General features: G+C 61.2%; 60 protein-coding genes. 38 read left to right on the forward strand and 22 right to left on the reverse strand.

What is annotated here, in order from left to right; all coding sequences use genetic code 11:
* Positions 1-997 precede the first annotated feature (997 nt).
* Positions 998-1,663, reverse strand: coding sequence for a L,D-transpeptidase (locus FD715_RS12605; RefSeq protein WP_147110136.1), 666 nt, complete (start codon positions 1,661-1,663; stop codon positions 998-1,000).
* A gap of 108 nt (positions 1,664-1,771) precedes the next feature.
* Entirely contained in the window at positions 1,772-3,247 is a 1,476-nt protein-coding gene (locus FD715_RS12610; protein WP_147110138.1) for an NAD-dependent succinate-semialdehyde dehydrogenase, read from the reverse strand.
* A 78-nt stretch (positions 3,248-3,325) separates the two neighbouring features.
* Here FD715_RS12610 and FD715_RS12615 point away from each other — a divergent pair, with 78 nt between their 5' ends.
* The 14 genes from FD715_RS12615 to FD715_RS12680 all read left to right on the forward strand — a co-directional run bounded on the left by FD715_RS12615 (position 3,326) and on the right by FD715_RS12680 (position 15,473).
* The gene (locus tag FD715_RS12615) at positions 3,326-4,117 is read left to right on the forward strand and encodes an alpha/beta hydrolase (RefSeq protein ID WP_147110140.1); all 792 of its coding nucleotides are present in this window, start codon (positions 3,326-3,328) and stop codon (positions 4,115-4,117) included.
* A 97-nt stretch (positions 4,118-4,214) separates the two neighbouring features.
* The gene (locus FD715_RS12620) at positions 4,215-5,423 is read left to right on the forward strand and encodes an aminopeptidase P family protein (RefSeq protein WP_147110142.1); all 1,209 of its coding nucleotides are present in this window, start codon (positions 4,215-4,217) and stop codon (positions 5,421-5,423) included.
* Between the two features lie 179 nt (positions 5,424-5,602).
* A complete protein-coding gene (locus tag FD715_RS12625) occupies positions 5,603-6,628 on the forward strand; it encodes a histidine kinase dimerization/phosphoacceptor domain -containing protein (protein ID WP_223274866.1) in 1,026 nt (341 codons plus the stop codon).
* A 119-nt stretch (positions 6,629-6,747) separates the two neighbouring features.
* The gene (locus FD715_RS12630) at positions 6,748-7,824 is read left to right on the forward strand and encodes a hypothetical protein (protein WP_147110146.1); all 1,077 of its coding nucleotides are present in this window, start codon (positions 6,748-6,750) and stop codon (positions 7,822-7,824) included.
* Between the two features lie 3 nt (positions 7,825-7,827).
* Positions 7,828-8,067: a hypothetical protein gene (locus tag FD715_RS12635; RefSeq protein ID WP_147110155.1), complete on the forward strand. Its 240-nt coding sequence runs from the start codon at positions 7,828-7,830 to the stop codon at positions 8,065-8,067.
* A gap of 166 nt (positions 8,068-8,233) precedes the next feature.
* Positions 8,234-8,548: a hypothetical protein gene (locus tag FD715_RS12640; RefSeq protein ID WP_147110157.1), complete on the forward strand. Its 315-nt coding sequence runs from the start codon at positions 8,234-8,236 to the stop codon at positions 8,546-8,548.
* On the forward strand, positions 8,545-9,660 hold the full coding sequence (locus FD715_RS12645) for a hypothetical protein (protein WP_147110159.1): 1,116 nt from the start codon (positions 8,545-8,547) through the stop codon (positions 9,658-9,660). Before FD715_RS12640 ends, FD715_RS12645 begins: the two co-directional genes overlap by 4 nt.
* Before the next feature lie 306 nt (positions 9,661-9,966).
* Positions 9,967-11,895: an ATP-binding protein gene (locus tag FD715_RS12650; protein WP_147110161.1), complete on the forward strand. Its 1,929-nt coding sequence runs from the start codon at positions 9,967-9,969 to the stop codon at positions 11,893-11,895.
* A gap of 10 nt (positions 11,896-11,905) precedes the next feature.
* Positions 11,906-12,526 carry a hypothetical protein gene (locus tag FD715_RS12655; protein WP_147110163.1) on the forward strand — a complete coding sequence of 207 codons (621 nt, stop codon included), beginning with the start codon at positions 11,906-11,908 and terminating at the stop codon, positions 12,524-12,526.
* 108 nt (positions 12,527-12,634) lie between these two features.
* Positions 12,635-12,925, forward strand: coding sequence for a hypothetical protein (locus FD715_RS12660; protein WP_147110165.1), 291 nt, complete (start codon positions 12,635-12,637; stop codon positions 12,923-12,925).
* A complete protein-coding gene (locus FD715_RS12665; protein WP_147110167.1) occupies positions 12,922-13,218 on the forward strand; it encodes a hypothetical protein in 297 nt (98 codons plus the stop codon). The genes FD715_RS12660 and FD715_RS12665 overlap by 4 nt, the downstream gene beginning before the upstream one ends.
* A complete protein-coding gene (locus FD715_RS12670; RefSeq protein WP_147110169.1) occupies positions 13,215-14,546 on the forward strand; it encodes a DUF6638 family protein in 1,332 nt (443 codons plus the stop codon). The genes FD715_RS12665 and FD715_RS12670 overlap by 4 nt, the downstream gene beginning before the upstream one ends.
* Before the next feature lie 4 nt (positions 14,547-14,550).
* Positions 14,551-14,814 (forward strand): hypothetical protein, encoded by a 264-nt coding sequence (locus FD715_RS12675; protein WP_147110172.1) that lies wholly within the window; start codon positions 14,551-14,553, stop codon positions 14,812-14,814.
* An 11-nt stretch (positions 14,815-14,825) separates the two neighbouring features.
* Complete coding sequence (locus FD715_RS12680; RefSeq protein WP_147110174.1) at positions 14,826-15,473, forward strand: DUF1523 family protein; 648 nt, start codon at positions 14,826-14,828, stop codon at positions 15,471-15,473.
* Positions 15,474-15,541: 68 nt separating this feature from the next.
* Here the strand turns inward: FD715_RS12680 and FD715_RS12685 are convergent, their stop codons facing one another.
* Positions 15,542-16,660, reverse strand: coding sequence for a class I SAM-dependent RNA methyltransferase (locus FD715_RS12685; RefSeq protein ID WP_147110176.1), 1,119 nt, complete (start codon positions 16,658-16,660; stop codon positions 15,542-15,544).
* Between the two features lie 45 nt (positions 16,661-16,705).
* Positions 16,706-18,283 carry a DUF5928 domain-containing protein gene (locus FD715_RS12690; protein WP_147110179.1) on the reverse strand — a complete coding sequence of 526 codons (1,578 nt, stop codon included), beginning with the start codon at positions 18,281-18,283 and terminating at the stop codon, positions 16,706-16,708.
* A 139-nt stretch (positions 18,284-18,422) separates the two neighbouring features.
* Between FD715_RS12690 and FD715_RS12695 the strand changes: the two genes are divergently transcribed.
* Entirely contained in the window at positions 18,423-19,241 is an 819-nt protein-coding gene (locus tag FD715_RS12695; RefSeq protein WP_147110181.1) for a sulfotransferase family protein, read from the forward strand.
* A 3-nt stretch (positions 19,242-19,244) separates the two neighbouring features.
* Here FD715_RS12695 and FD715_RS12700 read toward each other — a convergent pair whose 3' ends face one another.
* From FD715_RS12700 to FD715_RS12710, 3 genes are all read right to left on the reverse strand, one after another.
* Positions 19,245-19,982: a leishmanolysin-related zinc metalloendopeptidase gene (locus tag FD715_RS12700; protein ID WP_147110183.1), complete on the reverse strand. Its 738-nt coding sequence runs from the start codon at positions 19,980-19,982 to the stop codon at positions 19,245-19,247.
* 146 nt (positions 19,983-20,128) lie between these two features.
* Entirely contained in the window at positions 20,129-20,680 is a 552-nt protein-coding gene (locus FD715_RS12705; protein WP_147110185.1) for an inner membrane-spanning protein YciB, read from the reverse strand.
* Positions 20,681-20,867: 187 nt separating this feature from the next.
* Positions 20,868-21,539 carry an SGNH/GDSL hydrolase family protein gene (locus FD715_RS12710; protein WP_147110187.1) on the reverse strand — a complete coding sequence of 224 codons (672 nt, stop codon included), beginning with the start codon at positions 21,537-21,539 and terminating at the stop codon, positions 20,868-20,870.
* A gap of 111 nt (positions 21,540-21,650) precedes the next feature.
* On the opposite strand from FD715_RS12710, the gene smpB reads away from it, so the two are divergent.
* From smpB to rpiB, 4 genes are all read left to right on the forward strand, one after another.
* Positions 21,651-22,127: an SsrA-binding protein SmpB gene (gene smpB / locus FD715_RS12715; RefSeq protein ID WP_039681799.1), complete on the forward strand. Its 477-nt coding sequence runs from the start codon at positions 21,651-21,653 to the stop codon at positions 22,125-22,127.
* A gap of 124 nt (positions 22,128-22,251) precedes the next feature.
* Positions 22,252-23,106 (forward strand): 3-mercaptopyruvate sulfurtransferase, encoded by an 855-nt coding sequence (gene sseA, locus FD715_RS12720; RefSeq protein ID WP_147110189.1) that lies wholly within the window; start codon positions 22,252-22,254, stop codon positions 23,104-23,106.
* Positions 23,106-24,287: an amino acid aminotransferase gene (locus FD715_RS12725; RefSeq protein WP_147110192.1), complete on the forward strand. Its 1,182-nt coding sequence runs from the start codon at positions 23,106-23,108 to the stop codon at positions 24,285-24,287. The genes sseA and FD715_RS12725 overlap by 1 nt, the downstream gene beginning before the upstream one ends.
* Positions 24,288-24,290: 3 nt before the next feature.
* Positions 24,291-24,731: a ribose 5-phosphate isomerase B gene (rpiB, locus tag FD715_RS12730; protein WP_147110194.1), complete on the forward strand. Its 441-nt coding sequence runs from the start codon at positions 24,291-24,293 to the stop codon at positions 24,729-24,731.
* A 150-nt stretch (positions 24,732-24,881) separates the two neighbouring features.
* On the opposite strand, the gene FD715_RS12735 is transcribed toward rpiB, so the two are convergent.
* Together FD715_RS12735 and FD715_RS12740 are read right to left on the reverse strand one after the other, a co-directional pair.
* Positions 24,882-26,189: an ammonium transporter gene (locus FD715_RS12735; RefSeq protein ID WP_147110196.1), complete on the reverse strand. Its 1,308-nt coding sequence runs from the start codon at positions 26,187-26,189 to the stop codon at positions 24,882-24,884.
* A gap of 29 nt (positions 26,190-26,218) precedes the next feature.
* Positions 26,219-26,557 (reverse strand): P-II family nitrogen regulator, encoded by a 339-nt coding sequence (locus FD715_RS12740; protein WP_039681805.1) that lies wholly within the window; start codon positions 26,555-26,557, stop codon positions 26,219-26,221.
* A 251-nt stretch (positions 26,558-26,808) separates the two neighbouring features.
* Between FD715_RS12740 and FD715_RS12745 the strand changes: the two genes are divergently transcribed.
* The gene (locus FD715_RS12745) at positions 26,809-28,968 is read left to right on the forward strand and encodes a transglycosylase domain-containing protein (RefSeq protein WP_147110198.1); all 2,160 of its coding nucleotides are present in this window, start codon (positions 26,809-26,811) and stop codon (positions 28,966-28,968) included.
* Between the two features lie 95 nt (positions 28,969-29,063).
* Here the strand turns inward: FD715_RS12745 and FD715_RS12750 are convergent, their stop codons facing one another.
* A complete protein-coding gene (locus FD715_RS12750; RefSeq protein ID WP_147110201.1) occupies positions 29,064-29,654 on the reverse strand; it encodes a phospholipid-binding protein MlaC in 591 nt (196 codons plus the stop codon).
* A gap of 1 nt (position 29,655) precedes the next feature.
* Positions 29,656-30,381 (reverse strand): VacJ family lipoprotein, encoded by a 726-nt coding sequence (locus tag FD715_RS12755; protein ID WP_223274868.1) that lies wholly within the window; start codon positions 30,379-30,381, stop codon positions 29,656-29,658.
* Between the two features lie 200 nt (positions 30,382-30,581).
* Between FD715_RS12755 and FD715_RS12760 the strand changes: the two genes are divergently transcribed.
* The 7 genes from FD715_RS12760 (at position 30,582) to FD715_RS12790 (ending at position 37,298) form a co-directional block, all read left to right on the forward strand.
* Positions 30,582-32,318, forward strand: a complete 1,737-nt coding sequence (locus FD715_RS12760) for a type I secretion system permease/ATPase (RefSeq protein WP_147110849.1) — start codon at positions 30,582-30,584, stop codon at positions 32,316-32,318.
* Positions 32,315-33,616 carry an HlyD family type I secretion periplasmic adaptor subunit gene (locus FD715_RS12765; RefSeq protein WP_147110206.1) on the forward strand — a complete coding sequence of 434 codons (1,302 nt, stop codon included), beginning with the start codon at positions 32,315-32,317 and terminating at the stop codon, positions 33,614-33,616. The genes FD715_RS12760 and FD715_RS12765 overlap by 4 nt, the downstream gene beginning before the upstream one ends.
* A 67-nt stretch (positions 33,617-33,683) precedes the next feature.
* On the forward strand, positions 33,684-34,142 hold the full coding sequence (locus tag FD715_RS12770) for a RidA family protein (RefSeq protein ID WP_147110208.1): 459 nt from the start codon (positions 33,684-33,686) through the stop codon (positions 34,140-34,142).
* A complete protein-coding gene (locus tag FD715_RS12775; protein WP_147110210.1) occupies positions 34,139-34,906 on the forward strand; it encodes a glycerophosphodiester phosphodiesterase family protein in 768 nt (255 codons plus the stop codon). The genes FD715_RS12770 and FD715_RS12775 overlap by 4 nt, the downstream gene beginning before the upstream one ends.
* A gap of 52 nt (positions 34,907-34,958) precedes the next feature.
* Entirely contained in the window at positions 34,959-36,146 is a 1,188-nt protein-coding gene (locus FD715_RS12780; protein ID WP_147110212.1) for a GNAT family N-acetyltransferase, read from the forward strand.
* Positions 36,143-36,439, forward strand: coding sequence for a 4a-hydroxytetrahydrobiopterin dehydratase (locus FD715_RS12785; protein ID WP_147110214.1), 297 nt, complete (start codon positions 36,143-36,145; stop codon positions 36,437-36,439). The genes FD715_RS12780 and FD715_RS12785 overlap by 4 nt, the downstream gene beginning before the upstream one ends.
* A gap of 4 nt (positions 36,440-36,443) precedes the next feature.
* Positions 36,444-37,298 carry a mechanosensitive ion channel family protein gene (locus FD715_RS12790; RefSeq protein ID WP_147110216.1) on the forward strand — a complete coding sequence of 285 codons (855 nt, stop codon included), beginning with the start codon at positions 36,444-36,446 and terminating at the stop codon, positions 37,296-37,298.
* A 71-nt stretch (positions 37,299-37,369) separates the two neighbouring features.
* Here FD715_RS12790 and FD715_RS12795 read toward each other — a convergent pair whose 3' ends face one another.
* Positions 37,370-37,858 carry a peroxiredoxin gene (locus FD715_RS12795; RefSeq protein ID WP_147110218.1) on the reverse strand — a complete coding sequence of 163 codons (489 nt, stop codon included), beginning with the start codon at positions 37,856-37,858 and terminating at the stop codon, positions 37,370-37,372.
* 86 nt (positions 37,859-37,944) lie between these two features.
* Between FD715_RS12795 and FD715_RS12800 the strand changes: the two genes are divergently transcribed.
* On the forward strand, positions 37,945-39,159 hold the full coding sequence (locus FD715_RS12800; RefSeq protein ID WP_147110220.1) for an NAD(P)/FAD-dependent oxidoreductase: 1,215 nt from the start codon (positions 37,945-37,947) through the stop codon (positions 39,157-39,159).
* Positions 39,156-39,728: a 16S rRNA (guanine(966)-N(2))-methyltransferase RsmD gene (gene rsmD, locus FD715_RS12805; protein ID WP_147110222.1), complete on the forward strand. Its 573-nt coding sequence runs from the start codon at positions 39,156-39,158 to the stop codon at positions 39,726-39,728. Before FD715_RS12800 ends, rsmD begins: the two co-directional genes overlap by 4 nt.
* A 26-nt stretch (positions 39,729-39,754) precedes the next feature.
* Here rsmD and map read toward each other — a convergent pair whose 3' ends face one another.
* Together map and sfsA are read right to left on the reverse strand one after the other, a co-directional pair.
* A complete protein-coding gene (map, locus tag FD715_RS12810; RefSeq protein ID WP_147110224.1) occupies positions 39,755-40,576 on the reverse strand; it encodes a type I methionyl aminopeptidase in 822 nt (273 codons plus the stop codon).
* A gap of 50 nt (positions 40,577-40,626) precedes the next feature.
* A complete protein-coding gene (gene sfsA, locus FD715_RS12815; protein ID WP_147110226.1) occupies positions 40,627-41,331 on the reverse strand; it encodes a DNA/RNA nuclease SfsA in 705 nt (234 codons plus the stop codon).
* Positions 41,332-41,378: 47 nt separating this feature from the next.
* Here sfsA and FD715_RS12820 point away from each other — a divergent pair, with 47 nt between their 5' ends.
* The 5 genes from FD715_RS12820 (at position 41,379) to FD715_RS12840 (ending at position 44,759) form a co-directional block, all read left to right on the forward strand.
* Complete coding sequence (locus FD715_RS12820) at positions 41,379-42,101, forward strand: molybdopterin-binding protein (RefSeq protein WP_147110228.1); 723 nt, start codon at positions 41,379-41,381, stop codon at positions 42,099-42,101.
* A complete protein-coding gene (locus FD715_RS12825) occupies positions 42,098-42,814 on the forward strand; it encodes a GNAT family N-acetyltransferase (protein ID WP_147110231.1) in 717 nt (238 codons plus the stop codon). Before FD715_RS12820 ends, FD715_RS12825 begins: the two co-directional genes overlap by 4 nt.
* An 8-nt stretch (positions 42,815-42,822) precedes the next feature.
* Positions 42,823-43,389, forward strand: coding sequence for a peroxidase-related enzyme (locus tag FD715_RS12830; protein ID WP_147110233.1), 567 nt, complete (start codon positions 42,823-42,825; stop codon positions 43,387-43,389).
* Entirely contained in the window at positions 43,389-44,312 is a 924-nt protein-coding gene (locus FD715_RS12835) for an OmpA family protein (protein WP_147110852.1), read from the forward strand. The genes FD715_RS12830 and FD715_RS12835 overlap by 1 nt, the downstream gene beginning before the upstream one ends.
* Before the next feature lie 78 nt (positions 44,313-44,390).
* Positions 44,391-44,759 (forward strand): hypothetical protein, encoded by a 369-nt coding sequence (locus FD715_RS12840; RefSeq protein WP_147110234.1) that lies wholly within the window; start codon positions 44,391-44,393, stop codon positions 44,757-44,759.
* 238 nt (positions 44,760-44,997) lie between these two features.
* Here FD715_RS12840 and FD715_RS12845 read toward each other — a convergent pair whose 3' ends face one another.
* The 3 genes from FD715_RS12845 to FD715_RS12855 all read right to left on the reverse strand — a co-directional run bounded on the left by FD715_RS12845 (position 44,998) and on the right by FD715_RS12855 (position 47,290).
* Positions 44,998-45,903: a LysR family transcriptional regulator gene (locus FD715_RS12845; protein ID WP_147110236.1), complete on the reverse strand. Its 906-nt coding sequence runs from the start codon at positions 45,901-45,903 to the stop codon at positions 44,998-45,000.
* A 131-nt stretch (positions 45,904-46,034) separates the two neighbouring features.
* Entirely contained in the window at positions 46,035-46,814 is a 780-nt protein-coding gene (locus FD715_RS12850) for an anti-sigma factor (protein ID WP_147110238.1), read from the reverse strand.
* Positions 46,811-47,290 (reverse strand): RNA polymerase sigma factor, encoded by a 480-nt coding sequence (locus FD715_RS12855; protein ID WP_147110240.1) that lies wholly within the window; start codon positions 47,288-47,290, stop codon positions 46,811-46,813. The genes FD715_RS12850 and FD715_RS12855 overlap by 4 nt, the downstream gene beginning before the upstream one ends.
* 106 nt (positions 47,291-47,396) lie before the next feature.
* On the opposite strand from FD715_RS12855, the gene FD715_RS12860 reads away from it, so the two are divergent.
* Positions 47,397-47,837 (forward strand): DUF4399 domain-containing protein, encoded by a 441-nt coding sequence (locus tag FD715_RS12860; protein ID WP_147110242.1) that lies wholly within the window; start codon positions 47,397-47,399, stop codon positions 47,835-47,837.
* Positions 47,838-47,855: 18 nt separating this feature from the next.
* On the opposite strand, the gene FD715_RS12865 is transcribed toward FD715_RS12860, so the two are convergent.
* Both FD715_RS12865 and FD715_RS12870 read right to left on the reverse strand, forming a co-directional pair.
* The gene (locus tag FD715_RS12865) at positions 47,856-48,791 is read right to left on the reverse strand and encodes a zinc transporter ZntB (RefSeq protein ID WP_147110244.1); all 936 of its coding nucleotides are present in this window, start codon (positions 48,789-48,791) and stop codon (positions 47,856-47,858) included.
* A gap of 92 nt (positions 48,792-48,883) precedes the next feature.
* The gene (locus FD715_RS12870) at positions 48,884-50,911 is read right to left on the reverse strand and encodes an NADPH-dependent 2,4-dienoyl-CoA reductase (protein WP_147110855.1); all 2,028 of its coding nucleotides are present in this window, start codon (positions 50,909-50,911) and stop codon (positions 48,884-48,886) included.
* A gap of 215 nt (positions 50,912-51,126) precedes the next feature.
* Between FD715_RS12870 and FD715_RS12875 the strand changes: the two genes are divergently transcribed.
* A complete protein-coding gene (locus FD715_RS12875) occupies positions 51,127-51,618 on the forward strand; it encodes a GNAT family N-acetyltransferase (protein WP_147110246.1) in 492 nt (163 codons plus the stop codon).
* A 337-nt stretch (positions 51,619-51,955) separates the two neighbouring features.
* Here FD715_RS12875 and FD715_RS12880 read toward each other — a convergent pair whose 3' ends face one another.
* Together FD715_RS12880 and FD715_RS12885 are read right to left on the reverse strand one after the other, a co-directional pair.
* On the reverse strand, positions 51,956-52,948 hold the full coding sequence (locus tag FD715_RS12880; protein WP_147110248.1) for a hypothetical protein: 993 nt from the start codon (positions 52,946-52,948) through the stop codon (positions 51,956-51,958).
* Positions 52,945-53,340, reverse strand: coding sequence for a hypothetical protein (locus FD715_RS12885; RefSeq protein ID WP_147110250.1), 396 nt, complete (start codon positions 53,338-53,340; stop codon positions 52,945-52,947). Before FD715_RS12885 ends, FD715_RS12880 begins: the two co-directional genes overlap by 4 nt.
* Before the next feature lie 422 nt (positions 53,341-53,762).
* Here FD715_RS12885 and FD715_RS12890 point away from each other — a divergent pair, with 422 nt between their 5' ends.
* Together FD715_RS12890 and FD715_RS12895 are read left to right on the forward strand one after the other, a co-directional pair.
* Positions 53,763-54,245 carry an RNA pyrophosphohydrolase gene (locus FD715_RS12890; protein ID WP_147110252.1) on the forward strand — a complete coding sequence of 161 codons (483 nt, stop codon included), beginning with the start codon at positions 53,763-53,765 and terminating at the stop codon, positions 54,243-54,245.
* Positions 54,246-54,313: 68 nt separating this feature from the next.
* Entirely contained in the window at positions 54,314-54,802 is a 489-nt protein-coding gene (locus FD715_RS12895) for a hypothetical protein (RefSeq protein WP_147110254.1), read from the forward strand.
* Between the two features lie 11 nt (positions 54,803-54,813).
* On the opposite strand, the gene FD715_RS12900 is transcribed toward FD715_RS12895, so the two are convergent.
* Positions 54,814-55,404, reverse strand: a complete 591-nt coding sequence (locus FD715_RS12900) for an N-acetyltransferase (protein WP_147110256.1) — start codon at positions 55,402-55,404, stop codon at positions 54,814-54,816.
* Between the last annotated feature and the right edge of the window lie 51 nt (positions 55,405-55,455).

Consider the following 55,455-nt stretch of genomic DNA (forward strand, 5'->3'; position numbering starts at 1 on the left):
GCTGCGCCGAGCGGAAATTCTGTGGAGTGTGTTTGGCTGCCACAAAGCGCTGTCGAAGGGATGGTGCGACACCAGCCCACGGGCTTGTGTTGGAGCGGCTTAGCGTCGATTAGCGCAGGAAGCGGACTTTGCGAAGTCTGACCAAATTTCTGCTTTGAGCCCAAAGTGTCAGATGCTGCACAATTCACAAATGACCGCTTATCCAGACAGCGCCTTATATTGGGCAAACCACTCAAGAGCGGCTCTTGACCACTCAAAGCTGCGAATTTCTCCTGTCGCAGCTGCGTCGATCTTCGCAATGTGCTGTTGTTCCAGCCGAGGATGAACGAGAAGAGTGTACCGCACTAAGTGCAGAGGTAGTATCGGCCGGCCACCACCTGGGCCCTTGTCCGAAAGAAAAACTGGCGTCCAGAGCCTCCTGCGTATGAGCCGCAATAACCCTTTCCAACGTCCGATTTTAAGCAGTATGACCCTGTCCGCGCGAGCAGCGACCGCTTCAAGTGCCGCTCCGTGGTTTCCCTCAATGATCCAACTTTCACCACTGGCAAGCCTAGCAGCCTCATTCGCCCCGGCCTCGCGATTACGTGGTGCTCCGCCAGGGTAGAAGAAGACGTTATCAAGATGATGGACGGGCAAGTCGACCCTTTTGGCAAGCGCTAAAGAAAGGGTCGTTTTTCCGGATCCGGGTGCTCAGTAAATGAATACTCGCATGGCATGATCCTTCCACCACAGCCGGGTGTTCAGCAAAAAAGGGCGCCGATTTAATGCTCATACGTTAGCAGAGGCCGCCCCGGAAGCAGACATCCGGAAGTTGTTGGCTTATGTCGGCTCCTCCGCCCAGCCGTCATCTGAGCATCTTTAACCAATGACCGCTTCGTACTGAAAGCGGGCTTCCCCGCCTACCAACAGACAAGACGACCTCACCGAAACCCGTCAAAAAGGGAAAGGGCACTGCACAGGTAGCATACCCCGCGCGGTGCCAAGTGCTGATTCACTTTTAGCTCGCTGCGGTCAGCCCATCCTCCGACGGGTACAGGAACGCCGTCGAACCCGGCGTCACATTCGGATACAGCTGGTTGATATGCGCCATGATCATGCGCACGCAGCCCGAGCTTGCGCGCCCGCCGATGGACCGGGGGTAGGGGGTGCCGTGAATGCGCAGATACGTGTCGCGGTTGCCCACGAACAGGTACAGCGCCCGCGATCCCAGCGGGTTGCGCGGTCCGCCGTTCATGCCGTCCGCGTGCTGTTCAAACAGTTGCGGATCACGCTCGATCATCGCCTTCGTGGGCGTCCATGTGGGCCACTTGGCCTTGCGCTTGATGTTGTAGGTGCCGGGTTCATACAGGTTGCCCCGCGCGATCGCCGCACCGTAGCGCATGGCCGTGCCGTCACCCTGGATGTGGTACAGATACCGGGCCACTGCATCGACGTGGATGTCGCCAGGTTTCAACCCGTCATTGGCCTGCACCCGCTGCGGCAGAAACCGGCGATGCACGCCCCAGGGGTTCGACGTAGCAAGGTCAAAATTGGCCGGTGTGACCTGTGCGTCCCAGGCGGACCATTTCGACTGGTCGGAAATGGGCCGCGCCAAAGCGGGCCCTGCGATCGGGGCCGAGAAAAGGGCGGTGGTCGTCAGAATAAAATGGCGTCTGGTCAACATGAATCGAAAATCCTCGCACTAATTACCATCTGTGTACGTCATCGTTCGCATGTGGTGCAAATCACCTCGCGTTCGGTCACGCCGATGTGACCGAACTTCGCCAATGACTTACACGCTCATGCAAACGTATTTCATCTCCAAAAACTCTTCGATCCCGTGATGCGATCCTTCGCGTCCGAGGCCAGATTGCTTGACCCCGCCGAAGGGCGCCACCTCGGTCGAGATAATGCCGGTGTTCACGCCCACCATGCCGTATTCCAGCGCTTCGGATACCTTGTGGACGCGGGACAGATCGTTGGCATAGAAATACGCCGCCAGTCCAAAAATCGTATCGTTTGCCATCGCGATCACGTCGTCCTCGTCCTCGAATTTGAACAGCGGGGCGAGGGGGCCAAACGTTTCCTCATGGGCCACCTTCATGTCCTGAGTGACCCCGGTCACCACGGTGGGCTGCAGGAAGGTGCCGCCCAAATCATGCGGTTGACCCCCGGTCAGAATGGCCCCCCCATGCTCCACCACATCCGCCAGATGATCCTGCACTTTCTCAACGGCCTTGTCCGTAATCAACGGCCCGGTGGTCACGCCATCCTCAAGTCCGTCGCCCACCTTCAAACCCTCAACCGCCACCTTCAGCTTGGCGGCAAAAGCATCATAAACCCCGGCCTGCACATAGATCCGGTTGGCACAGACACAGGTCTGCCCCGCATTCCGAAACTTACAGATCATCGCGCCCTCAACGGCAGCATCCAGATCGGCATCATCAAAGACGATGAAAGGGGCATTACCGCCCAGCTCCATCGAACATTTCATCACCTGATCAGCCGCCTGTCGCAGCAGGATACGCCCCACCTGCGTGGAGCCGGTGAAGGTCAGCTTGCGCACAGCAGGGTTCTCGCAGAACTCCTTACCCGTCTCGGAGGCGTTGGAGGTCGTCACCACCTGAAACACCCCCGCCGGAATGCCCGCGCGTTCGGCCAGCACCCCCATAGCGATGGCCGACAGCGGCGTCAGTTCCGCGGGACGCGCAACAAAGGCGCAACCGGCGGCGAGCGCGGGTGCGGCCTTGCGTGTGATCATGGCGTTGGGAAAGTTCCAGGGCGTAATCGACGCCGCCACCCCGATGGGCTGCTTGATCACCGTGATCCGCTTGTCACGCTGATGGCCTGGAATGGTCTCGCCATAGATGCGCTTGGCTTCTTCAGCAAAGAACTCCACGAACGAGGCGCCGTAGCCAATCTCGCCCTTGGCCTCCGCGAGTGGTTTGCCCTGTTCGGCGGTCAGGATGACACCCAGATCATCCTGGTTTTCCATCATTAGATCGAACCACTTGCGCAGCACCGCGCCACGCTCTTTGCCGGTCCACGTGGCCCAGTCCTTTCGCGCGTCGCGCGCGCCAGCAATTGCGTCTGCCACCTGTGCACGGCTCAGGTCCTGCACGTTGGCGATCACATCTCCGCGCGCGGGGTTGGTTACTTCGAACGTCCCCTCGTCACCCTCCACCCAAGCGCCATTCACATAGGCGCGCGTTTCCAGCAGCGTGGGGTCGTTGAGCATAGATTTCAGGTCGGTGGTGTGGTCAAGCATGGTGCGTCCTTTTCGGGTCTTTTGCATGTCAAACAACACGAGCTACGCTTGTCCAGTTCCAAAGTAAGGGGGAACGTGATGCCAGACATGGACGATGCCTATGCCAACGGGGCCTATATCGATGGGGCCGCCGATTACCCACCGCGCTGGGCAGAACAGGCGGAGGCGTTCCGCAAAGCGCTCGGGCCAAGGGCGCGGCTGGGGCTGAGCTATGGCCCGTCCGAACGGATGGCGCTTGATCACTTCCTGCCCGAAGGCGAGGCCAAGGGCACGCTGATCTTTGTCCATGGCGGTTACTGGCTGAAATTCGACCGGTCCTACTGGTCGCATCTGGCCGCAGGTGCGCTGGCGCAGGGCTGGAGCGTGACAATGCCCTCCTATGATCTGTGCCCAAACGTTCGCATCGCCGGGATCACGCAGCAGATCGCACAGGCGGTGATGGCTGTGGCCGACGGCAGCATGGGTCCGATCAGCCTCGCCGGGCATTCTGCAGGCGGGCACCTCGTGTCCCGGATGCTGGCGCCGGGGATGCTGCCCGCTTCTGTGATATCACGGCTCACCCATGTGATGTCCATCTCGCCTGTGTCCGACCTTGAACCGCTGTTGGAAACAGTGATGAACGCGGAGTTCGGCATGGACACCGCCATGGCGCGGGCCGAAAGCCCCGTGCACCAACCCAAACCGGATGTGCGCGTCACAGTCTGGGTCGGAGCCGATGAACGGCCCGTGTTCCTGGATCAAGCGCGGTGGCTGGCCGAGGCTTGGGGCGCCGAACACGTGATCACCAAGGGCGAACACCACTTCAACGTCATCGACGCGCTGGCCGATCCGGATAGCGACATGATCCGGCGCTTGACGACGGCACGCTGACGCGCAAGATGATGATGGCTGCGGGCGATGGCGTCGCCCGCATACGCAGCCCAAACCGTCCTGCACGCCGGGACCTTTCTGCAAAGGAGGGTCAGGCATGACCGCTCGCCCCGATTTCTACCGCTTCCACAACGGCGAAAAGGCCACTCTGCCATTCGACGCCGCTGAATACGACGCCCGCCTGACCGAGTTGCGCGACCGGATGGAAGCGCAGGGCGCCACCGCTGCCGTGCTCACCTCCATGCACAATGTCGCCTACTACTCGGGCTTCCTCTACTGCGCCTTTGGCCGCCCCTATGCCTGCGTCGTGACCGAAGACGCCTGCGTCACCATCAGCGCGGGCATCGACGCGGGCCAACCCTGGCGGCGCAGCCACGGCGACAACATCACCTACACGGACTGGCAGCGCGACAACTTCTGGCGCGCTGTGCGCGAGGTGACGGGCGAGGGGGCCGTGATCGGGGTTGAATCCGACCACCTGACCTTGCTGCAACAGGGCAAGATGGAGGATTTCCTGAAACCCGTCGCCACCGTCGACCTGTACGAGACAACCATGCGTCAGCGCATGAACAAATCCGAGGCCGAGATCGCCCTGATCCGCCACGGGGCGCAAGTGGCTGACGTGGGCGGCTACGCCATCCGCGACGCGATCAAGGCGGGTGTGCGCGAGATCGACGTGGCCATGGCAGGCCGCGACGCGATGGAGATGGAGATCGCCAAACGCTTCCCCGATGCCGAATACCGCGACACCTGGGTCTGGTTCCAATCCGGCATCAACACCGATGGCGCGCATAACCCTGTCACGGGCCGGATGCTGGAGCGGGGCGATATCCTGTCGCTCAACACCTTCCCAATGATCTCCGGCTACTACACCGCGCTGGAACGCACACTGTTCGTCGAAACCGTGGATCACGCCAGCCTCAAGCTCTGGAACCACAACGTCGCCGCGCACGAACTGGGCATGTCGCTGTTGAAGCCCGGCGCGACTTGCGCCGAGGTGACGGAAGGCGTGAACGCCTATTTCCGCGAATACGATCTGCTGCAATATCGCAGCTTTGGCTACGGCCACTCCTTTGGCGTGCTGTCGCACTACTACGGGCGCGAGGCGGGGCTAGAACTGCGCGAAGACATCGACACCGTGCTTGAACCTGGCATGGTCATCTCGATGGAGCCGATGCTGACGATCCCCGAGGGGCAACCGGGCGCCGGCGGCTACCGTGAGCACGACATTCTGGTGATCACGGAGGACGGGAACGAAAACATCACCGGCTTCCCCTACGGCCCCGATCACAACGTGATCGGCTGATTAAACTATGACATACAGGGTTGAATTTGTTTCACTCTTTGCAACCTGAGTTTGCGCCGCAACTGAGAATCGCGTACTCTCGGAAACGAACGGTGCGCGTTCAACAATTAGGTCCCCACATGCTGGCTGATCGCCATCCTTTTCAGGACGAACGCCTTGACGCGCTACGTTCATATGACGTGCTCGACACCGCGTACGAAGCCGAGTTCGACAGTATTGTCGATGTTGTGGCCGACATCTGCGAGGTGCCGATTGCCCTGATCAGTCTGGTGGATGGCCACCGGCAATGGTTCAAGGCGGTCAAGGGGCTGGACGTGCCCGAAACGCCGCTTGAATCCTCGATCTGCTCGCACGCCATACTCGAAGGCGATCTGGTGGAAATCGAAGACACCCATGCCGACCCGCGTATGGACGGCAATCCGCTGTGTGTGGATGATGCGGGCCTGCGGTTCTATGCGGGCGCGGTGCTGAGGTCGCCCGATGGCCTGCCGCTGGGCACGCTGTGCGTGCTGGATCGGTGCCCCCGCACGCTTACCGACCCGCAGCGCAAGATGCTCAAGGTGCTGGCGGGGCAGGTCATGGCGCAGTTCGAACTGCGCCGCACGCTTAAGCAACAGGCCATCCTGCACAGCGAGGCGGATCACCGGATCAAGAACTCGCTCCAGATGCTGTCCTCGCTCACCCGGTTCCAAAGCCGCGTGTCGGAACTCGACGAAACGCGCGAAGCGCTGGATGCCGTCGGCCAGCGGATCGAAACGATGGGGCGGCTGCACGAGGTTTTGCAGGCGGGCAACGTTCAAACCCATGTCGATCTGGATGACTACCTGATCCGCATCGTGGATTTCCTGACCGAACAGTCGCCGGAACACGTGATGATCGACACCGCGCTGTCGCACATCCGCATGACCCCATCCCGGGCCGCGTCTATCGGGATCGTGCTGAACGAATGGGTCACAAACGCCTACAAACACGCATTCCCGTCAGACCGTCCCGGCACGATCCGGGTCACGGTGACGGATATGGGATCAGGGACGGCTCAACTTGAAGTGGCCGATGACGGCTGCGGCACGACGGTCGAGACGCCCACCCGCCGTTCCGGCCTTGGCACCCAGATCACTGACGCGGTCGCGCAGGCGCTTGACGGCACGCTGACGGCAGATGCCAATGCCTTCGGCACCCGCCACCGGCTGCTTTTCGCCGTCTGACCACCTTTCCTTGTCGCAACCTTTTTGCAACTATTCCCTCGAATATCGGCCTGTGCCGATGTAAATGCGTGTTACATTGCCTATATGTAACGCAACACATTGAACGTAGGGGACATTTTATGGCCGATTTCGCAAGCCAGGTGGCAGAATCTCAATCCCAGGTGGCCGAGGCGCAACAAAAAATCTCGGAACTCACCAGCCGGATCGAGGCGGCGCGGTCCAAGATGAAGTCGGGCGATGACATCTCGATGGACATCGAAAACGCGACGCTCGAAGACGTCCATGCCCACACCGACGTGATGAACGCCAACATCGCCGAGCTGATCATGGGTCTGGATGATGTCACCGCCGCATTCTCGAAGGATTTTGAAGAGATGCGGTCCAAGACGGGCTGGGAAAGCTTCGTCGGCATCTTTGCCAAGGCCAAGTCGGAGAGCATGCGGCAGGAACGTGTGCGATCCGCGTCGATTGACGACAAGCTGCAGGACCTGATCTCGAAATCTGACGTGATCGTGCAGTTGCTGCAGGGTCAGCTGACCATGCTGGAAGACCAGAAATCCAAGGTCGAAGCCAACCTGACCGAAACGCTGGACGAACGCGAATTCACGGTGCAGGAACTGTCAGCCCTGCAAGCCGACATTCAGGCGATGGACCCGCAGATCATCACCCTGGAAAACAAGATCGCGTCCGAAACCGACGCCGCCAAGCGCACGGCGCTCGAGACGGAACTGGCCGACCTCAACTCGAAATACAACGAGATGGTGCAGGAAGAGCAGGTCAAGGTGGCCAAGTCCCAGACGCTTGAGCGCTATATCGAGAAGGGCAAGACCTGGGTGGACAGCCTGCAAAACCAGGCTGCGACCCAGATGGTGCTGATCAACAAGCTGCAAACGGACACCAAGCAGCGGGTTGTGCTGTATGATGCGCTGACAAAGTCGTTGAAGACAGCCCAGCAACAAGACGTCGCGCACCGCATCAACGAGATCGGCGTGAAGACGGACCAGGAGGCGCAAACCGCCATGGCCGGTATCGGTGCGGCAACGAATGCCCGCATGGCCGACATGCTGGAAGCGCACGAAGACCAGATGGTCTTTGCCCGCGACGTGCTGGAGCAGAAGGCCAAGGCGGATGAGCGGTTTGCACGTCGGTTCGCGCAGATCGTGGAGAAGCACGACAGCAATGCGTATGGTGGGTGAGGTTTGAATAACCGCTCCAATACAGAGCCGTTTTCAGTGCGTCGTCATCGGTTCTTCAAATCAGGTCGCTTCAAGTTTTCTCTTCTTGGTATAGGTCTGATTTGGTTGTTGGCTGCAAACTGGATTGATCTCACATGGTGGTGGTATCTGCCGGGTTTTGTAATGCTGTCTGTCGGTTTGTTACTGCTGGGAGCATTTAATATGGATGCCGATAGATCCGGCTTTGGGGCTGACGGTAGATGATACAAAAGCGCCTCTACTTGTTTCGGCGGGGTGGCGTCGCTCCGCAGACAGTTACCACCGTTCCCGGCGAGGAGACCACGACCCTTGGTGTGCTGGGCTACGCGCTTGAGGGCACATCTCAATGACTCCGGGGACTATGTTAGTCTTTTTAAAGTTTGGATGCCTGTTGGCGCTTCTGACTTTGATGAACCAATGCAGCGCTGTCTTTCAGACGGAAGCGTTTTCAAGTTTAGCGAAGGATGAAGCGTTCAAGTCTCACATTTTAACACCAACAGCCATGGCGTTTTTTGCTGGGGGCGTCTTTGGCCTTGTATCTCGGCTTTGCGTGAGCGTAGTCCTTCCAGCAATCGTTGCGGTTCGACGCCGGGCAGGCATCAAAACAGATGTAAACGCGTTTGCTTTGAAACACATTTTCGAACTGGACGAGCACGCCAAGCCGATCAAGCGGGGCCCGCTTGGCGTTTGGAGATCGGGGCGATGACCAAACCCGAAACCTCCGGCCTCACCGACCTATTCGCCTCGCGCCGCTATTTCAAGAAATTCGAGACGATCACCGGGCACCTCGCCCGTGTCGCAGGCGTGATGGAGGCCGAGGGCGATCTGAACCGGGATGAGGTGAAGATCCTCACCCGCTACATCGCCGAGTTGACCTTCACCTTCCGCGCGCTCTCCCAGAAATACCTGCTGGTGGGCCGCGACACCGGGCGCGTCTTCGGCTCGCTTGCCATCGACAAGCGCTACAGCGGCTTCCCCGCGGCCGAAGAACTGCTCACCATGGCCTCGGACGCGATCCAGGCGGGTGTCCATCTCGACCGGATCGACCCGGCGGATGAGCTGAAAAAGCAGATGGTCGAGGTCATCATCGGCGACCGCCAGGTGCCCACGAAACTGCAATTCGCGCTGTCACAGCGGCTCTACTACCAAGACCTGCAACGCGGCCAACTCTTCTGGCCCCGCAACGACCCGCAGATCGTTTGGACCGGCAACCTGAGCGATGACCGCCGCAGCTTCCGCATCCACTGGGCGGTCTGCGATACCGAACTGAACCTGCCCGTCATCTACATGATGGAGGTCGAGGACACGGGCCGCACCGCTCTGCCCAAGGACCCACGCCGCTGGCCCGAAGCCCAAGCGCACCTGATGGCGCAATCGCTCGGCAAGCTGAAGCTCGTCACCATCGCCAAGGGCTTCGACGAGGATTTCGACAACATCCACCCCAAACGCCTGCGCCGCTTCTACGCGGGCCCCATGTACTCCTCAGCCTTCACCGCGCAATCGGGCCCCATCCTCGACGTCCTCAAAGCCGCCCGCGCGCCCGAAGGGCAGGACTGGGCGCTGGTTTGGACCGAAGAAGACCTGCGCTCAGAACGGGTGATCGAGGAACGCTCGGGCTGGTTCTCGTCCGTCGAACGCGAAGTCTTCGCCCTCGACCCCTTCTCAGGACGCGGCGCGGACCTTGGGGCCACGCGGATGGAACGCAGCATCGTCCTGCCCCAACGCGCCTTCCAGGCGCTCGAAGAAATGAACCCGCCCGGTTTTGGCTCTGTCCGCAAATTTGTGGTCAGCCCGTCGGGGCGCGTCCTGAGGTACTGAGAGGAAGCGGATGTCAATTTGGTCCTCCAGGTGGAACCTTTTGGAAGCAGACAAGGGGGACGGTCGTCTCTCGTTTGTGCAATGGATCGTCAAGCACCGCAGAAATCACTTCGTCGCGCTAACCGCCTTGTGGTTGTTCGGGATGTACTTTTGCTTCGTTTCTCCAGGCTGGGAAAACACTAACTCAGGTGAAAGAACTCTTGGTGTGACGCTCGCCTGTCCAATCCTATTTTTTTTGGAGCTGAGGGTCAGATATCGTGCCTTTAAGCTCCATAACCCTGTTGGTAAGGCTAAGGAGCCGACGACATGACCCAAACCGCCGACCAAATGGAACTGCGCGAGGCCGAGATTACGGCGCATTACCCCATGGCGCTGTCTATGTTGCAGGGCTTCGACCACGCCCCCCGCATCGGTAAGGGCAAGGAGGCGCCGCAGCAGGAACGCTCAAGCGGTGTGGGCACCCGCCGCCGCTTCCGCACCACCACGCCGGGCCTTGTCACCCGCCGCACCGTGCCCACCGGGGCTGTGCAACTGATGGCGACCATCGAAGGGGCCGATGACGATGATGCGCTGATGTCGCCCGTGCAGGCCACCACGCTCAACGCCCTGCGCCGCGCCATCTCCATCGCGCTGGCTGTGGCGGAGAACTACGCCTCTGTCTCGGGTCTCGGCGATCTGAAGCGCACCAACCTCGAAGGGGCGCTGCCCGCCGCGCGCAAGACCGAGTTTGCCGAACTGCTATCGGCCGAAGCGCTCATCACCCTCTACGTCTTCGGCAACGCCACCGCCTACCTGCTCTCGGCGCACCAGACGGAAGTCACGGCAGAGGTGGGCGAGGTTGAGGAAATTCTGACCGACAATGGCCAGACCTCCCTGCACGGCTGCCTATGGGAACTCGATCAGGACATCGCCACCCACGCCCCCGACGACGCCCACCTTGTCGCCACCATCACCGCCTTTGCCGAGGCGCTGATGGAAAAGGTCTCCTTGCGCGCCCAGAACGCCCCGCGCCTTGCACCCTTCACCGGGGCCAGCTGGCATGTGGAGGCCGACGATTTCACCGTGCAGGGCTTCACCCCCGCGACCAAGGCCAAGACCCAGACCCTCACCATGACCTTCAAGAAACCGCACGAGGTCGTGGGCAACCATATCGCCAAATACCAGGCCATGAAGCTCGCCAAGATGCTGATGGCCTACGACTTCGACCGGAGGCTCAACCCCTTTGCCGAACTGGGAGGCTTCATCTTCACCTTCATGGGCGACGGCAAGCCGGGGACGGGCAAGACGACCCTGATCCAGATGATGGCCGGGCTGATCAATGACTATTGCCAGGTCGCCGGATATGCCTTCCGCTACCAGAACCTGAGCACCGACAACATCGACAGCTACCAGGGCAAATCCGGTCAGAATGCCAAGGCGTTCATCTCCAACGTGCTCGATCCGGGCGTGATCGGCTTCGGCACCATCGACGACATCGACCAGCTCGCTGGCAAGCGCGGCGACCGCCAATCCTCTGCCGGGCAGCTTGAAATCACCGCCGTGCTGATGGAGAGTTTTGCTGGCGCCAACACCGTCGTGCGCGGGAACTGCACCTTCGGAATGTTTTCGAACTACCCCGAGAACGTGGACGACGCCCTGCGCCAGCGGGCCGGCGCGCGGTTCCTCGTGGACGGACCGCAAACGCGCGAGGATTACATCGACATCCTCGCCCTGCTGATGGGCAAGAACCACGACATCCCCATGGGCGCACACGAGTTGTTCTCGGCGCAAGAGATCAAGAAGGCGGTGGCGGCGTCCTTCGACAGCCACAATCGCCCGCATGAGGCGGGGCTGATGGAGGTGTTCGACCGGGTGCATTCCGACGTGGGCGAGTTGGATACGATTGCCAAGCTGGGCACGTATCTGAAGGCGATCCAGCAGGCCGATGAACGCTTCACCGGCCGCGCGATCAAGAACATCACGGACGCGGTCAAGGTCCGCGCCATGGATTTCGAACTGCCCGACGAGTGGATGGAAAACCCCGAACTGTTCCTGTTCAAAACCTACGACGAGAAGAAGGCGATGATCGAAGACCTGCGCGTGCCGATCACGGTCGACATGGTGGTGCAGGAGATCAACCGGTACGCCGACAGCGAGTTCCGTTACGCGGACAAGTCGGATGAAGTGGCGATCGAGGCGATGGTGCGGGACTTCGGGCGGCAGGAAGAGGCGAAGAAGCGGTATTTGGGAGGGTAATGACTAATACATGCAGGAGATCGACAATTGGCTTTTTCTTATTCTAGGCCTGCTAGGCGGACTAGTTACGTCTTATGTCTTCTGGTGGGTGCTAAACCATCGGTACGTACCAAACATCGTGTTTTCGCCAGAAGTGGCAAGGTCGGAGGTGGAATTTCACCCGTCTGGGTTCCGCTACCAAGTAGCCGTTAAAAACATAGGAAAACGAGAAGCCTTTAATGTCAGGTTTCGTCTAAGAATGAGAATAAAGGATGTGCGCCATACTGGAGGTACAATCTTTGATTACATAAATCTTGAGCTTGTAAATAACGAGTTCTTTATGTTTGCTGCCGGCTCAATGTTTCGTATTACGCCGCTACCCCACAAAACTGCGCGATTTTCAACAGATGTATTTCCGGAAGGAATTCAAAAAAAGTACCGCGATGGAGTTCTAGGTATGGATGACTTGTTTAACGAATGGGCAGGTGCAGAAATGTTTCTAGAAGTGATTGCCACAGATAGATTTTCTGGCGGTATGAAGTTCTTTCGATCGCCGTTGTACACCAAGAAGGACATTCGCCGAGGCGTTTTTAAAGGCAAGATACACGATTGTATCCACAAGCAAACCAGAACTATCGGAACTAAGCCGTGATAGGCGTACTCTATTATACGCAGACATTTGGGAATCTACTCAGGATTCCCCATTTGTGTGACATTTTCAAACGCCGTTGGGATCAGTGAAAAGGTAATTGAAAAGTCGATGCTTCTGATCATCATAACCCTCACCGCCCTCATCCTCGGCACCCTTCTCCCCCTCCGCTGGGGCGTCTTCGGCTTCCTCGCCGCCACAGCCTTCCTGTTCCTCACCCAAGCCGCCATCCACACCGCCATGGGCTTCGAAGGCACGCCGCTCTCTGAAACCATGCTGCTCTTCAACAACTCCTGGCCCGCCTATATCGGCTACAACCTCCAGATCACCTTCCGCAGCTTCGCCCTGCCGCTCCTTGTCCTCGCCACCCCGCTGATCTTCCGTTTGGGGAGGCGCACATGATCCTGACCGGTATCATCGCCATGGGCCTGATCGTGGTCGCCGCTTGGCTTCTGCCGCCCTACATAAAAAGCGCGCTGCCATTGCCGGAATTCCTGTTCGGCATGGTCTGCACCAGCTCCATCATCGGGATCGCTGCAGTGACGGTCCTCCTCATCCAAGCCATGGGGTTACCGCTGCCAATCATTGGCCCCAGCGGGGACGCAGGCTTTGGCAACGCGCTCCTGTCACTCTCCATGCCCAGCGTCGGCGTGCTGGTCATCCGGCTCGCGCAACTCAGGGGGACGCGCCCATGATCCGCCTCATCCAACGCGGCCTGATGTTCGGCAACCTCTTCCACGTGGCCTCGCCCGCGCTGGTGGAACGCTACAACCGCGCGCTCGAACACCTTACGGGCAAGCGCACCGCCCTCACCGATTTCTACATCGACATCTCCGGCTACTCGCCCGAGGTGGGCAACGAATTGAGCGACCCGCTCTACCTCAACCACAACGGGGTCAACCGGCAGTTCATCCTGCTCTCGACCGAGCAACGCAAATGCCCGCTGCTCGATGCGGAATTCTCCACGTCCCAAGGCATCCTCAAACGGTTCATCGCCGAAAACGAGGCGGCACTCTTCGCCCTCACCGCCCGCGACGCGGTGGCGGGGGAGCTTGTGAACTCCGTCTACGACATCTCCAGCCCCGCGCGGCTGTTCGATCTGCGCGCCATCACGGTCGAGGCGGACACGACCCGCGGCACGGTCCGCAACGCGGCCAGGCTGGCGGAGAAGGTGGACACGTTCCTGCAAGAAGACGACGCCTGGTTCGACGATGTCCTGATCGGCGAGATGATCCAGCTTGCGGGCCAGACCGGCGATGTCTCCCGCAACCCGGTGAACCTCAAGCCCATGCGCGTGGAAAAGGGCAACTTCTGGACGTCGCATTTCGGCGGGCTCTACATCTTCCAGACGCTCGACCACCCGGCCACGATTGCCGCGACGGAGAAGCCCGAGGATGTGCCGACCAAATACACCTTCGACCTGACCCAACGAAACCGCATCGCTAAGTTCCTCGAGTACAACGACCTTGTCGAACCCATCGTCAAGGCACGCGGCATCGACGGCGCGGCGATCCTTAAGCAGAAGATGGACTTCATCCTCGTCTCCGCTGTGACCGAAGCAGGCGTAGACCTCGCCGGCACCACCCGGCGCGACATGCGCAGGCTGGCCCGCGACCACGGACACCTGCTGCCCGAGGAATTCCACGGCCTCGCCCAACTGGTCGACTGGGCCGAACATGGGGGCAAATGGCCCCGCATCAGTTCCGAACACCCGGCCTATTTCTACACCCTTCGCGCCGCCGATACGCTGGACGCGGACCTCGTCAACATGCTGCTGTCCGAACTCAGCCCGCGCGACGTGCGGCAACTCTTTATCTGCCACAAACAGGCGTTCTATGCGGCCTACGCCACTTGGGCGGACGCGAAAAAGGAATATGTCGCACAGTATCTGGAAGATGAGTACAAGGCCGACAAGGCGGGCGCGCGCGAGGCGCTCTTTGGGCACGACGCCCCCATGGAACCCGACCCGAAGCCCCGCGATATGATCGCGCGAGTGGGGCCCTGGGGCGCAGTGAGGAGGTAAGGACATGGCCGTAGCAAGACTGTTTCTGATCGCCTTCGTGGTGCTGACGGTGATCTACATCTCGCTGTCTTTCTATTCGCGCGCACGGGCGCGCGACAGGCTTGAGGCAGAATGGGACGAGGGCGACAAACCTGGCCCGCGCGAGGCTTACATCAAGCACGGGCTTGCTGACTATGACGGATCACTGCGGCGCAAGCTGATCCTGGGGGTCTACATCGTGCCCATGGCGCTCATCTGCCTTATCATCTATCTCGTGAACTTCGCCTAAAGGACCCCTCAATGCGTTACATCGGCTGGACCCTTCTGATCACCTTCTGGGTCGCGATTGGCGCGGCGCTGCACTACACCCTGCCGCAACGCGACGTGGTGCGGATCGTGCGGGTGTTCGAGGAACGGCAGGACCTGAATGACTGGACGCGTGTGTTCTGGTCACGGCCGGACGAACAATCCGAAACCTTCGTCAGCCGCGACGTGCAGTTCATCCAGACGGTGCGGGCCAACGGACGGCCCATGGTTTATCGGAACGAGGACACCGGCTGGAGCTGGCCGCCATATTTCAAGTTCGACACATCGAACCTGTTTACCGAAGCCGCCGACGCGACATCGACCCGCGCGGCGCCCGAATGGTACGTGATCACGCATTACGGTTGGCGGAACGAGTTCCTGACGATCTTCCCCAACGCCATCTCGATCCGCCAGGTTGATGGCCCGAATGCGTCAAAGGGCATCCCGTGGGTAAACATTCTTATCCTGACGACGATTGCCGCGATCTTTTACGCCATCTGGGTCCGCTGGCGGCGTTTCCGCCGGGCGCGGATCGACCCTAAGCTCGAGGAAATGCAGGACAGTTGGGAAGCCGCTGGCGACGCCGTGTCGGAAAAGCGGGGCCGCTTCCGCCGCTGGATCAATACATGGAAAGCGAAATAGGGCGGAGGACACTCCCGCCTTACGATTGGGTCCGGTCGTAAAGCGGATCTCGATCCGCCTCAGCCACGTCAGGGCAGGGGATCCGTGCGCCACAACTTCACGCGCAAACCACCATGGGCGATGCTTGGACCTTCGGGCAGAAACGGCAGTCCCGTGGCCTTGGCCAGTGACGCCTCGCTGGTGACGATGCCCACACGCCAGCCCGTAAACCGCTCGGCAAGGACCTGTCCCAACCGGCCATAAACCGGATAAAGCGCCTTCTTGTTCCCGATCCGCGCGCCATAGGGCGGGTTCACGATCACCAGGCCCGGTGGCCCGTCAGGCGGCGCGATCTCCCCGACATTTCCGGTTTCAAATGACACAAGGTCCGCGACTCCAGCCCGCTCCGCATTGGCCCTTGCCATGGCGATCACGCCCTGATCCCGGTCTGATCCCGTAAGGTGCACTCGTGGTGCGCCCCGCCGGTCAAACGTCCGCAACGCAGCGACCGCATCGGCGTCGAACCCGGCAAACTGCTCAAAGGCAAAGCCGCGCGCGCGTCCCGCTTGTAACCCGGCCGCCATCTCGGCCGCTTCGATGACAAAGGTGCCGGACCCGCACATCGGGTCAAATACCGGCTGCGACCCGTCAAACCCGCACTGACGCAGAAACAGCGCGGCGAGCGTCTCGCGCATCGGCGCCTTGCCCACGGCCTCCTTGTGCCCGCGCTTGTGCAACGGCTCGCCAGAGGTATCGACACTGATCGTCACGCGGTTGTCGTCAATGCGCACCTTAAGCGTGACAGGCGCATCTTCGGCCACGCTCATCTCGGCACTCTCGACCAAAGCCTTCTCAATCCGCTTGGTGGCCGCACCCGCGTGGTAGATCTTGGATTTGCGCGAGGTCGCAACCTCCACCCGCACCGGCACGTCCGACCGCAGCACATCGGCCCACGGAAACTTCCGCGCCCGCTTGTCGAGCTGCGCCAGATGAAAGGCCATAAAGGATCCCATGCGCCACAGCACACGTGTGGCCCCGCGCAACTCCAGATTGGCGCGCCAGACCTCCGGCCAACCGCCGCGCAGGCTGACCCCGCCCGGCACCACATCGGCCACGTCAAAGCCATGTTCCCGCGCCTCATCGGCGAGGGTCTGTTCCATCCCCGGCAGGGTGATGGCAAAGATCGGGGCAGGTGTTTCGTCGGACATGAGGCCGTCTATATGGGCCCGCGCTGCGATCCGCAAAGGTGCGGATCAGTCGGCAAACAGATAGTCCACCGCTGCAATCTCGCGCGCCTTTTCCGGCGCCACGCTCAGGAAGCCGGACAGGGCGTCGGCGTTGTCGTCAAGGTCAGCGGTCTCATCCATCCGGTACAGATGCTCAAACTCGGCATCCCGTATGCCGTCGGATTCGTACATCATATCGTGGCGGATGGTCGGCAGCAGCCTGTCCAGCGTGTCGGTGCTGGTCTGTTCTCCGGCCAAACCGACGCGCATCGCGTGCCCGATCAGGTACTCATCGGAAAACGTGCACTGGATCTCAAGAATCCGCGTGATCGACCGGTCGCCCGCAAAATCCTGCAAAAGATCAAGATTGCCGGGGTCCATGCACACGATCAGCCGGTCGGTTTCGAAATAGTCAAACAGCATTCGCATGAGGGCCCGGCGATGGCGGGTCCGCTTCTCAAGCGTCTTCTGGATACCGCCCAAGTCGGGCAGGGGCGTGTGCTCTTCGTTGAACAGGTATTCGATGGCGGGCACGTTGGTCATGACCCGGACACGCTCAAGCAAGCGCTTGGCGACGTGCCATTTCTTGCACACGATGATCAGCAGTTCGCGGTTGCGGCCCAGCGTACTTTCGGTTTCCCAGAACCGCATGGCAAAGCGGCGCCCGATCCGGCCCCGGCCTGTGAGGAACTTGAACAGGCTGGCCCCCTCGTTCGAGATCTGGAACTGCACGTTCTCAGCCGCATACAGCAGACCAAGGCGGCGCTTGAGATCCTTGGCCTCGGGGCTGATCTTGCGGGCAAACAGAAAGTCCTGGCTCAGCAGCAGATCATAGTGATCATCGTAGAATGTCACCGGTATGCCGTAATCGGTAAACATCAGGAAGGTCAGAGTACGGCTTCTGATCTCTTCTTCGGGGACGACGTGGCGCACAATGGTCTGAAAGAACGTCTCGTCCGGGATCCAGGTCGTGCGAAAAAAGCGCATCACGTCGCGGCGGGACCTGGTGAATTCCAGCACCCATTCGATGGTGCGGCGGCGCAGGCACCACCATTGGCTGCCGATCTGTACCTGGATGTCGGCGGGAATGTCCCGCTTGAGCCCAAAGCGTTGCTGCAGGTGATAACTGGTGTAGAAACGCCACTTCTGCGTCCGCTCGTTAAAGAAGTGGCGGTAGATCAACCGCTCTTCCTTCATGCCGGTCTTGATCCAGTCGCTCTCGAAATAATCGAAGCTTTCGATAAAATCCGCGTCGTTGTCGTCCAGAAACTGGTGCGTGTACTGCGCTGACTTGATCGCCATGCAGTCGCCCGACAACATGTAGAAGTGGGTTGCACGCGGGAACGCCTCGACCGCGCTTTCCACGGCATACAGCGTGGCCTGCACCAGGCTCCACTCGCCCCAGCCGCATCGGATGCGGCGATGGGCAAAGGCGACATTGCTGTTGTCTGCCAGCGCCTTGCGAATCTTTGCAAAATGCGCGGGATTGGCGCGCGCGTCGAAATGGATGGACATGTAGTCGCCAGCCGCAGTCAAACGCTCCGCCTGCTTGATGATGGCATCCGGATCCTTGTGACACAGCAGAATGTAGGCAATTTTTGCCATTCAGGAAACTTTACCACCGAGTAACATGCGATTGTTTAAGGTGATAAAGCTAAGCAGAGATTGAATAAACAGGATTTCTTTGCTTTTTTACGCGACAAGCCAGTGGCGTGTAACACTGCAAGTAAAAAGGGCGAGTGGTATGGGGTTCCCGGGGACATGGATGACCGAAAGCGAAAGCGTGGTGTACCGCGTCGTCCCAAAATGTGCGTGCTCCACCATCGGCCAGATCATGTTCTACTCGGACCATGGCGAGTTCTTTGACGGTGATATCCACGACGCTCAGGGTGGCATGCACAAGTGGGCGATCGACGCCAGTCAGCCGATCATCACCGACAATGTCCAGTCTCACGGCTCCTACGCGTTCACCTGCGTGCGCAACCCCTACACCCGCATCCTGTCGTCCTTCTTTGACAAGATCTGCGGTATCCAGCGCAACGGCAAACGCTACCGCGGCAACCTTGTCCCACTCCTGATCCAGAAATACGGCATCGAAGTGGGTGGCGATGACGGCAAACAGGAGTTCGACCAGATCAAGTCGTTCCGCCGCTTCCTGCTCTTTGCGCGCGACACCATCCGCTGGCGCCGCCCGATGGAGCCGGACATTCACTGGTCCGCCATGTCAGGGCACGTGTCCACCTTCATCGTGAACGGTGGCCGCTATGATAAGATCATATGGACCGAAAAGTTCAACGACGGCATGGAAGAGGTGATGCAGGCGATTGAGACGCCCCACGCCGTCAACATCGCCGACATCCCCCGCTTCAACGAAAGCGAGGGGCACGGGCCCAAACGCGCCCACCCGGTCGAGGATTACTTCGACGACCTGTCCATGCACCTCGTCTACGAGATCTACAAACGCGACTTCGACCTATTCAAATACGATTTCGAGGATCCCTCGAACAAGATGCCCGTGGGCGAGATTGACCTCGACGAGGTGCACAAGAAATTGGGCGACTGACCCCTAGTTCAACAGCACAGGCTCTGTCCGGCCCATGCGGCACAGGTCGCAGACGCGCACGGCCTCCGTGATCCCCATCTTGGCCAGATCGCGGAACTCCGGCAGGTCAAACGGGTCCGCCGCCGCGTAGTCTACGGCATAGCCAAGGTCCTCGAACGACCCCAGCGTCAGACGGCTCAGCGGGCGCACCTCGCCCGACAGAAACCCGGTCATCAGCTCATTGCCAAACACCAGCTCGCGCCAATGCCCCTCGCGTGTGCCGGGGCCACCGGTGTTTGCCACCGGCACGGCCTGTCCGCCATCGGGGTCCAGATCGGCAAACTCGCGCGTCGCAGACGGCCCGACAAAGCGCGGGTCCATCGTGCCTGTCCCCGCAATCAGCCCCTTGCGCGCCCACAGCGTGCCAAAGCCCAGCACATGCGCCATCTCGTGCAGCACCACGTCCTCGAACCGGTTCTCGGCCTCCAGCGTTTCCACATCGGCCTGGTCAAACTCCATGATGCCCACGACCGGCAGTTCGGTGTCGGGGCGCAACACGGTGGGGCCAGCCTGCCCCAAAACCCCGTTCGCCCCGTCGAGGGGGCGGACCGACACGTCGATGCGGACGCCGCTCAGGGTCTCTCCCTCAAAGGTGATGGGCTCAAACTCCGTCTGCATCACCGCGTCCCAGCGTTCGGCGGCGCGGTCAAACACGGCGCGGCGGGCGGTGGATAAATCTCCATCAAATCTCAGCGTGATCATGATCCTGCTCCGATTTTGTCAGTGGTCCGTCCAATGTTGGAACCGATGGGCCGTGCGCCAATGGCAGGCGGTAAACCGGCACCCCGCAGCCGAAATGCGGGCGCAGCACTGGCCAAATCCTGCCGGAGGTCAGGAAATTGAACCGCTTAGGCGTCCTCTTCCTCCGCGTCTTCGTCCCAGTATTCCCACGCCACCACCCACGTGACAGCAAAGAACAGGGCGAACCAGGCAAAGTCGGAAAACCCGTTGTAAAGCACCCACACCCGGTCGGTCGCGTTGCGCCACACCAGTTCATTGGCACCGGCACGCAGCAGCGTGATGCCGATCCAGGCGTAATTCAGCAGCAGCCACCCTTCATCGATCAGCTTGATCTTGTAGCCCAACGTCCGTTCCACCAGGCTGGGCTTGAAAAACAGCCCCACGCCCAGGATCACGGCAAAGACCAGCGACCCCACAGTCGCGCTGATCTTGACGAAGGTGGTGTCGTTGAAAAAGAACCCCGCCGTGACCATGACCGCCGTGAGGAAAAAAATCGAGATGGCGAGCCATGGCAGACTCTGATCCCACCGCCAGCGTAGGACAATAGCGATCAGTGTTGCGACAGCGGCAAAGGCCGACCCGACCCAGATGCCCCCCAGCGTGTCTCCAAGGACAAAGGCGATGCCTGGCGCAAATTCGACGATCAGACGTTTGTCCATAAATTCCTGCTCTCAAATCGCTCAAAGATAGTGACACCGGCCAGTGACGCGCCTGATGACGACACAGGCGGCCAGTGAAAGACCGAAATTCGTTGTGTTATCTAAGAACGCACCGCCTGCATGGAACACGCACCCGTCCAAAATTTCCGGATGCTGGAGTGTGAACCACGGGCAGCGTACAGCACGACTACCTGATGATGGCAGCAATCCGCGCGGCTATCGCCGCGCTGCCTTTGGCTGAGGGATGAATGCGGTCGATGTCGTGAAAACTCAAATCGCCATGCGGCACCAGATCAGCCACCGACACGAACGTTACCCCGGCATCGCGCGCCGCCATCCGTGCCAGCCGCGTCTCGAACCTGTCACCCCATGTGCGGCAGTGATCAATGATCGAACCGCGCCCCGGCGTGCGCAGATACCCGACATAGGCCACCCGCGCGCCATCGGCCCGCGCCCGCTTCACCGCAGTGACAACCGTTCCGGATGATCCATCTTCGGCGATCAGCCGGTTAAGCTGCGCCTCGCATTTGCTGCACCCGCAGCCCAGCCACAGATCGTTGCCGCCCCCGTTCATGACAACCCAGTCCCAGGGACCAGACCTATACTGGCTGCCAATGCGCAGACCCAGACTGCCGCTGACCGGCAAAACGTAATGATACCTGGCACCGACCACGGACCGGTCGATCACCTGCGTGCCCAGTCGCCGCTCTAACTCCGACGCCACCGATTTCTTGGATGCGGCATTCCAGGCCAGCATGCTGTCGCCCGTCGCGATGATCCGCGCGGCACCCGATGACGGCACCGGCTCGCCGCACGCCAACAGCATGACACAGGCCATCAAGGCCACCCAAAGCCGCATGTCGTTCGCTCCAATCCGTCCCGTATGGGCACCCTACACATGCGAATCCCAACATTCCATGAATGTCGCCCCCCTTGCTTGCATGCGCCCGACCGCCTACATGCGCATGCCATGGCGCAAGGAAAATCAGACCCAAACTACAAGGTGGCCGCCGAAAACCGGCGCGCGCGCTTTGACTACGCGATCGAGGATGACCTCGAATGCGGCATCGTGCTCGAAGGGTCCGAGGTCAAATCCCTGCGTGCAGGCGGCGCCAACATTGCCGAAAGCTATGCCCATGTGGACAATGGCGAGCTGTGGTTGGTGAACAGTTACATTGCCCCCTACGATCAGGCGAAATCCTTCAAACACGAGGAACGGCGGCCGCGCAAACTGCTGGTCTCGCGCAAGGAATTGTCAAACCTCTGGAACGCCACCCAGCGCAAGGGCATGACGCTGGTGCCCATCGTGCTCTATTTCAACCACAAGGGCATGGCTAAGCTGAAGATCGGCATCGCCAAGGGCAAGAAGCTGCACGACAAGCGCGACACCTCCGCAAAACGCGACTGGAACCGCCAGAAACAGCGGCTTCTCAAGGAACGCGGCTGACGTCCCCTTCCCTGTTTCTAAAAAATCCCGGGGTGAGCGCGCAGCGCGAGGGGCAGAGCCCCTTGAACGGCGGCCGCCACAGCGGTACGCAAGGGCGTTTTTTGTCGCCCGAAAGGACTCACCCATGTCCGATGATCCACGCACCTTGGTGTCCACGGATTGGCTCGCCGCGCATCTGAAAGATCCAGACCTGCGCGTGCTCGACGCCTCGTGGTATCTGCCCGACGCGGGCCGCGATGCCCGCGCAGAATACGAAGCGGCCCATATCCCAGGCGCGCGGTTCTTCGACATTGACGAAATCAGCGACGCCCGCTCGGACCTGCCTCACATGGCACCTCCGCCCGAAAAGTTCATGTCCCGCATGCGCGCCATGGGCGTCGGCGACGGGCATCAGGTCGTTGTCTACGACGGCGCCGGTCTGCTCTCGGCCGCCCGCGTCTGGTGGCTCTTCCGCCTGATGGGCCACCGCGACGTCGCCGTGCTCGACGGTGGCTTACCCAAATGGCAGGCGGAAGGGCGCGCCATCGAAGACATGGCTCCGGTGATCAAGGACCGGCACCTGACCGCGCGCTTCCAAAACCACCTCGTCCGCGACGTCACCCAAGTCAGCCAGGCGGCGAAACTCGGCTCGACGCAAGTGATCGATGCCCGCGCCGCCGCCCGCTTCAAGGGCGAAGCACCCGAGCCGCGCGAAGGCATGCGCCCCGGCCACATCCCCGGCTCGCGCAACGTGCCCTACGATACGCTCCTGAACGACGACAAAACGATGAAATCCCCCGCCGACACGCGCGCCATTTTCGAAGCGGCCGGCGTCGATCTGCAAAAACCCATCATCACCAGCTGCGGCTCGGGTATCACCGCCGCAATTCTCGCCCTCGCGCTCGAACGCATGGGGCATGACAGCTGGTCGCTATATGACGGCAGTTGGGCCGAATGGGGCATGTCGCCCATGGTCCCCGTCGCAACCGGAGAGGCCTGATGTTCGAAGATCTCAAAGCCCAGAAACCCGACGGCATCCTGATGCTGATGCAAATGTACCGCGAGGACTCGCGCGAGGCGAAAGTGGACCTCGGCGTGGGCGTCTACAAGGACGCCTCGGGCAACACGCCGGTCATGCGCGCGATCAAGGCGGCAGAGCAAAAGGTCTGGGAAACGCAAGATAGCAAAAGCTACGTGGGCCTCGCAGGCGCGCCAGATTTTAACGACGCCATGGTCAAGCTGGTGCTGGGCGACGCGCTGCCCCGCGACGCCGTGAACTCGGTCGCAACACCGGGCGGCACGGGTGCGGTGCGGCAGGCGTTCGAACTCTTCAAGATGGCCAGCCCCGGCGGTCGCGTCTTCGTGTCGAACCCCACATGGCCCAACCACCTGTCGATCCTCGACTATCTTGGCCTCGAAACCGTGCTCTACCGCTATTTCGACGACGACACGCGCGGCGTCGATTTCGATGGCCTGATCGAAGATCTGAAAAAGGCGAAGAAGGGCGATCTGATCCTCCTGCACGGCTGCTGCCACAACCCCACAGGCGCCAACCTGACCGGCCCGCAATGGGACGAGGTGATCAAGGTTCTGCACGACACCGGCGCCACGCCCATGATCGACATCGCCTACCAGGGCTTCGGCGATAGCCTCGAAGAGGACGCAGCAGGCACGCGCAAGGTGGCGTCAGCCGTGCCCGAATGCCTGATCGCGGCCAGCTGCTCGAAAAACTTCGGCATCTACCGCGAACGGACCGGCATCCTTATGCTGGTTGCGAACGGCACGGAAAAGGGCATCGCCCAGGGCACGCTCAACTTCCTCAACCGCCAGAACTACTCCTTCCCGCCCGACCACGGCGCGCGGCTAGTGACGACGATCCTGAACGATGACGTCCTGCGCGCCGACTGGATGGCCGAACTGGAAGAGATGCGCACCGGCATGCTGGGCTTGCGTGAACAACTGGCAAAGGAGCTGGAAACCCGCTCCGGCTCCAACCGCTTCGGCTTCATCGCGGAACATCGCGGCATGTTCTCACGCCTCGGTGCATCGCCCGAACTGGTGGTCAAGATGCGGGAAGAAAGCGGCATCTACATGGTCGGCGACAGCCGCCTCAACATCGCAGGGCTCAACGCACAAACAGTGCCGGTGCTCGCCGAAGCCATTGTCAAGGCTGGCGTCTGATCCATGGCCCGGATCGTTCTATCCAGCGACCACGCGGCGATTGATCTGCGTCAGGCCGTGGCATCTTATGCCACCGCCAAGGGGCATGATGTGATCGACATCGGCCCCACCACGCCCGAAAGCACGCATTACCCGGTTCATGGCAAAGCGGCAGCAGACAAGGTTGCGTCGGGTGATTGCGATCTGGGCATTGTTCTCTGCGGCACCGGTCAGGGCATCATGATGGCCGCAAACAAGGTGCCGGGCATTCGCTGCGGCGTGTGTACCGATACGTTTTCAGCGGCCATGATCCGGGCCCACAACGATGCCAACATGCTGGCCATCGGCGCCCGCGTGGTGGGCGAGGGTCTGGCGCTTGAGATCGTCGACGCGTTCCTTGGCGCCGAGTTTGAAGGCGGCCGCCACGCCACCCGCGTCGCCATGATCGAGGGTGAGACGGCTTAAGCGCCCCCAATCGTCTTCGCTTTGCCAGAAAAATTCCCCCCGGAAGGCCGGTCTGCCACTCCTCTGTCCGTTTCCTTTCGCTCGCAGACACAAAAAAAGACCGGGCGCGAACGCCCGGTCAGTCGGTTCTCCAGCTGAGAGGAAGGAGCCTCAGCCTTTTGAGAATTCCGGATAGGCTTCCATGCCCATTTCAGACATGTCGAGCCCTGCGATCTCTTCCTCTTCGCCGACACGGATGCCCATGACCGCCTTGAGGATGAACCACACGACCAGTGATGCGACGAAGGTGAACACACCGTAGGCGATGATGCCCGTGATCTGTGTGCCCAGCGACGCGTCGCCGTTGTAGAATACAACCGCGATGGTGCCCCAGATGCCCGCAAACAGGTGAACCGGGATAGCACCAACCACGTCGTCGATCTTCAGCTTGTCGAGCAGCGGCACAGCAAACACCACGATCACACCGCCGATGGCACCGATCCACAGCGCACCGAACAGAGTGGGCGCCAGAGGCTCAGCCGTGATCGAAACGAGGCCGGCCAGCGCGCCGTTCAGCACCATCGTCAGGTCAGGCTTCTTGTAGAGAACCTGCGTCAGGATCAGCGCTGTGACAGCACCTGCAGCCGCCGCCATGTTGGTGTTGGCAAAGATGCGCGACACGTCGGACACGTCGCCCACGGTGCCCATCGCCAACTGCGAACCACCGTTGAAGCCGAACCAACCCAACCAAAGGATGAACGTACCCAGAGTGGCGAGGGCGAGGTTCGAGCCGGGCATCGGGTTGACCTTACCGTCCTTGTACTTGCCCAGACGCGGACCTAGCACGATGGCACCGGCCAGAGCGGCCCAGCCACCCACAGAGTGCACAACGGTTGAACCAGCAAAGTCGGAGAAGCCTGCTTCGGACAGCCAGCCGCCGCCCCACTGCCAGGAACCCGAGATCGGGTACATAAAGCCAGTCAGGACAACCACGAAGATCAGGAAGGGCCACAGCTTGATCCGCTCAGCCAAAGCACCCGATACGATGGACGCGGTTGCAGCCACAAACACCAGCTGGAAGAAGAAGTCGGACCCGACAGACGCATAGTCCAGCGCCGCGTCAGCGGCAGCAACGCCAACCGGATCCAGCACCGTCTGGCCGCCGATGGCAAAGTAGCCGTTGAAGTCGCCCGGATACATCGTGTTGAAGCCGACCAGCCAGTACATGATCGCCGCGATTGAGAAGAGACCGATGTTCTTGGTCATCTGCATGGTCACGTTCTTCGAACGCACCAGACCACCTTCGAGCATGGCAAAGCCTGCGGCCATGAAGAACACCAGGAAACCTGCCATACAGAACAGCAGGGTTGTCATGATATAGGGGCCGATTTCATCAAAGCCCGGCGCGTCCTGCGCCAGTGCAAAGGTCGGCAAAACGGCCAGGGCCGCGCCAACGAGCAAAGAGTTCTTGAGTTTCATTGTTCCGATTTTCCCTGTGCTTCCGCCGCTCAGATGGCGTCTTCGTTGGTTTCGCCGGTGCGTACGCGCACGGCTTGCTGAACGTCGAGAACAAAGATCTTGCCGTCCCCGATCTTGCCCGTCTGGGCGGTTTTGGTAATGGTCTCAACGATCTGATCGGCCATAGAGGCGGCAACCACGATCTCGATTTTGACCTTTGGCACAAAGTTCACCGCGTATTCCGCACCGCGGTAGATTTCCGTGTGGCCCGATTGCGAGCCGAAGCCCTTGATTTCTGTGACCATCATGCCGCGCACACCGGCCTCGGTCAGCGCTTCGCGAACCTCCTCCAGCTTGAACGGCTTGATCGTTGCAATGATGAGTTTCACCACATGTCCCCTTACATTGGCAGGTCGCCCTGCGATATGCGGGGAACAGAAAGCATAGGGTGGGCAGGGCAAACATTTGCGCGGGGATTCCTGCCTACGATGCAGCGGCGTGTGCATAAAAAATGCGCAAATTGGCGTATTTGCCTAACTTATAGGCATTTGAGAATCGCCACCCACGCATGCACGGGGCGTGGCAAATGCCGCCAAACAGGATAAGCTGTGCCAAACATAAGGCCGGGCAGGGGTCGTGAATGCGTGATTCAAGAAAGGGCAAACGCCCCTTGGTGGCGGACCGCCGCTATCCAAAAAAGAAGACGGCCAAACCGCCGTCCCGCAAGGCACCTGCCAAGCGGCGCAAGGCGCCCGCACGGAAGCCGTCCCGCAACATCTTTATCCGCCTTTTCAAATGGGTACTCCGCCTTGTCTGGTGGGTGACGTGGCGTGTGGGCCTGACCGTAACGGCGGCGATCGCGCTGGCGGTGGGCTACTTCTGGACCACCCTGCCGGATGTGAACGAACTTCTGGATGGCCGCGCGCGCGGCTCGGTCACGCTGCTTGATCGTGATGGCAATCGCTTTGCCTGGCGCGGCGATCAGTTCGGTGGCGCTGTCATGGCCAGTTCTGTGTCCCCCGGCCTCAAGAACGCGGTCATCGCGACCGAAGACAAACGCTTCTACCGCCATTTCGGCGTCAGTCCGCGCGGTGTCGCCAGCGCCGTGCGCATCAACCTGCGCGAAGGACGCGGGCCGCTGCAGGGGCACGGCGGTTCGACCATCACGCAGCAGACCGCGAAGCTTCTGTGCCTTGGTGTCGTGTACGACCCCGCCGAGTGGGAATCCGAGGCCGCTTATGTGTCGGACTGCCGCCGCGGCTCGATCCAGCGCAAGGCCAAGGAAGCCATCTACGCCATGGCGATGGAGGTGAAGTACTCCAAGGAAGAGATCCTGTCGATCTACCTCAACCGCGCCTATATGGGCGCCGGCGCTTATGGGGTCGAAGCGGCAGCACAGCGTTACTTCGGCAAACCCGCCGCCATGGTGACCCCGGCCGAGGGGGCAATGATTGCAGGCCTTCTTACAGCGCCCTCACGCCTTGCACCCACGTCCGATCTGCAACGCTCCCGCGATCGCGCGGCCACCGTCCTGCGTCTGATGGGCGAGCAAGGGTATCTGTCCGATGCCGAAGTTGCGGAGTGGCAGAACAACCCCGCAAACCTGTCCTCCGCCGCGCGGCGCAAGGCAGGCGGCTATTTTGCAGACTGGGTGATGTCCACGGGCCCTGAATTCTTCACCCGCAACACGTCTGAAGACGTGATCATACGCACGACGCTCGATCAGCGCCTGCAACGCGCGGCAGAGGACGCGTTGAAAGAGATTTTCGACACAAAGGTGCGCGAAGGCTCCAAGGCGCAGGCCGCCATCGTGGTGATGGGCGCAGATGGCGCCGTGCGCGCCATGGTCGGCGGGCGTGAAACTCGCGTGGCGGGCGTGTTCAATCGCGCCATTCAGGCGCAGCGACAAACCGGCTCGTCCTTCAAACCGTTTGTCTATGCGGCAGCACTGGAACTTGGCTATTCGCCGCTCGACTTTGTCGATGACGACCCGCTGACCCTCGACATTCCGGGGTCGGGCAAGTGGTCACCGCGCAACTACACGAACACTTATTCCGGGCGTGTCACGCTGACCAAGGCGCTGGCACAGTCCCTGAATATTCCGGCTGTCAAAGTGTCGGAAAGCATGGGCCGCGATCTGGTCCGCCGCATCGCCACCGACTTCGGGATCACCGGCGACATGGCCGATGGCCCGGCCCTGGCTCTGGGCGCGTCTGAAAGCACGCTGCTAGAGATGACGGGCGCCTATGCAGGGATCCTCAACGGTGGGTCGTCCGTGGCACCTTTTGGCCTGGTTGACCTGCGTCTGCGCGGGGATGACGCGCCGTTGATGGGTGCGGGCGGCGGGATCGGCGAACGGGTGATTCAGGAAAGCGCTGCGCGTGAACTCATCTGGATGATGGAAAAGGTGGTGAGCGAGGGCACCGGCCAGCGGGCGCAGTTCGGCGGCTGGCAAATCGCGGGCAAGACCGGGACGACTCAAGCGGCGCGGGATGCGTGGTTCATCGGCTTCACTGCCGATTATGTCGCGGGTGTCTGGATGGGCTATGACGACAACACACCGCTCACCGGTGTGACCGGCGGCGGGTTGCCCAGCGAAATCTGGCGCGAAACCATGATCCGCGTCCACGAAGCGCTGTCGCCGCGGCCCCTGCCGCTGCAAGTTCCGGAACGGGCCGTACGTCAGGTGCAACAACCTGCCCCTGCACCGCAACAGCGCCAGCCCGAGGTGCCGCGCACCACCGAAGGTATCATTGAGACACTGATCCGCGACATACTGGGCGGCGGTCGCAACCGGTAAGGGGCGGTGATGCCGCCCCCTATACTTGCGCTGAGTTTAATGGCGGGTGTACGACGCACCCGCTGGCCTTTGCCAAACCTGATCGGGCCGTCTTCTTAGCCCAGGTTGCGCAAGTCGGCGATCATGGCGTCGATGTTGCCGCCATTGCGGTCGATCAGGGCGCCGATCTCCGTCCGTTCCGTCAGCAAAAGGTTCACCCCTTCGATGAACATGTTGAAGAACAGATCGCGGCCCGACCGGTTCGACACGTGGAAAGTGACCGCAAAAGGCGACTGGCCGCGCAGGAACGCGGTGGTTTCAACCTCGAACCAGTTGTTGACGGCACGCACGCCTTTTACCTCAAGCTGCCCGCCGATGAATTCGCGGAACCGGCGGCCATATTTCCGGGCGATGTAGCCCTGGAACGCATTCGAAAACGCGCGCTTCTGGGCGTTGCTGGCGCGGCGTCCATCCACGCCCATGGCGTAGGCAGAGATGTAGGACGTGTCGCTGTAACGGGCGAAGATACGCTCGAAATCGCGGAACATCGCGCTTTCGCTGCGGCCCGACCCGATGACGCCGTTGATGTCACCCACCAGCGCGTTGATCAATTGCTTGGCCCCGGCCTCGTTCAAGGCAAAGGCGGGCAGGGCGGGTAAAACCGCGGCAAAGCTGGTGCCGGCGGCCAGGAAATAACGTCTGTTCATATCAAAACCCCTCGGTGTCCAAGGCAAACGGATCAATCTCTGCAGCCGCTCCGGCATCACCCAACTCAAAGCGCCGGTTCTGCAACCAGATCAAACGCGCCTGCGCATAGCTGTCAGCGCTTTCATATAGAATGGAATCAACTGTATCTGAAAACCGTCCGCGCCGGGACAGGCCAGAAGCCGCCGCTGCGACGGTGCCATAGTACTGCTCGGGGCTTTCGACGGTATAGCTCAGCGGGTTGGTGAACAGATCAACGACCTTGCCCGTGGCGTTGCGGGCCGTCGATGGGCCAAGCACAGGCAGTTCCAGATAGGCACCCTCGCCAACGCCCCAGACGTACAGTGTTTCGCCAAAATCGGTGTCATGGGCCGGCAGCTGGAACTCGGATGCAACGTCAAAGAACCCAAAGATACCGAGGACAGAATTGGTCAGAAACCGCACCGTCGATATCCCGGCGCCCTCAAAGTCACCCTGAAGCAGGCTGTTCACAACCACCGAAGGCTCACCGAGGTTGCTCGCGAACTGGCTGACGCTGTCCTCGATCTCGTCCGGCAGGATCGACGAATAGCCGATAGCTGCGGGGCGCACCACGGCCCTGTCGAGGCCGCGGTTAAACGCGTGAACCTTGCGATTCTGCCGCTCATAGGGATCATTGATCCCATCCGGCTGCGCGGCGCGCTGGTCAGACGCGGCACACGCGGCCAGCAATCCTACAGCAAGTAACAAAATAATAGCGCGACCCGCGCGACAAATAAGAGACAATGCAAATCTCCGTTGGATATTTTCTACAGGTAACTAATAGTGTCGGTCTAAATGCCCATACCGCCATTGATGGAAGATTGTACATGTGGCACTTGCGCGACACGCAGGATAAGTGATCGTGTGAAGAAAACAAATTTGAGCACCACACAAGCGAATTGATGCCGATGCAAACCGATGTGACAAATCGTGGACGAGCCGAACTGAGGGCAGCGCGCAGCAAAAGCCGGGGGCTGTACTGGGCCGTGGGTTTGTTCAGCCTGTTCGCCAACCTCCTGATGCTGACCGGGCCCATGTATATGCTGCAGGTCTATGACCGCGTTCTGGGCAGCCGCAGCGAGGAAACGCTGATCGCCCTGTCGCTGCTGGTCGTCTTCCTCTACGGCATCATGGGCATTCTGGACTTCACCCGTGGCCGCATCATGGCGCGGGTGGGGGCGCGGTTTCAGAACGATCTGGACAGGCGCGTGTTCGACGCGGTTGTCCGCAAATCGGCTGTCGCGCCGGATCAGCGCACGCAAACCGGTCTGGCAGACCTCGAATCGGTACAGCGTTTCATGACATCGCCGGTTCTGATGGCGTTCTTCGACCTGCCATGGACACCGATCTTCATCGCGGCGATTTTCATGTTCCATCCCTGGCTCGGCTTTCTCGCGCTGGCCGGTGGCACCCTGCTGATCGTCATTGCTCTGATCAACCAGCTCTTGTCGCGCCGTCCGCAGCAGAAGGCGGGTCAGGCGGGTCATGCCGCATCCGCAATGTCCGACCAGCTGCGGATCGAGGCCGAGATGGTGCAAGCCATGGGCATGCGCGACGCGGCGTTTGACCGTTGGCAAAAGGCGCGTGGCCTTGCGCTCGATGAACAGATCAAGGCCACAGATGTCGGCGGCGGTTTCACCTCGCTGACCAAAACACTGCGCCTATTCCTGCAAAGCGCGATGCTGGGGCTGGGTGCGTATCTCGTGCTGCGGAACGAAATGACACCGGGGGCCATGATCGCCGGTTCGATCCTGCTGGGCCGGGCCCTGGCGCCAATCGAGTTGATGCTGACCCAGTGGCCCGTGGTGCAACGCGCCATCAAGGGCTGGAACGCCATGGCCGAACTCTTGGGCACAGTGTCCAAAGAGCCGACGCGCACCGCCCTGCCCAAGCCCAAGGCCCGGTTGGTCGCCAAAAGCCTGACCGTCGTGCCGCCGGGTGAACAAAGTGCCGCCTTGCGTGGTCTCAACTTCGACCTGCCGCCGGGCCATGCGATGGGCGTCATCGGCCCGTCGGGCGCGGGCAAGTCCACGCTGGCGCGCTGTCTGACCGGCGTGTGGCGGCCTGCGGGTGGTTCAATCCGCCTCGATGCGGCTGCGCTGGATCAATATGCGCCCGAGGTCCTCGGCATGCATATCGGCTACCTGCCTCAACGCGTGCAGCTTTTTGACGGCACTATCGCCGAAAACATCGCGCGCCTTGCCGCGCAACCGGATGATCAAAAGGTGGTCGCTGCCGCGCAAAAGGCGGATGCGCACAAGATGATCCTGGAACTGCCCGAAGGCTATGACACGCGGATCAATGCAGGCCAGCAACGGCTGTCCGGCGGCCAGATCCAGCGCATCGGCCTGGCCCGCGCGCTCTATGATGACCCGGTGATCCTTGTGCTCGACGAACCGAACTCGAACCTCGACAACGAAGGGACGATGGCGCTCAACCAGGCGATCCGGGGTGCAAAGGCCGACGGCCGCTCGGTCATCATCATGGCCCACCGTCCTGCCGCGATCCAGGAATGTGATCTGCTGCTGGTGATCGACGGCGGTGTCCGCACGGCCTTTGGTCCCAAGGATGAGGTGCTGAAATCCATGGTCAAAAACCACGAACAGATCACGCGCGCACCTGCCAGCGCGGGGAGCGTCACATGAGTGAAAAACGCTGGTCGGCGGTCACGCCGCTTGTTGTCGGATTCTTTGGCCTCTTCGGCCTTCTTGGCGGCCTCGCCGCCTGGGCCACCCTGACCGAAATCGCCGGGGCTGTGATCGCTTCTGGCCGTATCGAAGTCGATCAAAACCGCCAGATCGTGCAGCACTCGACCGGCGGCATCGTGTCCGAGATCGCGGTGAAGGAAGGCGACAGCGTCGAGGCTGGCGATCTGCTGATCCAGCTTGATGTCAAGCAGATGCAGTCCAGCCTCGCCATCGTGGAAAGCCAGCTGTACGAATTCATGGCGCGCCGCGGCAGGCTCGAGGCCGAACGGGACGAAGAAGACGCCATCGTGTTCGAAGACGAGCTTTTGGCCGTTGCCACAACATCCGAGGATGTGCAGGAGCTGATCACCGGGCAGGAAAACCTGTTCAATGCCCGCCGCGAGTCGACCGCCAAACAGACCGAGCAGTTGTCCGAACGGGCTGCCCAGACCCGCAACCAGATCAAGGGGATCGAGGCGCAGGAAGTGTCGCTGGGCCGCCAGCTTGAACTGATCGAACAGGAACTGGCAGCACAGGAAAGCCTTCTGGAGCGCGGGCTGACCCAGGCCTCGGGCGTGCTGGCGCTGCAACGGCAACAGGCCTCGCTCGATGGGCAAATCGGTGAGTTGGCCGCGTCCAAGGCGCAGTCAGAACAGCGCATCACTGAGATTGAGATCGAAGTGCTGCGCCTCAACTCCACCCGCCGCGAGGAAGCGATCAGCCGCTTGCGTGACCTGCGCGCCCGTGAGCTTGAACTGATCGAACAGCGACAGGCCCTCTTGACCGATATCGAACGGATGGAGATCCGGGCGCCTGTGTCTGGCATCGTCTACAACATGCGGGTCCAGACCCTGAGGTCTGTTGTGCGCGGCGCGGATCCGGTGCTGTTTCTTATCCCGCAAGACCGACCGCTTGTGATCGCTGCCCGCGTTGATCCGATCCATATCGACCAGATCGTGACCGGACAGACCGTCAACCTGCGCTTTTCCGCTCTGGATCAGCGCACGACGCCGGAACTGATCGGCGAGGTCGCCTTGGTGTCCGCCGACGCGTTCGAGGATGAAGCCGTGGGTGTCAGCTATTACCGGGCTGAGATCGTTCTCAATCCGGGTGAGATCGACAGGCTCAACGAAAACCAGATCCTCGTGCCGGGCATGCCGGTCGAGGCGTTCATCCGCACTGCGGACCGCACACCGCTGGCCTACCTGATCAAGCCGGTCGCCGACTACTTCAACCGCGCGTTTCGCGAATCCTGACATCGGCCCTTTTCAGTCCAGCGCGGGCGGTCTAGCGTCCGCGCAACAGACAAAAAGGAGCCCGCCCATGTCCATCGAATCCCGCCTCGCCGAACTGGGCGTGACCCTGCCCGACGCGCCTGCACCGGCCGCCAACTATGTGCCTTTCGTGCAGGTCGGCGACATCGTCTATGTCTCTGGCCAGATCTCCAACGGCCCGGATGGGCTGATCACCGGCAAGCTCGGCGACGACATGGAAGTCGAGGCAGGTGCCGCCGCGGCCAAAACCTGTGCCATCAGCTTGCTCGCCCAGGTCAAAGCCGCATGCGGTGGCGACCTCGACCGCCTCGTCCGCGTGGTCAAACTGACCGGCTTCGTCAACTCCACTGCCGACTTCACCAACCAGCCGCAGGTCATCAACGGCGCCTCCGACTTCCTGGTCGAAGCGCTGGGCGATGCAGGCCGCCACAGCCGCTCTGCTGTGTCCGCAGCGGCGCTGCCCTTGGGTGTTGCGGTCGAGATCGAAGGCATCTTCCAGATCAAATGACCCCCCGACTGCCCGACGCCTTCCTCGGTGCTCCGCTCGCGCACCGGGCGCTGCATGATGTCACCGATGGCCGTCCGGAAAACAGCCGCGCCGCCATCCGTGCGGCCATCGCGCATGGCTACGGTATCGAAATCGACCTGCAACTCAGCGCCGACAATCAGGCGATGGTGTTCCATGACTATGCCCTCGACCGACTGGCCGAGGGCACCGGCCCCATCCGCATTGTCCCCGCGGGGACACTCACGAAGACGCCGCTGAAAGGCGGCGATGAGGGCATCCCGACCTTGCCGGAAGTGTTGGAACTGGTGGCGGGCCAAGTGCCACTGCTGATCGAGATCAAGGATCAGGACGGCGCCATGGGCGACGCCATTGGCCCGCTGGAACAGGCCACGGCAAACGCGCTGGCAGGCTACACAGGCCCCGTCGCCCTCATGTCCTTCAACCCGCACAGCGTCGCGCGCATGGCGGACCTCTGCCCCGACATCCCCCGCGGCATCGTCACAAGCGCTTATGCAGAAGGGGACTGGCCCCTCAACCAAACCACCCGCGACCACCTGCGCGCTATCCCGGACTATGACCGCGTGGGAGCCTCTTTCATCAGCCACGAGGTCGCAGACCTTACCCGCCCCCGCGTGGCGGAGTTGAAAGCCCAAGGCGCAAACATTCTCTGCTGGACGGTCAGATCGCCCGCTCAAGAGGCGCAGGCACGTCAGGTCGCGCAAAATATCACCTTCGAAGGTTACCTCGCCCCCCATCCCGGTTGAAGCGCGGCCCGCGCGGTACACATCTCAACCTGTTGAGCAGGGAAGGCCGTTTGTGTCCGAACAAGAAATAGAAATCTGTGTGGTGCCCAGCCTGTCCGAAATCCCGGAGGCGGAGTGGGACGCGTGCGCCTGCCCCGAGGCGGTAAATGGTGGCAGGCCCAATGACCCCTTCACCACGCACCGCTTCCTCAAGGCACTGGAAGACAGCAATTCCGTGGGCCCCGGCACCGGTTGGCAGCCGCAATACCTGCAGGCGGTCGTGGACGGGCAGACGGTGGGCTTCGCGCCCATGTATGCAAAAAACCATAGCCAGGGCGAATACATCTTCGACCACAATTGGGCGCACGCTTACGAGCGAGCAGGCGGGCGCTACTATCCCAAACTCCAGATTGCCGTACCGCACACACCGGCCACCGGGCGACGGTTCCTGACGCATCCAGATTTCCCGGAACTTGGGATGCTCGGCCTGATCTCGGGTGCCGTGCAATTGGGCGAAAACAACAAACTCAGCTCGATGCACGTCACGTTCTGCACGGAAGCCGAACGCGACTTCGGCGCGGACCTGGGCCTCATGCCGCGCACGACCCAGCAATTCCACTGGTTGAACGACGGCTACGACACATTCGACGACTTCCTCGCCACGCTCTCCAGCCGCAAGCGCAAGAACATCCGCAAGGAACGCGCGCGGGCGCAGGACTTTGGCGGCACCATCCACGTGCTGACCGGTGACGACCTGCGACCCGAGCACTGGGATGCCTTCTGGCGCTTCTACCAGGATACGGGTGCGCGCAAATGGGGCACGCCGTACCTCACCCGGCGCTTCTTTGACATCGCGCACGAGACGCTGGCCGACGATATGGCGCTGGTGCTGGCCGAACGCGACGGGCATTTTGTTGCGGGTGCGCTGAACTTTATCGGCGCTCAGACGTTATATGGCCGCTACTGGGGCTGCACGGAACACCATCCCTGCCTACATTTCGAATTGTGCTACTACCAAGCCATCGACATCGCGATCCAGCACGGGTTGCAGCGGGTCGAGGCCGGGGCACAGGGCGAACACAAGCTGGCGCGGGGATACCTGCCGACACAGACCCACAGCCTGCACTGGGTGGGCGATCCCGGCTTTGCCGACGCCATCGCCCGCTACCTCCAAGCCGAACGTGAGGCGGTGGAAGAGGAGATCGAAATTCTCACGGATTACGGACCTTTCAAGAAGGTCCAGATCGAGGAACAGGAATAATGGAAAAACTCAGCGACGAGACGCGGGCTACCCTGCTGGATCCGCTGCTGGCCACAGGTTGGGCTTTGACCGACGGACGGGATGCCATCCACAAGACGTTCGAATTCAACGACTTCGTGGATGCCTTCGCCTGGATGACCCGCGCAGCCATCTGGGCAGAGAAATGGGATCACCACCCCGAGTGGTTCAATGTCTACAAACGTGTCGAGGTGACGCTCACCACCCACGATGTCGGAGGTCTGAGCACACTTGATGTGAAACTTGCCCGCAAACTGGACAGTCTGGCGGGGTAAGACCATGGACATGATCAATAACCTGCTTGCCACAGAAGTGTGGCAAGGCAAGACGCTTGGTGACTACCTGTCGCTGGAATTCCTCGCCTCCATTGTCGGTTCTGTGCTGGCCGCGATCACCATCCTCGTCATCGGCTGGATTGTTGCCGCCTGGTTGGGCCGCCGGATCACGCGCATCGGTACCCGTCACAGGCATCTGGACGACACGCTCTTCAACTTCCTTGGCTCGATCGTCCGCTATATCGTGCTGGGCTTCACGTTCCTGATCGTGCTGAATACCTTTGGCGTCCAGACAACGTCCGTGGTGGCGGCTGTCGGTGCTGCCGGTCTTGCCATTGGTCTGGCGTTGCAGGGCACACTGTCAAACGTGGCGGCCGGCGTGATGCTGATCCTCTTCCGACCGCTCAAGATCGGCGACTTCGTCGAGGTGGCGGATAAGATGGGCACGGTCAAGGACGTGACGCTGAACTTTACCGAACTGGCCAGCCTCGGGAATGTGCAGATCATCATCCCCAACTCTGAAGTTTGGGGCAACGTGATCGAAAACTACTCAATCTACCCGACCCGCCGGGCGGAATGGACATTCGGCGTGGGCTATGGCGTGAATCTCAAGCAAGCCGAACGGGTGATCCACGACACGATCATGGCGGACGAGCGGTCCAAGACTGACCCAGAGCCGTTCATTCAGGTCAACAACCTCGGCGACAGCTCGGTCGATTTTCTGGTCCGGGTCTGGTGCGACAGCGGCGACTACTTCCAGTACCAGGCGGATATGAAACGCAAGGTGAAGGAAGCGCTAGACGACGCAGGTCTCGACATCCCGTTCCCCACCCGCACCATCGTCCAGGCGGCCGAATAGACCAAAACGTGATCCAAATGAAAAAGGCCCCCTCGGGGGCCTTTTGCGTCATCATGATCTGGCGCGCAGGATCACATCGCCTCAAGCAGCGCCTCACCGCCTGACACGTCGCACATGCCGGGATTTTCTTCTTCCTGCAGCACGGTCACGGTGCCGTCCTCAACCACCATCGCGTAGCGCTTGGAGCGGTTGATCAGACCGGCAGGCGGCGCCGTGAAATCGCGCCCCATCGCCTTGGTAAACGCAGCCTCCGCATCGCCAAGGAACGTGATGCCACCGGCCTCTGCGCCCGTGCTTTCGCCCCAGGCTTTCAGGACAAAGGGATCGTTGACGCTGATACAGATGATCTCGTCCACGCCCTTGGCGTCGAACTGATCCTTGGTGCGGACAAAACTGGGCACATGGGCCGTGCTGCACACGCCGGTATAGGCGCCGGGCAGGGCAAAGATCACGACCTTGCGGCCCTTGGTCTTCTCGCTCAGTTGCACCTGCGCGGGGCCTTCATCCCCCAGATAGACAAGCGATGCGTCGGGCAGCGTGTCGCCTACGGAAATTGCCATGATTTGCCCCTTTCTTGGAATTGCGTCTGGCTTCCCCTGCGATATAGGCTCCGCCTTGGCAAAGGGCGAGGGCAAAGGTGCAAGACATGAGCCAAGACAAAAGCCATGTGATCGTGATCGGGGCAGGGCAAGCGGGGTCGTCCTGCGTGGCTAAGCTGCGCAATGGCGGGTTCGAGGGGGCGATTACGCTCATCGGGTCCGAACCCGCGCTGCCCTACCAGCGCCCGCCGCTGTCCAAGGCCTATCTGCTGGGCGACATGCCGCTTGAACGGATGTTTCTGCGCCCCGACAGCTTCTATGCCGACCACAACATCACCGTTCGCACGGGTGAGACGGTTACCGCCATCGACACGGACGCCCAAACCGTCACCGTAGGCGAGGATACGCTAGACTACACCGATCTGGTCCTGACCACCGGCTCCGCCCCCCGCCGCCTTCCCGCGTCCATCGGCGGTGATCTGGAGGGGGTCTTCACCGTCCGCGACCTCGCAGATGTCGACAAGATGGCACCTTGGTGCCAATCGGGCAAAACCGCGCTGATCGTCGGGGGTGGCTACATCGGCCTCGAAGCGGCGGCGGTCTGTTGCAAGCTGGGCCTCAACGTCGTGCTGGTCGAAATGGCTGACCGCATCCTGCAACGGGTCGCAGCGTCGGAAACGAGCGATTACTTCCGCGCCCTGCACACATCTCACGGCGTCGATGTGCGCGAAGGCGCCGGGCTGACCCGCCTCACCGGCGACGTCACTGTGTCGGGTGCGGAACTCACCGACGGCACCACCCTGGACGTTGACCTCGTGATCGTCGGCGTCGGCATCGCCCCCGAGACCGATCTTGCCGATGCAGCAGGGATCACACTCGACAACGGGATTGCCACCGACGCACAAGGACAGACCTCGGCGCCTCACGTCTGGGCCGCAGGCGACTGCGCCTCCTTCCCCTACAAAGGCGACCGCATCCGACTCGAATCCGTGCCCAACGCCATTGATCAGGCCGAATGCGTGGCTGAAAACATCATGGGCGCGGGCAAAGACTATATCGTCCGCCCATGGTTCTGGTCCGACCAGTTCGACGTCAAACTCCAAATCGCGGGCCTCAACACCGGCTACGACCGCGTCGTCACCCGCGACGGCGGGGCCGCCAAATCCTTCTGGTACTACGCGGGCGACACCCTGCTCGCCGTAGACGCCGCCAACGACCCGCGCGCCTACATGATCGGCAAGCGCCTGATCGAAGCGGGCAAAAGCGCTGACCCAGCTGTTGTAGCCGACCCCGAAGGCGACCTGAAAGCCCTGCTCAAGTGAGGATCATCGCAGGCCAGTGGCGCGGCGTGCCCCTTGCCACCGTGGGCAAGGGCGATCCGGGCGCACATCTGCGTCCCACACCCGACCGTGTGCGGGAAAGCCTGTTCTCCATGCTCACCCATCGCGGCGTGATCGAAGGCGCACATGTGCTCGACCTTTTCGCAGGCACCGGTGCGCTGGGGCTTGAGGCGCTATCGCGCGGAGCCGCAAGCGCGGTGTTCGTTGAAAACGGGCGCACGGGCCAAAAGCTGATTGCCGAAAACCTCAAAAAGCTGAAGGCACAGGATCAGGCCAAACTCCTGCGCACCGACGCCACCCGCGCCTTTGCATGGGACGGCCCAGCCTTCGACCTCATCTTCTTAGATCCACCCTACGGCAAGGGCATGGGCGACAAGGCCCTGAAGTCCATCCGCAACAACTGCTCTGAGGGTGCCCTCATCGTCTGGGAAGAAAACGCACCGCAAGTCCCACCCGAAGGCTATGCGTTAATCGATCAGCGCCGCTTCGGCAGTACCCATGTCACGCTTTTGGAAACCGTCTTAGGCGCATCAGGACACGCCTTACAGTAAGGCGGATGCGTCATCTGCCCCACCCACTAATATGTCGGATGAAATGTCCCGGTAGGCGACAGGGTGAAAATCTCGCACCCGTCCTCGGTCACACCCACCGAATGCTCGAACTGCGCCGACAACGACTTGTCGCGGGTGACAGCTGTCCAGTCATCGGCCAGCGTCTTGGTCTCGGGACGACCCAGGTTCACCATCGGCTCGATGGTAAAGAACATGCCCGGCTCCAGCACGGCGCCCGTGCCAGGTCGGCCATAGTGCAGCACATTGGGCGGCGCGTGGAACACGCGGCCCAGACCATGACCACAGAAGTCGCGGACAACAGACATGCGCTGGCTTTCGACAAAACTCTGGATCGCGTGGCCAATGTCACCAAAGGTGTTGCCGGGCTTCACCGCCTCAATCCCGCGCATCAGGCTGTCATGGGTCACTTCGATCAGCCGTTCCGCCTTGCGCGGCAGCTTGCCCGCCACGAACATTCGGGACGTGTCGCCAAACCAGCCATCGACGATTACGGTCACGTCGATGTTCAGGATGTCGCCATCCTTCAGCACCTTGTCACCGGGAATCCCGTGGCAGACCACGTGGTTCACGCTGATACAGCTGGCGTGCTGATAGCCCTTGTAGCCGATGGTGGCCGAGGTTGCCCCTGCCTCCTCGACCATGTCCGTGATGATCTTGTCGATGGCACCCGTCGTCTGACCCGGAAAGACATGGGCCGACATCGCGTCCAGGATCTCGGCCGCAAGCCGCCCTGCCGCGTGCATACCGGCAAAGTCCGAAGGGTCATAGATGCGTATGCCGTCCTTGGTCAGACGGCCACGGGTGTCACGGTCCAAAGCGCGCTCCATCAGCGTTCACCTGTCAAACATACTGCACTGCGGCAAAAAGGGCCAGTGGGTCATAGGGCCACGGCTATGGGCGCGCCGACGAGCACGCCCTTTGGAGTTATATGGGTGCCCAGGCACAGCGTTTCTACCCCCGCCGCAGTCGCAACCGCATAGGCGGCGGCGTAGGCCGGGTCGATGTCGGCAGCGAGGGTGAAATGATCACAATCCGTGCGCTGCACCAGATACAGCATGACCGCCCGGTGCCCCGCCTCTGCCATGCGGGCCAATTCGCTAAGATGCTTAGCGCCGCGGGCTGTTACAGAGTCCGGAAACTCAGCAAGCCTGGGTTGTCTCGCCAACGTCACCGACTTCACCTCGACATAAGCGTCTGGAACGCCATCCCCCTGCAGCAGGAAATCGATACGGCTGCCTTCGCCATATTTCTGTTCGGGCCGCACAGTCGCATACCGTTCAAACCCAGGCACCTCACCTGCCTCGAACGCCGCCCGCAGCGCCTTGTTCGGGACCGACGTATCCACACCGGTGAAATGCCCGCCCTCATGCTCCACCAGCCGCCAGCCAAACTTCAGCTTCTTCTTCGGATCGTCATTGGGTTCCAACCAGATGCGCATCCCCGGCTCCGCGAGCCCCATCATCGACCCAGGGTTCGCACAATGGGCCACCACCTCACGCCCATCCTCCAGCGTGCAGTCGGCCAGAAACCGTTTGTAGCGTCGGATCAGCGTGGCGGGGACAAGTTCGGTTTGAAAGCGCATGGGCGCAGCCCTATACCGTCACTGGCCGCAATCGCAAGGAGGCCACAATGCCCAACCCCACCGCCGCTATGCTGGTGATCGGAGACGAGATCCTCTCGGGCCGCACCCGCGATGCCAACATGCACTATCTGGCGGGCCAATTGACCGACCACGGCATCGACCTCAAGGAAGTGCGTGTGGTCAGCGACGACAGCGATGCCATCGTGGCAGCGACCCAAGCGCTCAGTTCGACATACGACAGCGTCTTTACGTCCGGCGGCATCGGCCCCACGCATGATGACATTACGGCGGATTGCATCGCCGCAGCCTTCGATGCCCACATAGACATCCGCGACGATGCCCGCGCGATCCTGGCCGAACACTACGCCAAATCCGGCACCGAGCTGAATGCCGCGCGGTTGCGCATGGCCCGCGTCCCAGACGGAGCCGCGCTGATCGAAAACCCGGTCTCCGCCGCCCCCGGCTTCACAATCAAGAACGTCCACGTCATGGCAGGCGTCCCTTCCGTGTTCCAGGCCATGGTCGCCTCCATCCTGCCCACGCTCACCGGTGGCGCGCCCCTGATCTCAAAGACGATGCGCATCGAACGGGGCGAGGGGGACATCGCAGGCCCCCTCGGTGACATCGCCACAGCCCACCCAGACCTCAGCATCGGCTCCTACCCGTTCCAAAAAGACGGGCGCTATGGTGCCAATGTCGTCATCCGTGGCATCGACGGGGCAGAGGTTGACGCCGCCCTCACCAAACTCGCCGAACACTTCCCCGCATGATCACACCCGCCGCCTTTTACGCGGCCATCGATGGCACCTGGCCCGCCGCCGCCGTCACCTGCGCAGGCCCCTGGACCATCCGTGACGGCCAAGGCGGCGGCAAGCGCGTGTCGGCGGCGACTGCGGATGAGCCCACCACCGACTTCGGCCAAGCCGAACAAGCCATGCGCGCTGCGGACCAAACGCCCCTTTTCATGGTCCGGCAAGGCGAAGACGCCCTCGACCACCTGCTGGACCACGCAGGCTACACCATCGTCGATCCCACAAACGGCTACATCGCGCCAGTCGACACACTCACCGACATCCCCATCCCCCGCGTCACCGCTTTCGCCATCTGGGAGCCGCTGGCGATCCAGAACGACATCTGGGCCGCGGGCGGTATCGGCCCCGCGCGCGTGGCGATCATGCACCGGGCGCAGACGAAAACCAGCATCCTCGCCCGGCACCGCGATAAACCTGCGGGTACCGCCTTTGCCGCCATCCATAACGGCATCGCGATGGTCCACGCGGTCGAGGTGCTGCCGCATCAACGCCGCCACGGCGTCGCCCAATGGATCATGCGGCAGGCGGCCTTCTGGGCAGCTGACAACGGCGCGACCCATATCGCGGTCCTGACCACTGCGGCCAACGGCCCCGCCAATGCACTCTATCAGGGGTTGGGCTTCCAGCAGGTCTGTGGCTATCATTACCGCACCGCGACCCAGACCATGTAAGCGACGACATGACAGATCAGCCCACCGCCCTCGACCTGCCTATGGTCGACCCGCTGCCCGACGCCACGCAGAAATACTTCGACATCTGCGAGGACAAGCTGGGCATGATCCCCAACGTCCTCAAAGCGCACGCCTTCGACATCGATAAACTCAACGCCTTCACTGCGCTCTACAACGACCTGATGCTAGGCGACAGCGCCCTGACCAAGCTGGAACGCGAGATGATCGCCGTCGTCGTCTCGGCCACGAACCGCTGCTTCTATTGCCTTACGGCCCACGGCGCCGCGGTCCGCCAACTCTCCGGCAACCCTGCCCTTGGCGAGCAATTGGTGATGAACTGGCGCGTGGCCGAGGTCACGCCGCGCCAGCGCGCCATGCTGGCCTTCGCGGAAAAGGTCACGCTCGCCTCCGCCCAGATCGAGGAGGCTGACCGCCAAACCCTGCGCGACCACGACCTGACAGACCGCGACATCTGGGACGTAATCAACGTCGCGGCCTTCTTCAACATGTCCAACCGGGTCGCGAGTGGGACGGCGATGCAACCCAACCCCGACTACCACGCACAGGCACGGTGATGCGTCACGGCTGGCTCACTCTTCTGGCCTGCGCGCTGGCAGGGCCAGCACTTGCCCTGCAACTGGAATTGCCCTCGAACGCCCGCCAAACCGCTGCGCGCGACAGCGCGCTCGACCGGGTCGAGATTGCAACGGCCCCCTTTCAGAACGGCGCCGTGCGCGCGGACACCATGGACGGGCCCGTCCAACGGCGCAGCTACCGGATCACCTCGCCAGGCCTGACACCGCTGCAAATCCTCGCGCCCCTGCGCACGCAATTGATCGACGCAGGGTACGAGCCGCTGCTGGATTGCCAGGACAGGGCCTGCGGCGGTTTCGACTTCCGCTTTGCCATCGACGTGCTGCCTGCACCCAACATGTATGTGAATGTGCGGGCCTTCCATTTTCTCAGCGCCCGGCACCCGGACAATGGCAACGCTGTGTGGCTGCTTGCCAGCACGGCGCCGGACGCTGGCTATCTGCAGGTGGTGCAGGTTGGCACGCAAGAGGCGGCGACAGCCACCGCCGAACCGGCAGGCACCACGGCGCCAGACGCGCCCACCCGCGATCTCGGCCAGCGTCTGCTCGCCGATGGCTCCGTCATCCTGCGCAGCCTTGATTTCGCCGTCGGCACCACCCGTCTGGGCGAAGGCCCGGCACCCGAGCTTGAGCAGATCGCCGAGCTGATGGTCAACCGCCCGGGGCTGCGTATCGCCGTGGTGGGGCATACGGACACCATTGGCGGGCTTGAGGCGAACCTCACCGTCTCCCGCGCGCGTGCCCGCGCCGTGCGTGAGCGGCTGATCAACCGCTACGACGTGCCCCCGAACCGGATCGAGGCGGAGGGCATGGGCTACCTCGCACCGGTCGCCAGCAACCTGACGGCAGAGGGACGCGAAGCCAACCGCCGGGTCGAAGTGATTGTGGTGGGCGAGGAGGGGTAGGACTGCCTTGCGGGACAAAGCGGCCCTTCGGTCCTCATTCGAGTATTCTTGGTTGAGACAAAATGGTATCGCCGACGTATGAAGCTCGAAACTCTATACGAACTGGTGCAAAGCCTTTGGCCCAAAAGCATAGCGATTGATGATGCGGTCGTATTCGATGAGAGTTCTGGCCGGTTTCCCCAACTTGTCAAAGCCTGGGATCAAGCAGAGATACTTGTAGAAGATAGCTATATTTACAATGATTTAAATGTCTTGGCGGTCTGGTCATTCTATCAAGAGATTCACAATTTAGCTCTGCAGTCACATCGGTTGGGCTGTTCGCGTGTAAGTTCAACGGATGTTACGGTTGCGATGCTTGATGCTCGAATTCGTTCAAACTTAGAGATCGAAGGTTGGGAAGAGATGAAAGCGTTGTACAAACGCTCAAACACAACCAACGACATGTAGTCCCAAGGTGTATTTGGGCCTACAGACGTGAAATTTTGCGAAAATCTGCAAAGTCCTATTCCTGCACATCGCTGGCATCGGTGCACCGCGCAGCATCAATAACTCTGGGCTCACTGCTGACATTCGCACAAACCACTGCATCTGCTGCCAAGCGCGTCGTTGCCACGCCATCGACAAAAAGACCCCAGCGCTTGCGCGCCGGGGTCAGGTGTTTAACCGAGGGGAGGTTGGTTAACTCTTACCAGTCCGACGGGCCCTTTTCGGCAAAGGCGTGGACCAGGAAATCAATGAAGGCGCGGACCTTGGGCTGCGTGAACCGCCCCGGCGGGTAGACGGCGTAGATGCCCTGGGTCTCCATCGGCAGATCGGGGATCGCATCCTCGACCAGCCCTTGTTCCAGCGCGTCGGCATAAAGGAAGCTGGGCAGGTAGGCGATGCCAAGGCCCGAGATGGCGGCATTCAGCAGCGACTGCCCGTCATTCACGCTCAACCAACCTGCCGTGCGCACCTGACGCTTCTCGCCCGAGGGCGCGGTCAGCTTCCACACGTTGCCAGAGGACTGGTTGGAATAGTGCAGCAGCTTGTGCGCGTTCAGATCGTCAATCTTCTGCGGGCGGCCGTATTCCTCGAAATATTTCGGGCTCGCGATCATCCGCTTCGTCGTCTCGGTCAGCTTGCGGGCGCGCAGTGTGCTGTCCTCCAGCTCTCCGATGCGCACGGCCATGTCGAACCCTTCGGAAATCAGCTCAACATAGCGGTTGTTCAGCACCATGTTCACGGTGATGTCCGGGAAATCGGCCAGAAACTCCGAAAGGCGTGGCGACAGGTGGTTCACGCCAAAGTCGGTGGCAACAGAGATGCGCAGCAACCCCGAAGGCGCCGACTGCATGGAGGTGACGAGCGAATCCGCCTCGCCCGCGTCGTTCAGCACACGGCGGGCGCGGTCGTAGTAGGCCAAGCCGATCTCGGTCGGGCTCACACGGCGGGTGGTGCGGTTGAGCAGGCGGGCGCCCAGACGGGCCTCCAGGGACGACACGTGCTTCGAGACGGCGGACTTTGAAATCCCCATCTTCTTGGCCGCGTCGGTAAAGCCACCCTGGTCCACGACCGTGGCGAAGGCTTCCATTTCTGTAAGGCGATCCATGCCTGCTACCTCAAATCACTCTGTGTTGAGGGCTGGTATGCGGGTGAATAAGGGCAGGATCTGGGCGCGGATGGGATAATATCTGGAAGTTTGCCGGGATCGTCCATCGCCCGGAAACGGTGCGCACCGGCTCAGATAGCGATATCGGCGCTCCAGGATTGGAAGGTTTCGGCCTCTTCGGCCAGCGGTGCGGCATCGGTCCCGCCAATCAGCAAAAAGCCGTAGCCGGGCGTGTTCCAGCGCGCCAGATCCAGCCCCTCTGCCGCACCCATGCTGACAGGTGCAGCGTCCGGCCCTGCAGCAATGATGCACAAGGCAACGGGCGTCCCGTCGTCACGCGCGAACGAAATCTGCACCAACGGCTTGTCATTGAACCCAAGCACCTGCGCCCGCTTGAAGGTCAGGCCCTGCGCCTCCGGCAGACCCGTCACATCAATCCCTATCGCCTCCGACACGGCGGCCAGCTGCACCGCCGCCTCTTGGGGGGTGGGGTCGGCGAAGGCCAGCGTCTCGGGGGTATAGAGCAACTGATAGGACGCCACGAAAGACACCCAGCCGCGCGGTGCGGGCTCCGGCGTGCCAAAGCCGGTGAACATGGCAACGGCCAGACCGGCGGCCAGCCCGGTGGCAAAGGTGCCTGCACCCCACGCCCACCGCCCGCGCGCAGGTGCCACGGCTGGCACGACAGTGGTCGGCGCTTCGGGCAAATCCGGCATCGGCGGCGCCTCCCGCAACAGCGCCTCATAGGCCTCGGCGATGGGCGCCATGGGAACATCCAGCGCCGCCAACTGCTCGACCACCTCTGGATCCGCCTCCAGCGCGGCATCAATCTCGGCGTGCAAGGCGTCGTCCGCCTCCCCATCCAGGTAGGCGGTCAGCTCCTCATCTGAAAATGCACGCACGTCTGTCATTGAACCTGTGCCTTGTCCCCGGCCATCTCGGCGTTCAGCCGTTTCCGCGCCGCCGCCAGCCTACTCATCACCGTACCAATCGGGATCTCCATGATCTCAGCCGCTTCCTTGTAAGCGTACCCCTCTACATAGACCAGAACCACGGCCTGTCGCTGGGCCTCGGGAAGTCCATTCACCCTGTTCAACACGTCACGCGCCAGAATATTCGTTTCCGCGCCAGGAGTTTTGTCGGGCAGGTCAATCTCCTCAACCGGCACCAGCCCGCCGCCCACGCGCACCTTGCGCGAGCGCAGCTCGTTCAGCCAGATGCGTTGGGCCATCCGGAACATCCAGCGGTCCAGATGCGTGCCGGGCTCGAACTGGTCGGATTTGTCGAGCGCGCGCAGGCAGGTCGTCTGCACCAGATCGTCGGCCCAGTCGCGGCGCCCGGTCAACGATACGGCATAGCGCCACAGGCGCGGATGCACCTCTGCCATGCCATCGCGCACCGCGCGGTAAGAAATTTCTGCAGTGGTTGGAATAAAATCTGCCCCTAAGTGTTATCCTTGGATGAACATCAACATGTCCGGGAGGAAATGAAAAATGAAAAGCTTTGTCAAAGCCGTGACAATTGCAACAGTGATGGCCATGCCCGCACTGGCGCAGGACACGCCAGCACCCGAAGATGCGCGGGTCTATTTTGTGAACCTGTCAGATGGGGACACGGTTTCGTCGCCGGTCACCGTGATCTTCGGGCTTGAAGGGATGGGGGTCGCCCCCGCCGGGACCGAGGCGGACAACACCGGCCACCACCACATCCTTCTGAACCGCCCGCCACTGGGCGAAGGGCCGGAAGGCGAGGATGAACTTAAGTTCGGCCTGCCCGCCGATGAAAACCACATCCACTTCGGCGGCGGTCAGACCCAGGTGACGCTAGATCTGCCTGCGGGCGAGCATACCATGCAGCTTGTGCTCGGCGACCTCAATCACATCCCCCATGCCGACCCTGTGGTCAGCGACGTGATCACGATCACCGTCGAATAAATCCCCGCCTGCGCCGGGTCAGATCCATTTGAGCCGGCGCAGCACCCACACCGCGCCCACGGTCATCACGACCAGCGAAACGCACAGTGCGGCAAAGGCCCAGGGCGTCTCGATCCCCGGCATACCAGCCACATTCACTCCAAACAGTCCGGTCACAAACCCAAGCGGGAGAAACACGGCGGCGACAATGGACAGCACATAGCCATTGTGCCCCTGCATCAACGCCGCCTGCGCGGTGTGGTGGTCCTGCACGGCGGTCATCCGGGCGATCAGCCCCTCCAGTTCCTCGACATTCAGCTTGGCGAGGTTTGCCTGTTCGCGCAGCAGGTCACGGGTGCCCTGCGTCATCAATGGACTGTCTGTGCCCACCAGTGCCACCAGCGCGTCGCGTTGTGGGGCGAGATACCGGCGCAGGCGGATCGCCATGCGCCGTTCCTCGGCCAGTTCCGTCGGCAGGGGCTGGTCGTCATCCTGCACGCTGTCCTCCATCGCATCGACCCTGCCCGAAAGATCGAAAACGGTATCCTGCACCCGCCCCATCAGCCGCGTGGCCAGAGCCGACACAAACTGCATCGGCGTGCCGGGCCCCTGGCCGCTGTCCGCCTCGGCCCGCATGGCGTCCAGAGCAAAGATCTTGCGCACCCGAACCGTCACAACCAACTGAGCCGTCACCCACATGCGCACGGCGACCATCTGGTCAGCCGGGCCATCCTCGTTCAGGTTCACGCCCCGCAGGTTCAGGATCAGCCCGTCACCATAGCGGTCGGCGCGGGGCCGCGTCTCTGGTGCGGTCAGTGCGGCGGCAGGGATGGCAGGGACATTGGCGTGCAGAAAGCCGGGCAGGTCGGCGTCGGTCAGGTCGAAATGCACCCAGCGGTAGCCTTCATCCGGTGGGGTCGCCCCAGTAGCCGCGGTTGCGCCCTGACGCGTGAAATCAAAAGAACAGATCGTCATGGCGGCACGCTATATCCACGTCTTGCGTGCGGCAACCGCCGGGCCGGGCGGACGACACGTCCGCCTTACGGTAAGGCGGACTCCGATCCGCCCTAGAGCGTCGCCGCCAGCCGCGTGCCCTGATCAATGGCGCGCTTGGCATCCAGCTCCGCCGCGACATCCGCGCCACCAATCACATGGCACGCAATACCTTCAGCCTCCAGTGCGTCCGCAAGCGACCGTTCGGGCACCTGACCGGCACAGAGGATGATGTCATCCGCCTCGATCACCGTCGGGTTCTCGCGCGCCTCGCCAAAGGACACATGCAGCCCGTGTGCGTCGATGCGCTCGTAGTTCACGCCGCCCACGAATTCCACGTCCTTCATCTTGAGCGCCGCGCGATGAATCCAGCCGGTTGTCTTGCCGAGCCGCTTGCCGTGTTTCTCGGCCTTGCGCTGCAAGAGCGTCACCGCCCGCGCGGGCGCTTCGGGTTGTGGCCCTTTGGGGTCCAACCCACCGCGATGTTCCTCGGTGTCCGCGACACCCCATTCGGTCATCCACTCCGGCAGGTTCTCGGTCGGGCTCTCGCCTTCGTGGACAAGGTATTCCGACACATCGAATCCGATGCCGCCCGCGCCGATCACGGCGACCTTCTTGCCGGTCTCCGCCTTGTGACGCAGGACGTCGATGTAGGAATGAACGTTGTCGCCGTCCTGACCGGGGATCTCCGGATCACGGGGAAGGACGCCGGTGGCGATGATCACTTCGTCAAAGCCTTTGAGTGTGTCGACCGTTGCTTCGGTGTTCAGATGCACCGTGATGCCCGCGTCGGCGACCATGGTGCGGTACCAGTCGACAAAGCCCCAGAACTCCTCCTTGCCGGGGATTTGCTTGGCCATATTCAGCTGCCCACCAATCTCGTCCGCGCGGTCAAAAATTGTGACCTGATGACCGCGTTCGGCTGCCGTCAAAGCGGTCGAAAGCCCTGCCGGACCGGCGCCTACGATGGCGATGGATTTCTGTGTCTCCGCGGGGACAACCTGCAACTCGGTCTCGTAACACGCGCGCGGGTTGACGAGGCAGGAACTGATCTTGCCTGAGAATGTGTGGTCCAGACATGCCTGATTGCAGGCGATGCAGGGCGCGATGTGGGCGGCCTTGTCCTCCATCGCTTTCTTCACGAAATGCGGATCGGCCAGCATGGGCCGGGCCATCGACACCATGTCGGCACAGCCTGTGCTCAACACCTCTTCGGCCACTTCCGGGGTGTTGATGCGGTTGGAGGTGATGACGGGGATGCTCACCTTGCCCATCAGCTTCTTCGTCACCCATGCGAACGCCGCGCGCGGGACGGAGGTCGCGATGGTGGGGATGCGCGCCTCGTGCCAGCCGATGCCGGTGTTGATGATCGTCGCACCTGCTTTTTCGATCTCCCGGGCGAGTTGCACAACCTCGTCATAGGTCGAGCCGTTGGGTACGAGGTCGATCATCGACAGGCGGTAGATGATGATAAAGTCGGTGCCGACGGCCTCGCGCGTGCGGCGCACCACCTCGATCGGCAGGCGCATGCGGTTTTCGTAGGACCCGCCCCAGCGGTCCTCGCGCTTGTTGGTGTGGGTGACGAGGAACTGGTTGAGGAAGTAGCCCTCGGACCCCATGATCTCGACCCCATCGTATCCAGCTTCCTTGGCCCGACCCGCGGTGGCGACGATGTCGCTGATCTGTTTTTCGATGCCGTCCTCGTCCAACTCGGCAGGCGGGAAGGGCGAGATGGGGGACTTCACCGGCGAGGGGGCGACGCACATCGGGCCATAGGCGTAGCGGCCCGCGTGCAGGATCTGCATCGCGATCTTGCCGCCGTTTTCATGCACGCGGTCCGTGACGATCTTGTGGTTGGCGACCTCTTCGGCGTTGGACAGCATCGCGGCACCGGGCAGCACGGACCCTTCGAGGTTGGGGCCGATGCCGCCGGTGACCATCAGGCCGACCTCACCGCGCGCGCGTTCGGCGTAGAATTCGGCGACGCGGTTCCAGTCTTTTGTTTCCTCAAGCCCGGTGTGCATGGACCCCATGAGCACGCGGTTTTTCAACGTGGTGAAGCCAAGATCTAGCGGCGCAAGCATGTGCGGATAGGCTGTCATGGTGTCCTCCCGAGCCAATGTTTCCTTGGTGTCAGACATAGGCGGCGGGATGTCACGTGCAACGCGGCGTCACCCGGTGGGGACGGGGTGTCCCCGCGGGGACAGGTTTGTGTGGTTTTTTACGCTTGTCACATGGGGTAGCGGTGGGGCGCAGATGTGGGAACGGTTTTGGTGCCGTTCCTTACCATGGGCCTAACGGAGCGGACGGCAGAGCGATGGGTGAGGCAACGGAATTGGTGCTGCGCGAGATGATCGCGGGTGAGGCGGATGCGCTGGGCCGGGTCATGTTTCGGGCCATCCGGGAGGGGCCGAGTGCATATACCGAAGCGCAGCGGGCCGCGTGGTGTGCCGCACCTCATGCCGGGGAGGCTTGGGCGCGCAAGCTGGCGGCACAGGATGTGGTCGTGGCCGAGGCGCAGGGTGCGCCTGTGGGGTTTGTGACGCGAGTGGGGGCCTATGTCGATCTGGCCTTTGTCCTGCCGGAGTGGCAGGGGCGGGGCGTGTTTTCGGCGTTGTGTGCGCGGACCGAGCACGACGCGCGGGCGGCGGGGCTGCATCGGTTGCGGGTCCATGCGTCGCTGATGGCGCAGCCTGCGTTTGCGGCGCGGGGTTTTCGGCTGATCAGGCACGAAACCGTAGAGCGGCACGGGCAAACATCGGACCGGGCCGAGATGGAGAAGGTTTGGGTTGTGTCTGCTGAGCGGTGATCGGGGCCGATCAGTCTCGCAACCGGTCTTGTGGTCTGGGCCCGCTGAGGCGGTGTGTATGGTCGTCGTCGTGAAGGACGACCGAAACAGGGCATTGCCGATCGCTCAGAGCGCTGATGGGACCGGAATCAAGCCGAAGGCGCCGGCCCAACCCGTGGGCCTTCCAGGCGGGCTTCTGTTGCATCGGCTCGGATGGCGGGTTTGCGGACCAACCGGACATTGTGCCCTTGTCTTGTTTGGTTTTGGCAATCACCTAAGGGTTGAGGTGCTGTCATCCGGCGCGCTATTGCTTCAAGCACAAGCACCAACCAGCAATTCGACCGATGCTCAATTCAGCTTAGAGTCTTTTGAACACACTAGGCGTTTCAACGAGAGCTATTTCACTTAGTTGCAAAAAGCCTTGCTTCATGTTTTCCCAGTCTGTTCCGGAAGGTTCGCTCACTTCAAAGTTCCAACCTAAACACCTCCAGCAGTCTTGGCTGTGCGCAATTCCACGCTTAACCGCATCGAAACTTCCTATTGGACTACGCGAAGCGAACTTCAGATTTTCGGAAAATGAGGAAGTTAGGGCGGTGGTTAGAAGCATCCGAAAGACTGAACAGGGATGCGAGTCTCGTGATGGATCCTCACTAAATGCCAGGTTCGAGAGCAAGTATTGTGTTCCGATCCCAAAACCAGCAAGAAACAGTTGTCGCAAACGAGTTTCATCTGTAGTTACCCGGCAGATCAGGTCGATGAGCTCCAAAATAGCCCATAAATCTGCAGCAAATTCGAAAGAATGTGGGCTCCGCCTGTATTCGTCATCATCAAAATGACCTGCAATAATGTGCGCGAGCTCATGATTGACGATGAAGGAAATGGTGTAGGTTATTATCTGTTCCAAATCAGAATGATGGTTCAGCCACCCACCTACTTGAAACTCCTGCACATCAGAAAAAAAGCTGCGCCAAGCCCCGTCAACCAAGACGTTAACGCCCAGTTGCTTCTCAGATCGATAGCTCGGTCGGGCGCTCTCATCTAAAGCTCCTTTGACTAAAGCCATCTTGCCTAAGACGTCAACAAGCTGAGTTACAATCAATGCGTCCAGACCCAGAGCGTAGCTAGTTGGGATAACACCTTTCGCAACAGTCGCAGATGCCCTTGCCTGGGGAACAAATCCGACTGAGAACCGGCTCTTGTAAGGTTCCTTGGGCCAGTGGTTGGGAATTGATGACAATACGCCCTTCTCCAACCTATTCAATAACAAATTGTGGAGAGCAAGTTGCGGCTCTAAGTTCTTTGGCATCTGAGGCATAGGCGGAAACGGCCAGAAACGCTCGTTATCTTTCACGCGTCTCTTCCCGTCCAGTATGTTTTGCAGAACGACGTTAAACCTTCGCTGACAATCAAAATCGCCAGTTTAACAGCGGTTTTAGGGATTACAAATTCAAGTAGTATCCTTGCAATTTCAGCACAGGTTTTCTTGAAATCTCCCTTTACAAGCAGGTGAAGACCTTCGTGAGTACAAACAATACCTTGTACTCGCTCTCGGTGCGCTTCCCACCAACTAATCCCCCAATCAAGCATTAATAAAGTCTGTCCAGGATCAAACTCCTTGAATTTTTCCTCAGAGATCTCTTCGTAGATTGGGTTTAGATTAGAAAAATCAGAAGTTAATCCCTCTAGTCGGTCAATTTCCTGTTCAATTTCCGTTCTCGTACTCACTTGAAATCCTCGTGCCATTCATTGGTTGGGAGCCGCTTTCAGTGCGCGGTTCAACCATCAAGCATCGACGGTCGCACATTTTTGGTAATATGTGAAGTTCCGCCGACTCACAGACATAACCTTGTTCTTGGGCAATTATGCTGAGCCTCAGGAATTCAATGGTTTAACCGGCGCGGAAATCGGGTGTATGAACGGCGGAGCGGTCGTTCGCCGCATCGCATCCGATTGATATAGTGGGCTCAGAGCCGCCATTCATGCGCGCTTTGCACGCCCCGTTTCCGGCGCTTCATGCTTTTCATCGAAGCTCAGCATTGCGCTGCCGCCTGTGGCATCTCAACCCACGTTGCCAACCTCATTCTCACCACTCAAACCAAACACCCTCTTCACACCGCACGAGGAATAGTGTTTTCCGGCTCAAGAACCGCCTGGAGCCACCCAAGATGACACCCGAAGAGATCGAGAAACTGCCCTATCGCAAGAATGTGGGCGTGATGGTGATGAATGGGGACGGCCTTGTCTGGGTGGGTCAGCGCAAGGACCGGTACCGGGATGCCTGGCAGATGCCGCAGGGTGGTGTCGACAAGGGGGAGGATGCGCGGACGGCGGCTTTGCGGGAGTTGGAGGAGGAGACCTCTATCTCGCCCGCGTTGGTGGATGTGGTGGCAGAGACCGCCGATTGGTTGCCCTATGAGCTGCCGCTTGACCTGATTCCGCAGCTTTGGAAGGGCAAGTATCGGGGGCAGAAGCAGAAGTGGTTTCTGTTGCGCTTCAACGGGTCCGACGACCAGATTGATCTGGAAACGGCGCATCCGGAGTTTTCGGCGTGGAAATGGATGGAACCGGCGGACTTGCCGGAGGCCATCGTGCCCTTCAAGCGCGACGTCTATGTGCGGGTTCTGGCGGAATTTGCGCCGCATTTTTGAGCGCTATTGCATAGCGGGGACGTGCGTTCTTAGCTGACGGCCGAGCGTTTCGACGAAAGGTGTGCCTTATGTTGCGTGTCCTGAGCCTGTTGGCTGTGTTTGCGCCGGTGCAGGCGGTGGCCCTGTCTTGCGTCCCCTATGGAGTTTCGGACGCCTTTCAAGCGGCCAAGGCCGCCGAGGCCGGATACGTGCCTGTGGTGGGCATGTTGGACTTTGATACCGATCTTTTGCCCGATACGGACCTGTCCGTGCAGGTCATTCCCGGCGATCCCATCACGCTGATCCCCGCCACCTTTACCGGCGACGCCCTGACGGTGCGGGGTGTGGACCGGCCGTTTGAAACGGACGTGGTGCTGGAGGTGGAGTGCATTGGTCCCTGGTGTCCGCAGGTGCAGCCGGGCAGGATCCTCGGGTTTTTGCGTCAGACCGGGCACAGCTACGTGCTGCACACCGATGCGTGTGGCGGGTTTCTGTTCGGTCGTCCCAGTGACGCACAGGTGGAACAGGTGCGTGATTGTCTGGCGGGGCGGGAATGCACGCCGTTGGGGCTGCGCTAGCGCGCGTTCTCTCAGGGGTCGATGATGGGCACGTGGGGCGCGAGGTCGCGCGGGTAGTCATGGGCGATGCGCGGGTCATCGGCGATCTCGATCCGCTGGCGGATAGGCGTGAATCCTGACCGCCGGTAGAAGCCAAGCGCCTGCTGGCTGTCGATGGTGCAGGTGTGCAGGTGGAAGCGGGTGATGTCGCGGGCGAAGGCGAACTCGATGGCCCGGTCCATCAGGTAGGCGCCCGCGCCGGTGCCGATGAGGGCAGGGGTCAGGCCGAAATAGTCCAGCTCGCAGGCGCCTTCGACGCTGAAATCGAGTTCGAGCAGGGCCTCGGGCCGTCCATCCTTTTCAAGCGTGTAGAGGCCGGTATCGGCGTCGTTGAGGATGTCGGCAAGCTCTGCCTCCGGCATGATCGTCCGCCCGTACCAGAGCCACGGGCCGCCCACACGGCGGAAGAGCTCGAGGTAGGGCCCTACCTCGAGCGCCATGGGTTTCAAGGTGATGCCGTCGGGGCAGGACACGCCGCGGTATTGCGGCGTGGTCATTTCGAGGTCGGTGACGACCATCGCCACTTTGCCGGGCGGTATGTCGTGATATCCATCGGCGAGCATTTTAGGCTCCTGTTGGGGGCCAGCCCCCAAACCCCCGCCGTATTTGGAAAG

The sequence above is a fragment of the Tateyamaria sp. syn59 genome (assembly GCF_007995245.1).
GTDB lineage: Bacteria > Pseudomonadota > Alphaproteobacteria > Rhodobacterales > Rhodobacteraceae > Tateyamaria.

Bases quoted from the DNA above. Each gene is read 5' to 3' on its own strand.
- FD715_RS12705 (WP_147110185.1), bottom strand. From the start codon at position 20,680: ATGGACAAACGTCTGATCGTCGAATTTGCGCCAGGCATCGCCTTTGTC.
- FD715_RS12770 (WP_147110208.1), top strand. From the start codon at position 33,684: ATGTCCATCGAATCCCGCCTCGCCGAACTGGGCGTGACCCTGCCCGAC.
- rpiB (WP_147110194.1), top strand. From the start codon at position 24,291: ATGGCCCGGATCGTTCTATCCAGCGACCACGCGGCGATTGATCTGCGT.
- FD715_RS12745 (WP_147110198.1), top strand. From the start codon at position 26,809: ATGCGTGATTCAAGAAAGGGCAAACGCCCCTTGGTGGCGGACCGCCGC.
- FD715_RS12710 (WP_147110187.1), bottom strand. From the start codon at position 21,539: ATGCGGCTTTGGGTGGCCTTGATGGCCTGTGTCATGCTGTTGGCGTGC.
- smpB (WP_039681799.1), top strand. From the start codon at position 21,651: ATGGCGCAAGGAAAATCAGACCCAAACTACAAGGTGGCCGCCGAAAAC.
- sfsA (WP_147110226.1), bottom strand. From the start codon at position 41,331: ATGCGCTTTCAAACCGAACTTGTCCCCGCCACGCTGATCCGACGCTAC.
- FD715_RS12775 (WP_147110210.1), top strand. From the start codon at position 34,139: ATGACCCCCCGACTGCCCGACGCCTTCCTCGGTGCTCCGCTCGCGCAC.
- FD715_RS12725 (WP_147110192.1), top strand. From the start codon at position 23,106: ATGTTCGAAGATCTCAAAGCCCAGAAACCCGACGGCATCCTGATGCTG.
- FD715_RS12895 (WP_147110254.1), top strand. From the start codon at position 54,314: ATGTTGCGTGTCCTGAGCCTGTTGGCTGTGTTTGCGCCGGTGCAGGCG.
- FD715_RS12655 (WP_147110163.1), top strand. From the start codon at position 11,906: ATGCAGGAGATCGACAATTGGCTTTTTCTTATTCTAGGCCTGCTAGGC.
- FD715_RS12645 (WP_147110159.1), top strand. From the start codon at position 8,545: ATGACCAAACCCGAAACCTCCGGCCTCACCGACCTATTCGCCTCGCGC.
- FD715_RS12860 (WP_147110242.1), top strand. From the start codon at position 47,397: ATGAAAAGCTTTGTCAAAGCCGTGACAATTGCAACAGTGATGGCCATG.
- FD715_RS12875 (WP_147110246.1), top strand. From the start codon at position 51,127: ATGGGTGAGGCAACGGAATTGGTGCTGCGCGAGATGATCGCGGGTGAG.
- FD715_RS12845 (WP_147110236.1), bottom strand. From the start codon at position 45,903: ATGGATCGCCTTACAGAAATGGAAGCCTTCGCCACGGTCGTGGACCAG.
- FD715_RS12650 (WP_147110161.1), top strand. From the start codon at position 9,967: ATGACCCAAACCGCCGACCAAATGGAACTGCGCGAGGCCGAGATTACG.
- FD715_RS12765 (WP_147110206.1), top strand. From the start codon at position 32,315: ATGAGTGAAAAACGCTGGTCGGCGGTCACGCCGCTTGTTGTCGGATTC.
- FD715_RS12665 (WP_147110167.1), top strand. From the start codon at position 12,922: ATGATCCTGACCGGTATCATCGCCATGGGCCTGATCGTGGTCGCCGCT.
- FD715_RS12660 (WP_147110165.1), top strand. From the start codon at position 12,635: ATGCTTCTGATCATCATAACCCTCACCGCCCTCATCCTCGGCACCCTT.
- FD715_RS12610 (WP_147110138.1), bottom strand. From the start codon at position 3,247: ATGCTTGACCACACCACCGACCTGAAATCTATGCTCAACGACCCCACG.
- FD715_RS12615 (WP_147110140.1), top strand. From the start codon at position 3,326: ATGCCAGACATGGACGATGCCTATGCCAACGGGGCCTATATCGATGGG.
- FD715_RS12675 (WP_147110172.1), top strand. From the start codon at position 14,551: ATGGCCGTAGCAAGACTGTTTCTGATCGCCTTCGTGGTGCTGACGGTG.
- map (WP_147110224.1), bottom strand. From the start codon at position 40,576: ATGGAGCGCGCTTTGGACCGTGACACCCGTGGCCGTCTGACCAAGGAC.
- FD715_RS12865 (WP_147110244.1), bottom strand. From the start codon at position 48,791: ATGACGATCTGTTCTTTTGATTTCACGCGTCAGGGCGCAACCGCGGCT.
- FD715_RS12820 (WP_147110228.1), top strand. From the start codon at position 41,379: ATGCCCAACCCCACCGCCGCTATGCTGGTGATCGGAGACGAGATCCTC.
- FD715_RS12855 (WP_147110240.1), bottom strand. From the start codon at position 47,290: ATGGCAGAGGTGCATCCGCGCCTGTGGCGCTATGCCGTATCGTTGACC.
- FD715_RS12870 (WP_147110855.1), bottom strand. From the start codon at position 50,911: ATGACAGCCTATCCGCACATGCTTGCGCCGCTAGATCTTGGCTTCACC.
- FD715_RS12620 (WP_147110142.1), top strand. From the start codon at position 4,215: ATGACCGCTCGCCCCGATTTCTACCGCTTCCACAACGGCGAAAAGGCC.
- FD715_RS12695 (WP_147110181.1), top strand. From the start codon at position 18,423: ATGGGGTTCCCGGGGACATGGATGACCGAAAGCGAAAGCGTGGTGTAC.
- FD715_RS12840 (WP_147110234.1), top strand. From the start codon at position 44,391: ATGAAGCTCGAAACTCTATACGAACTGGTGCAAAGCCTTTGGCCCAAA.
- FD715_RS12790 (WP_147110216.1), top strand. From the start codon at position 36,444: ATGGACATGATCAATAACCTGCTTGCCACAGAAGTGTGGCAAGGCAAG.
- FD715_RS12885 (WP_147110250.1), bottom strand. From the start codon at position 53,340: ATGGCACGAGGATTTCAAGTGAGTACGAGAACGGAAATTGAACAGGAA.
- FD715_RS12835 (WP_147110852.1), top strand. From the start codon at position 43,389: ATGCGTCACGGCTGGCTCACTCTTCTGGCCTGCGCGCTGGCAGGGCCA.
- FD715_RS12605 (WP_147110136.1), bottom strand. From the start codon at position 1,663: ATGTTGACCAGACGCCATTTTATTCTGACGACCACCGCCCTTTTCTCG.
- FD715_RS12795 (WP_147110218.1), bottom strand. From the start codon at position 37,858: ATGGCAATTTCCGTAGGCGACACGCTGCCCGACGCATCGCTTGTCTAT.
- FD715_RS12630 (WP_147110146.1), top strand. From the start codon at position 6,748: ATGGCCGATTTCGCAAGCCAGGTGGCAGAATCTCAATCCCAGGTGGCC.
- FD715_RS12760 (WP_147110849.1), top strand. From the start codon at position 30,582: ATGCAAACCGATGTGACAAATCGTGGACGAGCCGAACTGAGGGCAGCG.
- sseA (WP_147110189.1), top strand. From the start codon at position 22,252: ATGTCCGATGATCCACGCACCTTGGTGTCCACGGATTGGCTCGCCGCG.
- FD715_RS12690 (WP_147110179.1), bottom strand. From the start codon at position 18,283: ATGGCAAAAATTGCCTACATTCTGCTGTGTCACAAGGATCCGGATGCC.
- FD715_RS12700 (WP_147110183.1), bottom strand. From the start codon at position 19,982: ATGATCACGCTGAGATTTGATGGAGATTTATCCACCGCCCGCCGCGCC.
- FD715_RS12685 (WP_147110176.1), bottom strand. From the start codon at position 16,660: ATGTCCGACGAAACACCTGCCCCGATCTTTGCCATCACCCTGCCGGGG.
- FD715_RS12800 (WP_147110220.1), top strand. From the start codon at position 37,945: ATGAGCCAAGACAAAAGCCATGTGATCGTGATCGGGGCAGGGCAAGCG.
- FD715_RS12680 (WP_147110174.1), top strand. From the start codon at position 14,826: ATGCGTTACATCGGCTGGACCCTTCTGATCACCTTCTGGGTCGCGATT.
- FD715_RS12830 (WP_147110233.1), top strand. From the start codon at position 42,823: ATGACAGATCAGCCCACCGCCCTCGACCTGCCTATGGTCGACCCGCTG.
- FD715_RS12825 (WP_147110231.1), top strand. From the start codon at position 42,098: ATGATCACACCCGCCGCCTTTTACGCGGCCATCGATGGCACCTGGCCC.
- FD715_RS12750 (WP_147110201.1), bottom strand. From the start codon at position 29,654: ATGAACAGACGTTATTTCCTGGCCGCCGGCACCAGCTTTGCCGCGGTT.
- FD715_RS12850 (WP_147110238.1), bottom strand. From the start codon at position 46,814: ATGACAGACGTGCGTGCATTTTCAGATGAGGAGCTGACCGCCTACCTG.
- FD715_RS12900 (WP_147110256.1), bottom strand. From the start codon at position 55,404: ATGCTCGCCGATGGATATCACGACATACCGCCCGGCAAAGTGGCGATG.
- FD715_RS12735 (WP_147110196.1), bottom strand. From the start codon at position 26,189: ATGAAACTCAAGAACTCTTTGCTCGTTGGCGCGGCCCTGGCCGTTTTG.
- FD715_RS12890 (WP_147110252.1), top strand. From the start codon at position 53,763: ATGACACCCGAAGAGATCGAGAAACTGCCCTATCGCAAGAATGTGGGC.
- FD715_RS12670 (WP_147110169.1), top strand. From the start codon at position 13,215: ATGATCCGCCTCATCCAACGCGGCCTGATGTTCGGCAACCTCTTCCAC.